Here is a 56,781-nt window from a genome sequence, read left to right as displayed (position 1 = left end):
GCGGGTGCGCAGGGCCAAGGCGGGGGCGGTGAGGGCTCGTTGGCCTGTCCCCGGTGCGGCCGGGAGGACCAGGTGCTCGGCGTGTCCGCCGCGTACCTGCGGGCCAAGGCCAAGCTGAGCGTCGAGAGCAAGGGCGGCGACGGCGACAACGTGACGACCCGAGAGGAGAACTCGGCGCTGGCCAAGGCCCTCGCGATCGCACCGGACGAGCCGAACGACGAGAACATGGGCTGCTTCGGGGCCCTGTTCGTCCTGGTGGCGATCGGCGCGTTCATCTGGGGTGGGATCGCGGGGAAGTGGTTCGAGGGCGACACGGTCCCACGGTTCTACGGGGGCGACGGCGACCTCCCCTTCGGAGTCGAGGACCCGACGGCCTACCTGGGCTGGATCTCGGCGGCCTCTCTGCTCCTGGGCCCCCTCCTCATCGCCCTGTCGGGCCGGGCCGTACGGACCTGGCGCCGCCGGACCGAACCGGGCCGGGCGGCCGCCGACCGCGTCTGGGCGGACGGCTGGTACTGCGGCCGCTGCGGCACGGTGCACTTCGCGGGCGAACGGGCTTTGACCCTGCAGGAGTTCCGGACGCGGGTCTGGTCGGCGGGCGGCTACGGGGACCTGGCGGTGCGGCACCCCGCGGTCTGAACCCCGGCAGGCCCGTGGCGACAACCCCGTAGGCACGGCGGCGCCGACTGCTTACGCTGTGCGGACTTCGATCACGACGCAGCCTCGGGGGGAACCATGGCGGGCATCGAGCCCGGAGGCCTCCGGCCCGGAGGCGGGGCTCTTCTTCCTCGGCGTGATCTCGGCGATCGCGCTGCTGACCGCCGTCGTCCTCTTCGTCAGGGTCTCGGGAGACGGGCGGGCGTACCGCAGGCGGATGGAGGCGGGCCTCACCGCCGCCGAGCGGCTCTGGATCCGGGGCTGGTGCTGCGGGCGGTGCGCCAGGGTGCACTTCGAGGGCGAGTCCGCGGCGCTGACGCTGCAGGAGTTCCGCGTGCGCGTGTGGACGGCCGGAGGGTGCGGCCGGAGGGTACGGCCGGAGGGTACGGGGACCTGGCCGAAACGCATCCCGCGGTCGAGCTGGTCCTCGCCCGCCAACCCGACGGCTTACTGATCCGTACCGGTCCGCCGCGCCGCCAGCCGCAAGTCCAGCGCGCGGACGGCCGAGCGGAACGAGTGGCCGAGTCCCGGCCGGGCCGCGGTCAGGGCGAGACGTACGGGGGGCGGGCCGTCCGCCGCGAAGGTCCACTGGACGTGGGTGCCGGAGCCGGAGGGGGAGAGGCGCCACTCCTCCAGCAGGGCCCGTATGCCGGGGGCGTTGGTCTCGTCGACCCGGTACGCGTAGCGCCGCTCCGGATCCGCGGCCATGATCGTCTCCTGGAACCGGACCCCGCCCGCGAGTTTGATCTCGCGCCCCGCGCCGCCGTGGGTGGGCCGGGCCAGGGTGACGGCCCGGAACCAGCGCGGCCAGCCCTCGACCTCCTCGGCCAGCGCCCGGTACACGTCCTCGGGAGCCGCCGTGGTCCGGCCGGCGAAGACCAGGCGGGTGGGGGCGACCTCGATGAAGTCCAGTCCTACGGGGCGGAGTCGGCGGGCCATGACGGCACTCCCTCGGTTCGGCGGACGGCCGGCGGCGACCGGCGGGCTGTCACCCTAGCTGTCGGTCCGTCAGTTGTCCGCCGCGGGGCCGAAGGGCGCGGTGGCGAACCCGTTTCGCGGACCCGGTCTCGGCCGGGACAATGCCGTACATGCTTATCAGAGCAGCGCACATCGACGAGCTGGCCCTCCTGCAGGACATCGAGCGGGCCGCCGGGGAATGCTTCCGGACCATCGGCATGCCGGAGATCGCCGACGACGAACCGCTTCCGCTGGAGGAACTCCACGGCTACCGGCGGGCCGGCCTGGCCTGGGTCGCGGCCGAGGGCGCCGGGACGGGGACGCCCGTCGGCTACCTCCTCGCCGACCGCGTCGACGGGAACCTCCACGTCGAGCAGGTGTCGGTGCACCCGGACCGCGCCCACCGGCGCATCGGGCGGTCCCTGCTGGAACACCTCGCGGAGCGGGCCCGCGCGGAGGGCGCCCTCGCGCTCACCCTGACGACCTTCACCGACGTGCCGTGGAACGCCCCGTACTACGCCCGCTGCGGCTTCCGCACCCTGGACGAGGGCGGCCTCGGCCCCGGCCTGCGGGACATCCGCGACCGCGAGGCCGTGCACGGGCTCGCCCGCTGGCCCCGGGTGTGCATGCGCCGGGACCTGTGAGGGGCTCCGGTACGCCTGTACCTGTACCTGTGCCTGAGCGGGCCTGCTGTCAGAGCTCCGGAAGGTCCGCCGGGTAGAGCAGGGTGAGATCGTCCTTGCTCGGCTCCGACAGCTGCGCGACCCGCCCCGCGTGCCGCTCGACCATCGACTCGAAGGTCTGGCGCGCGGTGCGGCCGTTGCCGAAGGCGGGCCCCTTGGGCAGGTCGGTGAAGTACGTCAGCAGGGCGTCGGCGGTCTTCTCGCCGAGCAGGTACTCGTGCTCCTCGGCCTGCTGTTCCACGATCCGCAGTAGTTCCCCGGGCCCGTAGTCCCCGAAGGTGATGGTCCGGGAGAAGCGGGAGGCCACCCCCGGGTTCACGGTGAGGAAGCGGTCCATCTCCGCCGTGTACCCGGCGACGATCACCACCACCGCGTCCCGGTGGTCCTCCATCAGCTTCACCAGCGTGTCGATCGCCTCGCGTCCGAAGTCGCGGCCCGAGTCCTCGGGCGCCAGCGCGTACGCCTCGTCGATGAACAGCACCCCGCCGCGCGCCCGGTCGAAGGCCTCCTGGGTGCGGATCGCGGTGGACCCGATGTGCTCGCCGACCAGGTCGACGCGGGACACCTCCACGAGGTGGCCGCGCTCCAGGACCCCCAGGGAGGCCAGGATCTCCCCGTACAGCCGGGCCACGGTGGTCTTGCCGGTGCCGGGGGAGCCGGTGAAGACCAGGTGGCGGCGGACCGAGGCGGCCTTGAGCCCCGCCAGTTGCCGGCGCCGGCCCACCTCGATCATGTCGGTCAGCGCACGGACCTCGCGTTTGACGCTGTCCAGCCCCACGAGAGCGTCGAGGTGCCCCAGCACCTCGACCGAACCGCGAACCGCGGACTGCCCGCTCGCCGAGGCTTCCGTCTCGTCGGCCGGCCGCTGGGCCGGTACCCGCTCGGCCGTGCCCGCCGCCACGGGGCTCGCCGCGGCCGATACCGTACGGATCCCCGTACGCTCCCCGGCCGCCGCCCCCGCACCCGAGCCGGCGCCCACGCCGGAGGCGGACCGGGCGGCGAGGCGCGGTCCGGATTCGTCGCTCGTGCAGTCCTCGGCGACCGGGCCGTCCTCCGCGAACTCGTAGCCCCCGCGCGCGCACCGCTCGGTGTGGCAGCGGTGCAGGGAGGTCCGGCAGCCGTCGATGACGTGGAAACCGAAGCCCGCGCTGCCCGTGACCCGGCACGCCGTGAAGGCGCCGCGACCGCCCGCCGACACGTAGAACCCGGCTTCGGCGGGGGAGCTGACCGTGCACCGCTCCAGCGTGGGATCCGCGCCCTTGGTGACGATGACGCCGGTCTGGACGGAGTCGATGGTGCAGTTGGCGAGCGTGCCGCCGCTGCCGTGGTCGCGGAACCAGGCCCCCGTGGCCGCCTCCCGGATCCGGCAGTCGTCCAGCTGGGCCGTCGCCCCGTCGCTCACCGAGACGGCGGTGTTGCGCACTTGGGAGATGTCGCTGTCCACGACGTCCACCCGCGAACCCCGGTCCAGCACGAACAGGGCGTCCGGTACGTCGTGCACCCGGCAGGAGTCCAGCGAGACCGCGGCCCCGTCGCTGATCCAGACGGCCGGATAGTCGCCGGTGCTGTCGTGGATCTCGCAGGAGTCGGCGACGACGCGGGTGCCCGGATCCCACACGGACAGGCCGTTGCGGCCGAAGCGGCGGACGGTCGTGCGGCTGAGCGTGAGCACGGAGCGCGAGCGCAGGTCCACCGCGTTCTCCGGGATGTCGTGGATGTCGCAGCCGGCGAGCGTGAGGACGGCGTCGGTGTCGAGGGTGACCCCGTCGGCGGAGGTGCGGTGGACCGCGCAGTCGGTGAGCACGGCCGTGGCCCGCGCGGCGATCTGCACCCCGGCGCCCTTGATTTCGTAGACCTCGCAGCCCAGCGCCTCCAGGCCCGAGCCGTCGCCCGTCACGGCGATGCCGGCGCCCGTGGCGTGGTGGATCCGGCAGCGCTCCAGCCGGGGGCGGCCGCCGCCGCGCACGGAGACCCCGGTCTGGCCGGCGGCCACGACCTCGCAGTCGGCGAACACCCCGCCGCCGCCGTCCAGTACGGCGATGCCGATTCCGGCCGTGTTCTCCACCGTGCAGCGCCGGACCAGGGGTCGGGCGCCGCTCCCGCGGACCTCGATGCCGGCCGCCGAGCGGGTGCTCACCCGCAGGTCGGTGAGCTCGGGGGAGCCGTCCTCGACGAGCAGCGCGGGCGCCGTGGGGTCCTGGCCCTCCAGGTGCAGATCCTGGATGACCGCCGAGGCGCGGACGGTCAGCGCGACCCCGTCGAGCGGTGCGATCCGCACCGAACCCAGCGAGCCCTCCGGCCCGCGCAGGGTCACGGCGTGGTGCAGCACCAGGTTCTCCCGGTAGGTGCCGGGCGCGATGGACAGGACGTCGCCGTCGCCCGCCGCGGCCAGCGCGGCGCTCAGCGTCGGATAATCACCGGAGCGGCGACGCCACCGCGAGGAACCGCCGTGCGTCACCTGGACCGTGCCCTGAGCCATGGTGCTGTCGTGCCCCCACCCTCGTGTTCCGTAGAGCCGCCTGCTGATCGTCCGCGGGCCCGAACCGTCCGCGTGTCCGACCGTGTACCTGTGCTGCCGTGTAAGTTTCCCGCCGTGCCCGCACCCCGTCGTTCGGGGCTCGCGCCGCCGAACCGTCCACCTCGATCGACCGGCCGTTTCGACGGCCCCGATCGGAGCAGCCGCTCCGGCGCTCCACCGTAGCGCGCGCGGGGCCGGTGAGTTGCCAGGTCAGCTGCCCGCGCCCGCCCGGCCCCAGTCCGGTCCCGCCGCGGCCCACGCGCGGTCCAGCCGGATGTACCGCCGATGCATGAGCCTTCGTACGACCAGCCGGCGAAGCGTCTCCACCAGCGCGGCCATGCCCAGGGCCGCCGCGAGCCCCGCCATGCCCGCGTGGAAACTGGCGGAGGACGGGTCGAGGGGCTGTCCGACCAGGCGACCGTGCGTATCGGTCCATATCCGGAACCGGTCGCCGGGACGCGGCGGTTCCTCCGCGGCCGGCACCGTGCCCTGGTGGCTGCTGCCGTCGGGAGCCGTCCACGACGCGACGATCTGCGTGCGCTGCGGGGTCTGGCGCTGTGCCGCGGGATCGGTGGCCGCGCCGGGGAGCGGATCCGGTGTCGGCCGGACCACCACCGCCGGTACGAGATGACGCTCGACCCGCTGTTCGCGCACGGCCCGCTGCAGCGTGCCGTCCACCCGCACCCCGGCCACCCAGCCGATGGCCGGAGCCACCAACAGGACGCACAGCAGCGCCGCGAAGGCCACCCAGGCCTCGAATAGATCCGTCTGGCGGCGCAGCGGATTGCGCCGCCAGCGCCACACTCCCATTGCTGTCCGCACGGTCCGGCTCCCCCTACTTGTGCCAGTCTGCGCCTGCCTGCCGTCCCAGCCTCCCGCATGCCCCGGCCACCCGCATTCCGGGACGCGCGAGACGTGTGTCACCCGATCCGGTGCTCACGTCCCGAATGCTCCAACGGGCAGGCGGTGGCGGTTGGTTCCAGGGGGACGCCAGAGCCCCTCGAAGGTGTCAATCCGGGTGGTCCCACCGGCCCCCTGGAGTTGGCTCTGTGCCAGGATCCACGCTTGGTCTCACACCTGGTCTCACGCCTGGGCTCACGCCTGGTCTCACGCCAGGACGTGCACCTCGTCGCCGACCCGCAGCGTCCCCAGCCGCACCGGCACCAGCAGCCGCCCGAAGGCCAGGGACTTCCCGATCCGCCGGTGCTTGGCCAGGGTCTGGAGCGGCTCCTTGCCCCGCAGTGCCGTCGTCTGGTCGGTGGTCGTCACGACACAGCGTCCGCATTCGCGCGCCCCGCGGAAGACGGCGTCGCCGATCGCGACGCGCTCCCAGCCGTCCTCGGCCCAGGCCTCCCCTCCGGACACCACCACGTTCGGGCGGAACCGGTTCATCGGGAGGGGACCCTCGTCCGGATGGTCACCCCGGGCGATCAGCGCGTTGAGCGCGTCCAGCGAGGCAAGGGTGGCGATCAGCAGCGGATAGCCGTCGGCGAGGCTCACGGTCTCGCCGGGCAGCGCGTACTGGGGATCCACCGGCCGTCGTACGGCCGGGTCGTCCAGGTGCACCAGGTGCGCGGGTACGCCCAGGTACGCGGTGAACCAGTCGGCGGCCGCTCGCGCCGCCGCCACGGTCTCGATCTTCTTGCCGAAGAGCATGACCGGCTCCAGCGGACCCCGCCCCGGGACCTCCACCGTCAGATCCGCCATGCCCGGCGCCGAGACCTCGAACCCGCCGCCCCCCAGCGGTCGGGCCCGCGCCAAGGCCAGCCTCGGCTGCTGGCGTTGGGTGATGACCGCGCCCTCCCCGTCCACCACCGCCCATCGGCGGTCGCCGGACAGACCCCAGGGCTCCACGGCCACCTCGTCGGGTGCCGTCCCCGCCACCGATTTGACGGGATGGACGTGGAGCGCCTGGACACGCAGTTTCACCATGGGGAAATTCTGCCAGCCGCCTTCACGGACTCCGCAGCGACCTCGTCGGAAAGGGCCGGCCGGGCGCAGCGGTCAGTAGCCGCGCCCCTGCGGCTGGTACGGGCGACCGTACGGGTCCTCGAACGAGGCGGCCGGCACGGGCGCGGGCTGCGCCTGCATCGGACGCGGCGCGGCCGGGCGCATCGCCTCGTACCCGGTGCCCGTGGCCACCGGACGGGGCTGCTGCGGCTGGGGCTGCGGAGCGTAGCCCGTGCGGGCCGCGAACGGCTGCGGCTGCTGCGGCACGTACGGCACCGGCGCCTGCTGGAGCGGCATCGGCATCGACATGGGCTGCGGCATCTGCTGCATCTGTTGCATGTGCGGCATCTGCTGCGGCGCGGCCTGCTGCTGGTACGGGTACCCGTACGCCGGGGCGTGCTGCGGCTGCTGTTGTTGCGGGCGGGCGGGCGGCAGCGCTGCCGGCAGGGCGGGGAGCGCGGACGCGAGGGCCGGGAGGTACCCACCGCTCGAGTAGCCGGCACTCGGCGAGTCGTAGGCGGCGGGGACCCGGATCGGGGCGATCTGCGGGGTCCCGCGTTCGGCGACGAGGGAGTCGTAGATAGGGGTGTCCGGGAAGGAGGGCGCGGAGTAGTAACCGCCGCCATAAGTGGAGCGGGGGGAGGTCATGGACCTAAGTTAAGCCCACGACTTCACCGGGTCCATAGCGAGGTCCGTCAAGACCGCCCCTGACCTGCATATTCGCAGGTCAGGGCCACAGGTTTCACTTCACGTTCACGTGCACGATTTGGTCACTTCCGCCCCGTCTTGCTCCTACTCGTACTCACCGGTTGGGTGTTGCACGGATCATGCGCCGGCTCTTTGCTGACGAAGCGTCACAACCCACTGACCTCGGAAGACGTGAAGGTGAGGGGTGGAGTCCGGTTTCAGGCGTCGCCGGGGCGGGCATAGGTACGTCCTTTCCATGCCGCTCCGCGTCCGCGGTAGTGCTGCACGGCCGAGTCGACGGTCATCAGGAGGTACAGCAGCGCGGTGAGCGGGAGGAGCGGCGCGAGGACCGCCGGCTGGCGGTAGTAGCGCAGCATCGGCAGGTAGGTGCCGGCCATCAGGAGCCAGGCCAGGCCGCCCGCCCAGGCGACGGCGGGCCGGCCGGCGGCGAGGCCGCCGAGGAGCGCGGCCGGCGGCACGAGGTAGACCAGGACCAGCCCGGCCACCGTCCCGGCCAGGAGCGCCGGCCGGTGGCGCAGTTGCGCGTAGGCGCTGCGCGAGACCATCCGCCACAGGTCCGCGAGGGAGCTGTACGGGCGCACGCTGTCCACCCGCTCCGCGAGCCCGAGCCAGATCCGCCCGCCGGTGCGCTGGACGGCCCGGGCGAGCGAGACGTCGTCGATGACGGCCTGCCGGATCGACTCGGGGACTCCGGCCCGCACGGCCGCCTCGGTGCGCAGCAGGACGCACCCGCCGGCGGCGGCCGCGGTGCGGGCGCCGGGGCGGTTGATCCAGCGGAAGGGGTAGAGCTGGGCGAAGAAGTACACGAAGGCGGGGACGATCAGCCGCTCCCAGACGCTGACGGCGCGCAGCCGGGCCATCTGGGAGACCAGGTCGAGATCGCCCGCCGTCGCGGCGCAGACCAGCTCGCGCAGGCTGTCGGGTTCGTGGGCGATGTCGGCGTCGGTGAGGAGGAGGTAGTCGGGGACGGGGCCCGGGCCGGAACCCGGGCCGGAACCGGGGTGGGCACCGGGGCCGGAGTCCGGGCCGTCCGCGCCGGGGCGGGCGCCGGCGCCGGTTCCGGAGCGGGCGTGCGCGATGCCGTGCCGCAGGGCCCAGAGCTTGCCCGTCCAGCCCGCTCCGGGTTCGCCCGGGGAGAGGACCGTCAGGGGCAGCCCGGGGTGCGCGTCGGCGAGCCGCCGGGCGAGGGCGGCCGTGCCGTCCGTACTGCCGTCGTCGACCAGGATGACCTCGGCTTCGCCGGGATAGTCCTGCGCCAGCAGCGAGGGCAGGCTGAGCGGCAGCACCTCGGCCTCGTCCCTGGCCGGGACCACGATCGCGACGGACGGCCAGCGTGCGGGGGCGTGCCGGGGCGGGAGGCGCGTATCGGTCCGCCAGAACATGCCTTGGCCGAGGGCGAGCCAGAGCCAGACGGCGAGCGAGGCGCACGCGGCGACGAGGAGGTAACCCATCCCGGCAGTGTGCCGGGAGCGGCACCGCGGGAGCCGCGGGACACCGGGTTTCGGCGGCCCCGGTTGGGCCGGGAGCCGCTCCGGGCCGGGGAGCGGCGGTCCTGTTGCCCCGGGCGGGGCGGGGGGATCGATTAAGGTGACCAAGTGAAGATCGCCCTCATGGACTCCGGTATCGGCCTCATCGCCGCGGCCGCCGCGATGCGACGGCTGCGGCCGGACGCGGAGCTGGTGCTGTCCTGCGACCCCGACGGGATGCCCTGGGGTCCGAGGACCCCGCAGGACCTCACCGGGCGGGCCCTCGGCGTCGCGCGGGCCGCCGCCGCGCACCGGCCGGACGCGCTGATCGTCGCCTGCAACACCGCTTCCGTCCACGCACTGCCCGCGCTGCGCGCCGCACTGGAGCCCGCGATCCCGGTCATCGGGACCGTGCCGGCGATCAAGCCCGCCGCGGCCGCCGGAGGGCGCGTGGCCATCTGGGCCACCCCCGCCACCACCGGCAGTCCCTACCAGCGCGGCCTGATCCGCGACTTCGCCGACGGGGCGCGCGTCACCGAGGTGCCCTGCCCGGGTCTGGCCGACGCCGTCGAGGCCGGCGACGAGGCCGCCGTCGTACGGGCCGTCGCCGCGGCCGCCGCGCTGACCCCGGCCGACGTCACCGACGTGGTGCTCGGCTGCACCCACTACGAGCTGGTCGAAGACCCCATCCGGGCCGCCCTCGACCGGCGCACCGGAGGCGGCGCGTTCGTCTTCCACGGCTCCGCCGAGCCCGTCGCCGTCCAGGCCCTGCGCCGGCTCGGCGCCCGTCCGGAGCCCGGCCTGCCGCACACCGGCAGCCTGACCGTCCTGCTCAGCGGCCGCCCCGGCACCCTGCCCGAGCCCGCCCTCGGGTATGCCGAAGGACGTCTGCTGGCCGGGCGGAGCGCCATCGTCGGGGGATCCCTCCAGGGGTGACCTCCGAGGCCGCGGGAGCCGGGTCCGGGCCGGCCGATCAGCGGCAGGGCTCCCGCCGACCCGGGGCCGCCGCCGCGTCGGCTCCGGCCTCCGCGAGGCGACGGGCCAGTTCCCGTAGGCCGGCCGCGTCCAGCACGCGGTCACCGAAGCCCGGCAGCGGTACGTGCAGGCGGGCCGTCCAGGACTCCGGGACCGCCGCCGCGCCGTACCGCGCCCCGGCCAGGATGCCGGTGACCGCCGCCACCGTGTCGGTGTCGCCGCCCAGGTCCACGGCGGCCCGTACGGCGTCGGCGAAGCCCGTCGTGGTGCGCAGCGCCCACACGGCCGAGCCCAGGCAGGGCCACACCGCCCCGTTGAACTCGGTGGCCAGGTCCGGATGCCAGTCCGGGGCGAGGACCCGCGCGTACCGTTCCCGGTGATCCGGGTGCACCTGCGCCAGCGTCGCGGGGAGCGCGGACAGGGGATCGCCGCCCTCCAGTGCCACGCGCACGAGCTCGTGCAGGACGGCCGTGCCTTCCCAAGCGGCCCGGTCCCCGTGCGTCAGCGCGGCGATCCGCCGGGCGGCGTCCATGGTCGGCTCCCGCCCGGAGGGGGCGAAGTACACCGCCGAGGTCGAGGCGCGCATCAGGGAACCGTTGCCCGCCGCCCGTGCGTTGGTCTGGAAGTGCAGCACGGCGGCCAGGTCCCACGGGTCGCCGCTCGTCAGCACGATCTCCGTCTGCAGCCCGATGTCCTTGGGGTCCCCGGCCGCCCAGCGCCGGAACCGGCCGAATACGTCGGGGAGTTCGAGCCCGCCGCGGTCCAGCAGGGATTCCCCGACCAGCACCGCCATCTGCGTGTCGTCGGTGGCCTCGCCCGGATCCCATCCGCCACCCCCGCACATCTCCTCGCCCCGGGCGCTCAACTGCCCGGCGGGGCCGAACTCGTAGGGCGCGCCGAGCGCGTCCCCGGCCGCCGAGCCGAGCAGGGCTCCAACGGCACGGTCGGCGCGGTCGGTCCGGATGGTCACGGGGTCTCCTCGTGCGGTCCGGGGCAGACGCGGTCCAGTACCCCGCGGGTGAAGGCGTCCAGGTCGTCGAGTCCGGCCGCGGCCAGGGTGGCCGGGGCGCCCGTCAGGAGGTGGAGGACGGCTCCGTGCAGCGCGAGGGTGAGGGCGCGGGCCTGCTGCGGACCGGCCGGCAGTCCGGCGGCGGCCAGCAGGTGCCCGAACGCCGCGAAGTCCGCCGTCGCGATCGGGTCCAGCAGCTCCGCCAGCCACGGCCTTCGGGTCGCCTCGGTCTGGAGCTCCAAGTAGGCCACCATGCGCGGCCGCCCGGCTCCGGCCGTATCGCGGAGCAGTCCGGTGAGCAGCGCGGCGAGTCCGGCCCGGTCGGCTGGTCCGGGCCCGGCCCCCGCGAGCCGGTCGGCGAGCGCCCGGTACTGCTCCAGGCAGCGCCCGGCGACCGCGCGCAGGAGTGCGTCGCGGGTCGGGAAGTAGTTCTTGGCGGTGCCCGGCGGCACGTCGGCCGCCGCGTCGACGGCCCGGTGCGTCAGGCCCCGCCCGCCCGCCTCGGCGAGCACCGTGATGGCCGCGTCCCGCAGCCGGTCCCTTCGGTCCTGGTTCACCTTGTCAGCATAACCACGTCCGTGGTACCACAGATGTGGCACCACGGGTGTGGTGGTCGGCTGGGAGCGACTCGAACGAGGGGTGTGCCGTGGGCGCGAGTACCGGGGGCAGGGGCAGGGGCACGGACAGGGGTAGGGGCAGGGGCAGCGAGAAGGGCTCGGCGGTGGTCGTCGGCGCCGGGGTCGGCGGCCTCGCCACCGCCATCGGCCTGCGCCGGGCCGGATGGGCGGTGACCGTCCTGGAGCGCCGGGCCGAGCCGGAGCAGTACGGCACCGCCTTCGGCATCCATCCCGCGGCCCAGGTGGCGCTCGACCGGCTCGGCCTCGGCGGGGCGCTCCGAGCGCGCGCGGTCCCGTACCGGGACGCGCAGATCCGACGCCCCGACGGCCGGGTCCTGGCCGCACTCCCGCTGGAGCGGATCGAACGCAAGGCGGGCCGACCCGAACTCCTCATCTCGCGGCCCTACTTGATCGACGCCTTGGTCTCCGAACTCGCCCGGCTCGGAGGCACGGAGATCGCGTACGGCCAGGCCTACGAGGCTTCGGCCGCGCGGGGCGCAGACCTCCTCGTCGGCGCCGACGGCATCAACAGCGCGGTCCGCACCGCTCGCTTCGAAGGCAGGAGCCGGTCGCGCGAGCTCGGGTCCACGGCCTGGATCGGCACCGCCGGATTCGAGACCGGCGTCTACGGCGAGACCTGGGGCCGGGGCCGCTTCTTCGGGATGACCCCGGTCGAACCCGGCCGCACCAACTGGTACGCCACCGTTCCCGAGGCAACCACGGCGCAGGAACTGCGGGCCGCCTTCGCCGACTGGCACGACCCCATCCCGCGCGTGCTCGCCGACACCGACCCGCGGACCTGGATCCGCTACCGGATGCGCCACCTCCACCCGGCGCTGCCCTGCTTCACCCGCACGGCCCCGCCGGGACCGGTCGCCCTGGTCGGCGACGCTGCGCACGCCATGACCCCGAACCTCGGCCAGGGCGCCTGCACCGCCCTCCTCGACGCGGAGTCCCTCACCCGGGCCGTTGCCTCCCATGACGCCGGAGGCCTACCCGCCGCCCTGCGCGCGTACGAAGGCGAGCGCCGCCGCAGCGCCCAGCGGGTGGCATTCGGCTCCCGGACCCTGCACCGTTTCATGACGGTCCGCCGCCCGGCCCTGCGGGACGCACTCGTCGGCCTGCTGCCCGGCTAGCCGGACCAGGCCAGGCCCGTCCCGGCCGGGACGTCTCGGCTAGGCGGTCCCGGCCGAGGCCAGTCGGCGTTCCAGTTCCTCCCCCGACACGTCCTCCAGGTGGGTCAGGAAGATCCACGTGTGTCCGTACGGGTCTCGCAGGTGGGCCGTCCGGTCGCCGTGGAACTGGTCCGCGGGCTCCTGCAGCACCTCCGCGCCCGCCGCCGCGGCCGTCCGGACGAGTTCGTCCACGTCCGCGACGAACACGTGCAGCGCCACGGACGTACCGCCGAGCGCGGTCGGTGCGGCGAACCCGCCGGCGGCCGTGTCGCCGAGCATCAGCACCGCCCCGCCGACGCGCAGCTCCGCGTGCAGGACGCCGCCGCCCGGTGCGTCCAGCCGGTATTCCTCCACGGCCCCGAAGGCCCGTGCGTAGAAGTCCAGGGCGCCGACCGCGTCGGCCACCATGATGTGCGGCACCACCGCCGTGCGATAGCGCTCCGGGATCGTCTGCCCCGACACCTCTGCCGCCTCTTTGTTCGTCATGTCCGCGACCGTAGGACCTCAAGCGCGATTCAGGTCAAGAGGCCGGTGGCGTCCGTGCGGAACGTGAGTACGCTGCTACACATGACGGGTCACCCCCCGGGGCCGCTCTGGACGGGCCGGGCCTCCAACCGCGTGCAGTGGGTCCTCGCCGGAGCCGGTGCGGCCTGTCTCGCGCTCGGCATCGAGCTCGCGGTCGACCACGCCTGGGGCGCCGGCATCGTGGCGCTGCTCATGGCGGTGATCGGCTGCCTCGCCGCGGGCCTGCTCATCCTCTTCGGCACCCTCGCCTTCGTGCACGCCGCCGTCACCGTCGACGCCGAGGCCATCGAGGTGCGCTGCGGGCACATAGGGCTGCCGCGGCGCAGGATCCGGCTCACGGAGGTGGAGGCCGCCGAGTACGTGCCCCGGATCACCCCGCAGCAGTGGGGCGGCTGGGGCTACCGCTGGCGTCCCGAACGCGGCACCGCCGTCATCGTCCGGCGCGGGGAAGGGCTGGAACTCCGGCTCGGCGACGGCAAGCTCTTCACCGTCACGGTCGACGACGCGGAGAACGCGGTCCGGGTGATCCGCACCCATCTGCGCACCCTGGCCCACTGACTCCGTCACCGGCACAGCGAGGGGACGTACACTCCGCCAGATGAGCAGCAGTGCGACCCGCGCGGCCGGGAACGAAGCCGGGAACGAAGCCGGGAACGAAGCCGGGAACGAACCGCAAGGGCAGGCGGAAGCGGGAACGGAAGACGGCGTGCGGACGCGAGCGCCCCGGGCGGCGGGCGTTGCGGGTTCCCCCGCGCGGCGGTGGGCCGGACGGCTGGCGCGGCCCGGGCTCGCGCTCCTGTCCGGAGTGTTGCTCTACCTCAGCTTCCCGCCCCGCACGCTGTGGTGGCTGGCACCCCTCGCGCTCGCCCTGCTCGGATGGTGCCTGTACGGGCGCCGCGCGCGGGCCGGGTTCGGCCTCGGTGTGCTGCACGGGCTCGGCTTCCTGCTGCCGCTGCTCGTCTGGACCGGCGAGGGTGTCGGCCCCGTGCCGTGGCTGGCGCTCGTCACCCTCGAGTCCCTGCTGATCGGCCTCACGGCCCTCGGCATCGCCCTCGTCAGCCGGCTCCCCGGCTGGCCGTTGTGGGGCGCCGCCGTCTGGATCGCCGGCGAGGCACTGCGCGCCCGGGCCCCCTTCGGCGGCTTCCCCTGGGGCAAGCTCGCCTTCGGCCAGCCCGACGGGGTCTTCCTGCCGCTCGCCGCGCTCGGCGGCACCCCGCTGCTCTCCTTCGCCGTGGCCCTGTGCGGATTCGGGCTGTACGAGGTCCTGCGCGTCGGCGCCGACACCCGCCGGGCCACCGCCGCGCTGCTCGCCGCCACCGCCGTGGCCGCCCCGCTCGCCGGGGCGCTGGCAGCCCGGCCGCTCGTCTCCGACGCGGCCGAGGACGGCACCGCGGTGGCCGCCGTCGTCCAGGGCAACGTCCCGCGCGCCGGGTTCGACTTCAACGCCCAGCGCCGCCAGGTCCTGGACAACCACGCCAACCGCACGATCCAGCTCGCCGAGGACGTCAAGCTCGGCAAGGTCGCGAAGCCCGACTTCGTCGTCTGGCCGGAGAACTCCTCCGACATCGACCCGTACGCCGAGCCCGATGCCTACGCCGTCATCGACAACGCGGTCAAGACCATCGGGGTGCCCGTCGCCATCGGCTCGGTGCTGGCCCCGCAGACGGGCCCGCTGCGCAACACGATGATCCTGTGGGACCCGGTCAAGGGCCCCGTGGACACCTACGACAAGCGCAAGATCCAGCCCTTCGGCGAGCGCATCCCGATGCGCTCCTTCGTCCGGCTCTTCAGCTCCGACGTGGACCGGGTGCGGCGCGACTTCGGCCCCGGCAAGGAGCCCGGCGTCTTCGACATGGCGGGCAGCGGAGTCGGCATGGTCACCTGCTACGAAGCCGCCTTCGACGACGCCGTCCGCTCCACCGTCCGGGCCGGCGCCCAGGTCATCGCGGTGCCCAGCAACAACGCCACCTTCGGCCGCACCGAGATGACCTACCAGCAGCTCGCCATGGACCGGGTCCGGGCCGTGGAGCACAGCCGGACCGTGCTCGTGCCCGTCACCAGCGGGGTCAGCGCGGTGATCCGCCCCGACGGCGAGATCGTGCGGCGGACGAAGATGTTCACGGCCGACGCCCTGGTCGCCGAGATCCCGCTGCGCTCCACGCAGACGCCGGCCACCCGCTTCGGCCCGCTCGCCGAGTACCTGCTGCTGGCCGTCGCCGCGGCCGGTCTCGGCTGGACGCTGGCGCGCCGCCTCCGCAGGGCGTCGTAGGGACGTGGGCCGCGAGGGGCCGCCGGCCTCGTAGGGTCGGGGGATGACCACACCTGACTTCATCCGTACCCTGCGCGCCACCGCGGGTCACCAGTTGTTGCTGCTGCCCGGGGTGACCGCCATCGTCGTCGACGACGACGGGCGGGTCCTGCTGGGCCGGCGCGCGGACACCGGGCGCTGGTCGGTCGTCGGCGGGATCGCCGAGCCGGGGGAGCAGCCGGCCGAGACGGCCGTGCGCGAGGTGTACGAGGAGACGGCGGTGCGGTGCGTACCGGAGCGCGTGGTGCTGGTGCAGATGCTCCCGCCGATGACCTACCCGAACGGGGACGTCTGCCAGTTCCAGGACATCACCTTCCGCTGCCGGGCCACGGGCGGGCAGGCGCGGGTCAACGACAACGAGTCGCTGGAGGTGGCCTGGTTCGCCCCGGACGCGCTGCCGGAGCCGCTGGAGTCCTTCGCCGTCGACCGGATCCGCCAGGCCCTGCTCGACGAGCCGACCTGGTTCGAGGCCTCCGACGCGGCGGCCCTCGGCCTCTGAACGCCCCGGCCCCGCTCCGGCCCCGCCCCGGCCCCCCGGCACGGCAGGCCGGGCTCAGCCGTTGTCGGCGGCCTCGCGGTACAGCTCCACCGCCTGGTCGCCCATGACCGCGCTGTACGAGATCTCCGGCACGGTCCCGCCGCCCTCGTGGCCGCCGAGGACGCCCGCCAGGGCGCCGTCGACGAGCCACGGGCTGCCGCTGGTGCCGCCGCTGAGGTCCGGGCACTCGATGCGGCGCTGGGTCTCGGAGAACAGCGTCGTGCCGTTGGCGCAGGACAGCGGGGACTCGTCACGGCTCGGGTAGCCGACGACGGACACGGTGGCGTCGGCCGGCTGCTCGGCCGCGACCGGGAAGCCCCCGACGAGCTCCTCGATCTCCCGCCCGTCGACCGCGGCCACCGTCGCGAAGGCGATGTCGGCGTCGGGGTCCTCGCCGTCCGTCCAGCCCGGGGCCACGTACATGTCGGTGAGCTTCCACAGGCCGTACGGGGCTTCGCCGTCGCGGTAGCCGGGGGCGAAGTAGGTGGTGTCCAGGCTGCCCAGGCAGTGCGCGGCGGTGGCGATCACATCGCGGTCCTCGCTGCGCACCACGGACGCGGTGCAGAAGTGTCCGCCGTCGAGACCGCCCGCGAACAGCGCGCCGACCCGCGCGGACGTCGCATCGGCCGCGGCCGTGCCGGTGACCCCGAGCGGCGGCTCGGCGAACGCGTCGGGGAGGTCGACGCCGGTCAGGGCCGTCATCACGGCCAGCGCGAGCAGGACCCTGGAGGCGCGCCGGCCACGGGCACGGGCGCGGGGGCGGCGGTCCGGTCGGGAGGAAAGGCGCTGGATCATGTTCCGAGCCTCCCGGGTGAAGCTGTGACCGGAACCGGGGAATCCGTGTGAATCCGCTGTGAATCTCCCGCGGCGGGTCCGCCGCGGGTCGGCGGTGGGGTCGGCTGCCGCGGATCGCCCGTGTCCTGATCCGCGCCCCGTACCGGTTCGTCGCCGACCGGATGCGCACCGAACAGCTCAAGGACCGCACTTCCGGCGGCTGGCGCGTCCACTACGAGGCGGTCGCCTGCGCCCTGGCCTACCGCATCGACGCGGTGCCCGCGCCCTGGTCCGGCCCCGCCGCCGCGGGGGCGGACCCATCGAGGTCCCCACCCCGGTGGACCGCAAGCCGTCGGACGGATAGCCCGTCCGGGTCAGCCGCGCCGCTCGTACACCGTCACCCGGCGGCCGCGGACCTCCCGGTCCTCCACCACGGTGAACTCCGCCCGCAGGACGGCAGCCTTCGCCCGGTCCGCCGCGGAGCCCGAGGGCTTGGCCGCCTTCCGCGAGTCCGTCACCAGGAGGACCCGCCGCTGCTCCCGCAGGGCCGCCGAGATCCGCGCCGGGTCGGCCTCCTCGCCCTTCAGGGTCCCGGACTCCGCGGGGCCGCGGGACAGGGCGATGTCCTTCAGGCCGGCGAACGCCCCGGGCGAGACCAGTGCGGTGTCCCGCCGGGCCGCCGGGACGAAGAGCACCGCGTCGCCGTCCCGCTTCAGCAAGGACACCTCCCCGGCCACCGCCAGTACGTCGTCCACCCGGCTCGCCGGAGACCTGTCGGCCAGGGCCACCGGCAGCAGAGCCACCCCCGAGACCGCGACCACGACCGGCACGAGCGCGCCCGACGCCTTCGGGTACCGGGGCGCGAGGGCCCGTACGGCCGCGCCCAGCGCCGCTCCGATCAGCAGGGCCAGCCCCAGCATGGAGAACAGCACGTACCGGTCCAGGAACAGCGGCTGGATCAGGGAGGCGGCGGCCAGCCCCAGCAGGGGCACCGACAGCAGCGGCAGCCCGACCGAGGCCGCCGTCAGCCGGGTGGGGACACCGGTGCGCGGCCGGCCCACCCGGTCTGCCCACGCGCCCAGCGCACCGACCGCCAGCAGGACGCCCGGGCCGATCATCATGTGCCAGGTCAGCGCCGGTATCCAGGAGACCTGGCCGGACTGGGTCCGGCTGAACAGGATCAGCGGCAGCGCCCCCGCCAGGGCCGCCGCCGAGGCGAGCAGCCAGGGCGTCACGACACCGCGCCGGGCCCGCGCCCACCACAGGGTCACCGCGTGGGCGGGCAGGATCAGCAGGGAGAACCAGTTCAGCAGGGCGCAGACCAGCACGAGGGCCCCGTACGCCGTCCAGCGCGGCCACGTCCGCCGCGCCGGGCCGGCTCCGGTGCCCGCGATCAGCGAGACCAGGAGCAGGGTCGACAGTCCGGCGCCGCCCGCGATCAGCGCGTAGGACCGGCCCTCCTGGAGCTGGAACTGCACGGCGGGCAGCAGGCCGAGGGCCAGCCCGCCGCCCAGCCCCGCCCACGGGCCCGCCAGCCGGCTCCCGATCAGCGCCACACAGCCGGCGGCGACCGCGACCGCCAGCACCGAGGGGAGACGCAGGGTGGTCGTGCCCGCTCCGAACACCTCGAAGAGCGCGTGCATCAGCAGGTAGTACAGGCCGTGGACCGCGTCCACGTTCCCGAGGAGGTGCCAGATCTCACCGGGGGTGCGCTCCGCGACCTGCCAGGTCGCCGCCTCGTCGCGCCACACGCTGTTCTGCCGGGAGAGCCCCCACAGACCGAGCGCCAGCGTCCAGAGGACCGGGACCAGCCACACGAGGGACGGCTGCCGCCGGATGCCGGCGGATATGTGCGAAGTCATGAAAGCGTGACGATCCTCGGTCAACAGTTCGGGCGGAAACCACCAGTCTATGGACGATACGGAGGGTTCCCGGACCGGGTGTTGTGCACGACGGAGCGTGATCAACGGACCCGCCCGCCCCTAGCCTCGCGGCAGCAAGGTGCGCAACAGGCACGCAGCAGGCACGCAGGAGCACGAACGAGGGGCGGTACCCGGTGAACTGGCTGATCCACGACTACCGCGAGAGCGATCTCGCGGCCGTTGTCCATCTGATCGACACCACGGCCGAACTCGGCCAGGAGTCGGTCTTCTCACTCGCCGAATGCATCAGCGCCCTCACCGACCGGCAGCCCTGCGTGGTCGCCGTCCACCAGGGCGTCCCCATCGGCGCCGCCCTCGCCTGCGTCACCGGCGAACGCGCCTGGGTCATGCGCATCGCCATCGCCGCGGGCTGGCGCGGCCGGGGCCTGGCCAGCGCGCTGCTCGTGGAGCTGGAGCGGCGGCTCATCGCCGCCCGCGTCGGGCGCATCGCGTACGTCCTGCCCGAGGAGGACCTGCTCGGCGAGGGCCTGCTCAACGCCGGCTACACCCGCCAGCCCGCCGTCGCCTACTTCGAGAAGACCGAGCCGCTGCACGGCCCGGCCGCCGGTCTCCTGGACGACCTCGGCGGCCGCTTCCTGCCGAACGACCTGTGGGCCAAGGTCGCCGGCATGGAGACCGAGAAGGACCTCATCGAGCGGCGCGTGGTGCTGCCGCTCGCCGAGCCCGAGCGGGCCGCCGCGCACGGGGTGCGGCCGCCGCGCGCCATCACCCTCTTCGGCCCGCCCGGTACCGGCAAGACCACCTTCGCCCGGGCCATCGCCTCCCGGCTCGGCTGGCCCTTCGTGGAACTGCTGCCCTCCCGCCTCGCCGACGAGGGGAACCTCGCGGCCGCCCTGCGCGACGCGTTCGCCCGCATCGCCGAGCTGGAACGAGTGCTCGTCTTCATCGACGAGGTCGAGGAGATCGCGCCCGTGCGCACCGAGCCCGCCCAGCCCGGCGGCATCCACGGGGTGACCAACGAGCTGCTCAAGCTGATACCCGGCTTCCGCGAGGGCGACGAACGGCTGCTGGTCTGCGCGACGAACTCCATCCGCTCCCTCGACCCGGCCTTCCTGCGCCCCGGCCGCTTCGACTACCTGATCCCGATCGGCACCCCGGACGCGGGCGCCCGCGCCGCGATCTGGGCCCGGTACACGGCGGGCCGTCCCGATGTGGACGTGGCGGCGCTGGTCGGGGCGAGCGAGCTGTTCACCCCGGCCGACATCGAGCACGCGGCGCGGATCGCGGCGCAGGTGTCCTTCGAGCGGGACCTGGAGGCGGTGGGCGCGCGCGGCGCGGCGGCGGCCCAACTGGGCGCGAGCACGGAGGACTACCTGGCGGCGGTGGCGCAGTGCCGGCCGACGGTGACCCCGGCGATGACGGGAGAGTTCGCGGCGGACATCACCGCGCACGCCCGCTTCTGAGGAAGAAGCGATCCGCGCCGCCCGCCACGGACGGGCAGGCGAGATGGCCCGCAGCCACTCCCCAAAGCGGCTGCGGGCCTCCCGCGCGGACTTGGCATCCGTGCGGGACAGCCACGTTCCGGTGGGGTGTGTCGCCGGCTGGAACGTGGCAGCAAGGGTGCCGTGAGGGCCATCCCTGATGCCCTCGCCAACACATTCGAGTCAACCAGGAGCGGGGGTGGCGGCGCCTCGGCCGCACGGCCACGACCGCCCCGGCCGGAAGGACGGGTCGGCGTGCCCGGGCCGTTGGCCGAAAGGAGGACCGGGGTTAGGGTCGGGCCATGGCCTTCGTCGTCTTCATGACCCTTCCGGGGCTGGCCCTGCTGCTCACCGGCATCGCCTTCCTCGACTTCACGCTGGAGCGCGCGGGCCGTGCCGGTCTGCTGCCCTGGCGGTGGAACGGCCGCAAGGGGCAGATGTCCGCGACCGGCTTCGAGCAACTCCACGCGAGCTTCTCGCCGGGCAAGCAGAACGAACTCAAGGAGCGGCAGAGCGCCCTGGTCATGCGCGACGACGAGGAGGACGGCGCCCCGCCCCGGTCCCGCGTCGACCTCGACGGCGGGCTCGCGGTGATCCGTCTGCCCGGCGGCGCGCGTCCTGGCGGTCGTTCCTGAAGGCAGCACCCGCCGGGTGCGGTCCGCGTCGGACCGTGGCCGGTGGCGTCGGCCGCTTACGGGCGGCAGCGGTACGTGAACTCCGCGGCCGCTGTTCGCCGTACGGGCGAGACGAGCTCGAGCTCGGCCTTCGCGGGGTGGGTGCCCTCGCCCTGGAAGGTCCACAGCAGGTGCAGGCGGGCCTCCTTCCGGCCGCTGGGGACCCGTTCGGTGAGCTGCTCCGAGCGGGTGCCGTCACTGCGGAGCCAGCGGTACGTGAGGACCCCCGGCCGCCCGTTGGTCCGTACGACGGCCACCACGTCGGCGGTGCCGTCGCAGCCCGGACCCTTGGCGTCGGTGGTCACCACGGTGTCCCGGACCTCCAGGGCCGGGCCGTAGCGCTGCCAGGCCAGGTAGCAGAGGACACCGATCAGGACCACGGCGGCCAGGGTGTAGCGCCGCCATTCGCGGCGGCGCCGGCGCGGGGCCGGGTCGGGGAACAGCGGGAACGGCGCGGGCAGCGCGGCCGTCACCCCCGGTCCGAAGCGCAGGACCGAGCCCTCGACCCGGTCCGGCACGGCCCCGACCGGCACGTCGAACCGGGCGGTCGGGCCGGTGCGTCCGGTCGCACCGGCGCCGTCGAGCCGCTCGGTCCGCTCCGTGTCCCGGGGCGGTCCGGTGATCCAGTGGCTGCCGAGCACCGTGGCGCTGTAGTCATCGTCGCCCTGCGGGGCGCGGGGATCGCTCATGCCGGCTTGCACCCCCTGATGTAGATGCTCTGGACGGAACTCTGGTTGGCGGCGGCCGGTGTGGTGGTGGCGCGGACGCTCCAGTAGCAGCCCGAGCCCTGCGCGAAGGTGTGCGCGAGGGTGTGCGTACCGAGGCTCCCGGCTCCGAAGGGGACCGTCTGACGGCCGTCGGGCACGGTCAGCGCGCCCTTGGTGTCACCCGTGAACCACTCGATGACCAGGGTGTACGGGCCCGCGCCGTCGCTTTCGACGGAGAAGGCGGCCTCGGTGGTGCCGGGGGCCGTCTGCCGGAAAGAGGTGACGTTCACCGCGGAGATCTTGACCTTCGGGGTCGGGGTCGGCGTGGGGGTCGCGGACGGGGTCGGGGTCGGGGGCTTGGTCACCGTCGCTGTCGGCGTCGGAGTCGGCGTGGGCCACGTGTGGCTCGGGCTGGGGCTCGGGCTCGCCGACGGCGAAGCGGATGCCGACGCGGTCGGTGTCGGCGTGGGTGTCGGTGTCGGTGTCGGCGAGGCCGACAGGCTGGGTCCGGGCGCCGGGGTGGCCGGGCCCGGCGCCGACGCGCTCGACGTCGCGAAGGCGTTCAGCGCCTTCGCGCCGCCCGACTCCGAGCCCACCGCCTGGTAGCCGAGGACGGCCACCAGCCCGAGCGCGAGCGCGGCCCCCGCCGCGAGCAGACCGCGCCCGCCCGGGGTCCAGGGCGAGGGCGGCGGCAGGACCGTCGTGGCCAGTGCCGTGGAGCCCTGCGCCGGGGCTCCCGCGGAGGGGAACAGCAGCGGCAGCAGGGCCGCCAGCGCGGCCAGCTTGCGCTGTCCGCGCTCCTCCCACTGGGGCCCGTACGCCGCCAGGGCCACCGCCTCCAGCTCCGCGACGAACGCGTCGGCGTCCTCGGGCCGTTGTTCGGGGGCCTTCGCCAGTCCCCGCCGGATCAGCGGGCGCACCGGCTCGGGCGCCTCGGTCTCCGGGACCGGCGCCTCGATGTGCTGGACGGCGAGCTCCGCGAAGTTCTGCCCGTCGTAGGGCTTGCGGCCGGTCAGGCATTCGAAGAAGGTCGCGGTCGCCGCGTACACATCGGCCGCGGGCGAGGCGGGCCGGCCCTGCCACTGCTCCGGGGCCATGTACGCGGGAGTGCCCGCCGCCCCCGGCGTGGTGCCCAGGGGGGTGGCGATGCCGAAGTCCACCAGCTTGGACGTCCCGTTGGCCGCGACCAGGACGTTCGCCGGCTTGTAGTCCCGGTGGACCACACCGGCCCGGTGGGCGTCGGCGAGCCCGAGCAAGGAGCCCTTCAGCAGGACCAGCGCCGCCTCCGGTCCGGTCCGCCCGCACTGCTTGAGCAGGGAGTTCAGCGGGATGCCGTCCACGAGTTCCATGACGATCGCGGCGCCGCCGGGCGCCTCGACGTACTCGTACAGCCCGACCACGTAGGGGGAGCGCAGGGCGCCGAGCAGCTGGGCCTCCGCCCGGAACTCCCGGACGAAGACCGGGTTCTCGAGCATCCGGTCGTTCAGGTACTTCACCGCGACGGCCGTGCCGGTGCCCTCGTGGACGGCGAGGACCACGCGGCCGCTGGCGCCCGAACCGAGCTCGCGGACCTCTGAGTAACCGGGAACCGACCACACGCCGTTCATGCCTTCCCCCTTGCCGTGGCGTGACCGCGCCCCGGAGCCGCTCCTTCCAGGGGACCGGCCATCACCTGGGACACATTTCCGCCACGGCCGGTTCCCTGTCGTTGTCGGGGGAGCCCGGGTCAGGCGGCCGCGGCCCGCGCTCCGATCATGGAGTGCAGCCGGTCGGCCGCCGCCCGCCCGAAGGCCGGATCGTTGATGTGGGTGTCGTAGTCGTGGGTCCGGACGGCGCTTCCCCGCAGGCCTTCGCGGAGCGCGGAGAACAGCGCCCCGTCGGCGCCGGGGTCATGGTAGGGCCCGCCCGGGGCGCCGAGCGTGGACAGTCCGCGCAGCGGTACGCAGACGGCCGTGGGGCCGGTGGCCGCACGGAGTTTGGCGGCGACCCGGCGGCCGAGCTCGGCGCATTCGGCCTCGGTCGTACGGATCACCGTGATCGAGGGGTTGTGGACGCGGATCCGGCGGTAGCGGACCCGCTCGGGCAGGCTCTCCATCGTGCCGAACTTCACCATGTCCAGCGCCCCCAGGCTCACCACCTGCGGGATCCCGGCCCGCCCGGCGGCGCTGAGCCGGTCGGGCCCGGCGGTCAGGATGCCGCCGCACAGGTCGTCGGCGAGCTCGCTGAGCGTGAGGTCGAGGACCCCGGCGAAGATCCCCTGGCCGGCCAGGGTCTCCAGGGTCCGGCCGCCGGTGCCGCTGACGTGGAAGACCAGGACCTCGTAGCCCAGTTCGGTCAGGCGTTCCCGGGCCGCGTCCACGCCGATCGTGGTCACGCCCGCCATGCTCGCCGCTATCAGCGGCCGGGGCCCCGAGCCCAGCGGGGCCGGCCTGCGCAGCTCCATGGCGGAGCGGGCGTAGGCCTCGGCCATCCCTGCGACGGCCGCGACGGCATTGGCCAGGACCGGCGCGGAGATGCAATTGATCCCCGCGATGTCCACGACGCTGTACATCATGGTGATGTCCGCCGATCCGACGTACGGGGCCACGTCCCCGGACGCCATCGAGGAGACCATCACCTTCGGGACGCCGAGCGGCAGTGCGCGCATCGCCCGGGTGGCGATGGAGGTCCCGCCGCTGCCGCCTATCGCGAGCACTCCGTGCAGCCGGCCTTCGGCGTGCAGGCGTAACAGGGTCGCTTCGGCGCCCCGGGCCATCGTGGTGACGGCCGCGCCCCGGTCGGCGGCCGCGCGCAGTTCGGACAGTTCCGTTCCCGCCGCCCGCGCCACCGCTTCGCGCGGTACGTCGGCGGGCATGCGGGGCTCGTTCATGATTCCTGTGTCGACCGTGATCACTTCGACGCCGGTGCGCAGCAGCCTCTCGCGCAACCAGCCGTACTCCACACCCTTGGTGTCCAGGGTTCCCACCAGCACGACGTTCGTCATACGTGCAATGTCCACGCAGGTGGGGTTTGTTGGCAAGTAAAGGTCGGGTCAACCCTGGTTGCCGAGGACCCTCAGGAAGTCTCCAGAACCTCCAACAGTCGTTCCAGGAAGGGGATCTGAGACACCACCAGTTTGGTTCTGGCCACCGGGGGAGCGAACCACTCCACCCGGTCCAGCTCGGGGAACTCCGCCGTCCGCCCCGATTTCGGCGGCCACTCCATGGTGAAGGTGCCGGGCACCGCGAGGGCCGGATCCAGGTCCGCCCGTACCGCCCAGATCGTCACCAGCTTCCCGCCGATCATCCGCACCTCGCCCAGCGGCAGGTACGGACCCTCCGGCGGGGGCAGCCCGATCTCCTCCGTGAACTCCCGGCGGGCCGCGTCGCGCGGGGTCTCCTCGGGGCCGTACTCGCCCTTCGGGATCGACCAGGCGCCCGCGTCGCGGCGCTCCCAGAGCGGGCCGCCCATATGGCCGAGCAGTACCTCGACAGGTCGGGTGGCGGGGGCGTCGTCCGTCGTGCCGGGCTGCCTGAACAGGAGGAGCCCGGCGCTGCGCTTCGCGGTCATGGCCCCATCCCTACCGTTCCTAGCCAGTGTGCATGCGTGAGTTTTGGACCCGTTCATGCTTACTGGGCGCATCCCGAACGGTTTTGGATGCACTGGGTCCCCGCGTTCTCTTCCCGCTCGGCGTCGGCTCTCCATGAAGCCGGTCCGTTGTGGGTGGGCGGTTTCCGTCACGTCCTCGGGTACCCGGTGCGGCCTGGGCGGTCCGATGCCCTACACGATCGCTCTGGTCGTGTAGGGGCGGTGCCGTCCGTCGCCGGATCGGGTGTCCGAGGGCGCGTCGTGCGATCGCGATGCCGGCGGCATCGTGTCGGGACATCTTTCGGCGGGGGGTGGCCAGCGGTTTTTGCCAGTGCTGGCCTCCCCACTTGGAGGTGTAGGCGGGATCGACTGCGACGATGGCGAGGCCGTGTTCTGCAACCATCGAGACGAGCCTGGCTTTTAGCTTGCCGGTCGGGATGCCAGAGATGAGCTGCCGGAACCACTTCTTGCTGCCGTGCTTCTCCCGTGTCTTCTCGGAAGCGAAGTCCAGGTCTTCGATCGCGACGGCCTTGACGCCGGTGTTCTTCGCCCAGCGCAGTAGCCGGGTGATGGCACGGCGGATCTGCGCGTCGCGGTGGTCGGCCGATCCGCTGAGGTCGTAGGGGGAGCGGCGCGGATCGCCGACCGGATTCCCGTGCGGGTCGAGCCGGTAGGCGGCGAAGTGGTCGGCGTTGGTATCGACACCGACCATGGCGTTCGCACGGGCAGCGGCGAGGGAGAGCGTCTGGACGGCGAGGCGTTGCCAGGATGCGGTCAGGTACCAGCGGCCGCGTGTGACGTCCAGGTGGATGCGGTAGGCCACGGCCCGATTCGCTTTGATGCGGTCGGCCCACTCCGCGCCCCGGTGCGCGAACGCGATCCGGCAGGACGGAATGTACCGGCCATGCTTGGCGTTCGCCAGATGCGCGAGCGGGGTGGGCAGCTTGATGCTGATCTCACCGCCGGGGGTGACTCGGATCGTTTCGTTCCCGAACGGCTTCCCGGACTCACCGTCAGCGGCGAGAAACCAGCGTTCGGCTTCCCACCGGGCACGCCACTCTTCCTTGGTGAGCTGGGCCTTGTCCAGGTGGTGTCGGGTGTTTGCCAGCCGCTTCCCACCCCTGACCACCCGGACCCGACCCGCCCGCCAGTCGGCCACGACAGCCGTATGCCGCTCTTCCAGAACCGCGAGACGCCGCGACTTGTTGAACCACTCGCTCCTGGAGCGGTAGCCGCCCGCAGCACGCTTGGCTCCCTTCCCCCCGATCGGGAGGGCGAGGCGGTGGCGCAGTGTGCGGATGCCTGCGTCGAGGTTCTGGATGTGCGCGGCCTGGCAACGCCGGGCGAGCGCCCACTGATCGTGGCTGGCTTTGGTGATCGCCCCGGCGATCCGCGACGACGGCTCCCTCGTCAGCCCCCGCTTACGTGCCGCCCACCTGCCGGTGGAATGGTCGGGGCCGTCCGCGCACCGGTGCTTGAGGTCGCGGGAGGCCAGAGCGCCCTGATGCGCGCCAACCAGCCGCAGGACTTCCTCGTCCCCGGCACTTAGATGCTTCAGGCGGCTGCGTATCGCCACACCGCACGGACCGAGCGCCACGAACGAAGGAGCGATCGCACGCAGCTCCTTGACCGGATCAGCCATCGCCGACCGTCGCGGGCAGAGCCCTGCGCGCCCGCATCTTCACGGAGCGCTGTCCGTACAAGCCGGCACAGAACACCGGCAGCCAACTGCCCTCACGGAACCAGCGATACGCACCTTGGGGACGTACACCCCGCGCACTCGCCGACTCATTGAGATCCATACAGGCGACCGTATCGACACTCACCCAAATGGACCATCACTCACAAGAGTGGACTAAAGAAGCCAGAAGTTCCCACCTCGCGAGTGCCCCTCAGTAGTCGTGCCAGTGATCGTGTCAGTGGTCGTGCGGACCCTGCCGGTGGACCGGGCCGTGGGCGTCCGCGCAGTGGCCGTCGGGCCGGTCCTCGCCGGGGCGGCCGACCGTGAGGAGGGAGTCCTGGACGTGGTCCACCTGGAGGGTGGTGTGCGTGATCCCGTACTCCTTCGCCAGCAGGGCCTCCAGGTCCCGGCGCACGGCGTGGCAGTCGCCCTCCGGGGCCACCAGGACGTGTGCGGACAGCGCGGCCTGCCCCGAGGTGATGGTCCAGATGTGCAGGTCGTGGACCTCGGTGACCGGGGGCTGCCCGACCAGGCGGTCGCCGACCGTGTCCGGGTCCACGTGGGCCGGGGCGGCCTCCAGCAGGATCCGTCCGGACTCGCGGACCAGTCCGTAGCCCGCCTTGACCATCAGGACGACCACGACGAGGGAGGCGATCGAGTCGGCCTGCCGGAAGCCGGTGGTGAGCACGATCAGGCCGGCCACGGCGGTGCCGATGAAGGCGAACAGGTCGTTGAGGATGTGCTGGTAGGCGCCCTCCACCGCGAGCGAGGTGCGGTTGGCCTTCGAGATGCACCAGGCCGCCACGATGTTGACGACGATGCCCGCGAGCGCCGTCACCAGCACCAGCCCGCCCTCCACGGGCGGCGGATCGAGCAGCCGCCGCACGGCCTCGTACGCCAGCCAGACCGCCAGCAGCAGCAGGGTGAGGCCGTTGGCCTGCGCGGAAAGTATCTCCGCGCGCTTGAGGCCGTACGTGAATCCACCGCGCGCGGGCCGGGCGGCCAGCCGCATCGCGATCAGCGCGAGGACGATCGAGACGGCGTCCGTCAGCATGTGCGCGGCGTCGGAGATCAGGGCCAGGGAGTGCGCCAGGAAGCCGACGACCACCTCGATGGCCATGAAGCCCGTGATCAGGCCGAGGGCGATGCCGAGCCACCGGCGGTCCGCGTCGGCGGCGACACCGTGGCTGTGACCGGCGTGACCGTGATCTTCGTGGCCGGCGGTGCCGTGGTCGTGCGGCGCGTGGTCGTGCGCGCTCATGGTGTCCCCCGTGAGTCGTGGTGCGCGGCGTGCGCGTGGATTCCGCTTCCGCACGTGTCGGCTGACTTCCGTACGTGTCGCCTGAAGTGAAGCGCACCTCGGGGCGATGGGCAAAGGCTGCAACGGGGACCGTTGTCATTACCCATAACGCCCGCCTGACCTGCGGTTATGCCGGGCGCGCCGGATCGTGGGAAAATCGCCCCATGGCCCAGCGCCCCGGTGTGCCGACCGCGCCAGAGCTCCTCCTGGAAACGGACAGGGGTTCCACCGCGATGAGCCCGCGCCGGACGTACCACGTCGGCCGGGACCCCCTCTGCGAGATCTGCCTCGACGACGCACGCGTCTCCTGGCACCACGCCGTGCTGCGTCCGGACGGCGACCACTGGACGCTGGAGGACGAGGACAGCACCAACGGCACGTGGGTCGACGGCCACCGCGTCCGCGAGTGGGCGGTCGGCGTCGGCAGCGAACTGCGCTTCGGCAGCGCCGCCGACGGACCGCGCGTCCGCTTCGCCGAACCGGCCGTAGTCTCCCGGCCCTCCTCGGTCTCCCGCCCGGACATGACCAGCACCTTCCGGCAGCCGACCTCGGTCCGCCCTCTGGCCGACCGGGCCGCCGTCCGCATCGGCCGCGGCCCCGACAACGACCTCGTCATCAACGACCTCGTCGTCTCCCGCCACCACGCCGAACTGCGCGCCCGCCCCGACGGCAGGTACGAGATCGCCGACCTCGGCAGCCACAACGGCACCTACCTCAACGGTGCCCGCCTCGCCGGGGCCGCCGCCATCGGCGAGGGCGACATCGTCGGCATCGGCCACTCCGCCTTCTGCCTGGTCGGCGACCAGTTGCAGGAGTACGTGGACACCGGCGAGGTCTCCCTCGACGTCCAGGACCTCGGCGTGGCCGTCGACCAGGGCCGCAAGACCCTCCTCGACCACGTCTCCTTCCCCGTCGGCGCCACCACCCTGCTCGCGGTGGTGGGCCCCAGCGGCGCCGGCAAGTCCACCCTGCTCGGCGCGCTGACCGGCCTGCGCCCCGCCGACCACGGCACCGTCCTCTACGACGGCCGCGACCTCTACCGGGACTACGCCGAACTGCGCAGCCGCATCGGCCTCGTCCCGCAGGACGACATCCTGCACGCGCAGCTCACCGTGCGCCGCGCCCTCGTCTACGCCGCCGAGCTGCGCTTCCCGCAGGACACCGCCAAGGCCGAACGCGAGGCCCGGGTCGACGAGGTGATCGGCGAACTCGGCCTCCAGCAGCGTGCCGACCAGCCCATCCACAGCCTCTCCGGCGGTCAGCGCAAACGGGTCTCCGTCGCCCTGGAACTGCTCACCAAGCCCTCCCTGCTCTTCCTGGACGAGCCCACCTCCGGACTCGACCCGGGCATGGACCGCTCGGTGATGAACATGCTGCGCGGCCTCGCCGACGACGGCCGCACGGTCATCGTCGTCACCCACAGCGTGCTCAACCTGAGCGTCTGCGACCGCCTCCTGGTCCTCGCGCCCGGCGGCCGCATCGCCTACTACGGGCCTCCGGACGAGGCGCTCGGATTCTTCGGCTTCGAGCAGTGGCCCGAGGCCTTCGAAGCCTTCGAGAACGAGCGCGAGCGGGACTGGGCCGGGGAGCACCGGGCCTCGCCGCTGTACGGCCGCTATGTCGACGTCGCCGGCCGGGTCCCGCTCGCCGGTGCCGGCGACCGGGCCGCCGGCGTCGCGCCGAAGCCGCCGCCCAAGGCGCAGTCCTGGGCTTCGCAGCTCTCCACCCTGATCCGCCGCTACGCCGCCGTGCTCAGCGCCGACCGCACCTTCCTGATCATCATGGTCGCCCTGCCGTTCGTCATGGGCGCCATGGCCCGCGCCTTGGCCGGCAGCGAGCTCACCGCGGAGACGGCGCTCAACGCGCTGTTCATCCTGTGCGTCGGCGGTGTCCTGACCGGAGCCGCCAACGCCGTCCGTGAACTGGTCAAGGAACGCGTCATCTACCAGCGCGAACGCGCCGTGGGACTCTCCCGGTCCGCCTACCTGATGTCGAAGGTGGTCGTCCTCGGCGCCATCACCATCGCCCAGGCGGTGGTCCTCACCCTGGTCGGCCTCGCCGGAGTCAAGACCAACGCCCCGGGCGGCAAGGGCCTGTTCCTGCCACCGCTCATCGAGATCACCCTGGTCGTCGCCCTGCTGTCCGTCACCGCCATGGTGCTCGGACTGCTGATCTCCGCCCTGGTGTCCAAGGAAGAGGTCACCATGCCGTTGCTGGTCCTGCTCACCATCGTGCAGGTCGTCTTCTGCGGCTCCCTGCTGAAACTCACCGGGGTCCCCGTCATCGAACAGTTCGCCTGGTTCGTGCCGGCCCGCTGGGCCATGGGCGCGATGTCGGCCACCATCGACCTCGGAGCCATCGTGCCCGGCAAGATCACCCAGGACCCGCTGTTCGACCACAAGCCCCGCCTGTGGCTCATTGAGGTCGGGATGCTGGCAGCCCTTGCCGTGCTGTTCGGCGTGCTGACGGGCCGGGTGCTGCGCCGCCACGAGCCGGCCATCATGCGGAAGTAGCCGCGATGACCAGCCCCGGCCAAGCCGCGGACTTCCGGCCCACCCACATCGTCCCGCAGGACGGCCTGCCCGCGTGGGAGACCCCGGACCTGTCCCGCCCGACCGTCCCGCTCGACGCCTTCCTCCCCGTACGGCTGCTGTCGCGGCGCGGGGAATGGGGGGAGATCCTGTGCGCCAACGGGTGGTCCGCCTGGGTGGACGGACGCCTGCTGCTCGCCGTGCCGCAGCCCCCGCCGACCGGCGGACGGCCGCTGACGCGCGTCGAGGACCCACAGCCGCTGCTCGCCCGCTGCACCGAGGAGCTGGAACGCTACCGGCGGGCCGTCACCGACCTGGCGGCCGGGCGGACCGACCCCGAATCCTTCCGGCGCTCCCTGCGGGGAGTGCGCGTCGGCGTCGTCGTCGACGGGGAGTCCGTGTGGCTCTACGACGAGACGGCGGGACGGTGGATGTACGGGGACGGGAGCCGCCTGGCCACCTACGCGGTCGTCGCGGGACCCGGTGCCCCGCCCGCGCCCCAGACACCGCCTGCGGAAGCCGACACCGAGGGCGGTGGCGACGTACGAGATGTTCCGCACGTTCCGCACGAACCCACGAAGATCGTGGAGCTGCCCGGGCCGGAGACGGGCTGATGGGCTCCGATCCGGGTGCGGAGCCGTTCCGCGGGCGGGAGTCCGACCTGCGCGGGCGGCGGATCGCCGGGTACGTGGTGGAGGCCGAGATCGGGCGCGGCGGGATGGCGGTCGTCTACCGCGCGCACGACGTACGGCTGGACCGGACCGTCGCGTTGAAACTCCTCGCACCCGAACTCGCGCGCAACGACGTCTTCCGGCAGCGGTTCGCGCACGAGTCCAAGGTGGCGGCGGCCATCGACCACCCGCACATCGTGCCCGTCTTCGAGGCGGGGGAGACCGACGGGATGCTCTACATCGCCATGCGGTACGTGGCCGGCCAGGACCTGCGGGCCATGCTGGACCGGACGGGCCCGCTGCCCGTGGAGGCGGCGGCCCGGATCGCGGGCCAGGTCGCCTCGGCGCTGGACGCGGCGCACGCCCACGACCTGGTGCACCGGGACGTGAAACCCGGCAACATCCTGGTCGCGGGCGGTACCGACAGCGAACACCCCGAGCACGTCTACCTGACGGACTTCGGGCTGACGAAGAAATCGCTGTCGCTGACCGGGTTCACGAGCGTCGGGCAGTTCGTCGGGACCCTGGACTACGTGGCGCCCGAGCAGATCGCCGGGAAGCCGGTCGACGGCCGGTGCGACGTCTACAGCCTGGGGTGCGTGGTCTACGAGACCCTGGCCGGAGGCCCGCCGTTCCAGCGCGACGACGACATGGCCCTGCTCTGGGCCCACCAGTACGATCCGCCGCCCGCCGTGTCCTCCCGGCGGGCGGGCCTGCCGGCGGGGGTGGACGAGGTGCTGGCGCGGGCCCTCGCGAAGGCGCCGGAGGACCGGTGGGGAAGCTGCCTGGAGTTCACGGGGGCGCTGCGGCGTGCGGGGGCGGGGGAGGGCGCGGGCCCCGGCGTGGCGGCGTTCGTCCGTCCGCCCGCCCGGGCGGCTTCCGACGGGCCGCCGCCACCACCGCCCCGGTGGGCCCTGCCGGTGTTCTAGGGCCAGGGATGGTTCGAGGAGTCCCGGGGAGTGGGAGACGCCCTAGTTCCCGTGGTCGGGGGAAGGCGTGCACACGACGTGGGCCGTGACCTCGGCGTGTGCGGCCGAGGCGTACCAGCCCTTGCGGCCGTCCGCGTCGACGACGGGGTGGGAGGCCAGGACGCTGTGCCGGAGCGTGCCGTCGCGGCCGTGGTCCCAGTGGGTGGTGGAGTACCCGCCGGACTGCACGGACGTACCGCGCGGACAGAACACCGTGCTGACGGACACCGCCTGGGCGGAGGTGTCCTTGCGGCCGGTGTCGCCGGAGAGGTGGCGGGCGCCGGGGCCGGTCGCCTGGGTGGGGAGGGCGGTGGAGAGGGTCAGGGCGAGCGCGGAGAGGGCGATCAGGCCAGCGGCGTGAAGCGGCCGGAACAGGCCTTTGGTCATGTTCACGGAGACGAGCGTGTCATGCGGAAACGATCCCCCGATGAGCCGATTTGCGACTGTTCACTCGAACGGCGCAAGAGGTGGGCGACGGGTCAGTGGGCGGCGGGGCCGGCCGGGCCGGCGGATTCGGCGGATGCGGCGGGGGCCTGGCGGCCGGGTCCGCCCCGGCGCCGGGGGAGCAGGGCGCCGAGGAAGCCCGCCACCGCGCCCGCGAGGAAGCCGAGGCCGACCGTGCGCCAGAGCAGCGGGCTCAGCTCCACGTCGCCGCTGAGGTCGGAGACGTCGCCGAGGCCCAGCAGGGAGAGGCCGAACTGGGCCTGGATCCGGGCCAGCAGGCAGACCACCAGGGTCGCCAGGGCCAGGGCGACGGCCAGGTGGAGGGCGTGCTGCCAGGGGCGGACGTGCGCGGGCGAACGGGCGGCGGCCAGCGCACCGGCGCCGAGCAGGAGGACGACGGCCAGTACGACCAGCCACCAGGCCCGGGAGTCCCGCTCGGCGAGCGAGGCCACGTCGATGGTGGACAGGTCCGAGGCGGAGCCGGAGCCCTGGCCGGTGGCGCGCAGCACCTCGTCCAGGACCTGCGGTACGGGCAGCCCGAACGGGCCCTCGGCCTTGCCCTCCCAGGCTCCGCCGAAGCCGAGCGTGAGGGCGGGCCAGACCAGGTTGGGCAGGCCCAGCAGGATCACCGCCACCGTGCGGTCCGCGTGCCCCTGGGTCGCGGCCACCACCAGAGCGACGCCGATCCCGACGGCCACGTACGCGAGGAGGAGCGCGACCACGGCGAACGCCGCCGGCCGCACCGCCGCGTGGAAGCGGACCAGCCCCGCCGGGAGCGGCGCGCGCCGGGACACCAGGAGGGCGATCAGCAACAGGCCCAGGATCCACAGCAGTCCGAAGCCGAGGGAGGCGGGGATCGCGGCCTCGAAGCCCACCATCGGGCCGGCATCGAGGACTTCACCGATGTCGCCGATGATCGAATCGCCGGTGGAGATCGCGAAGTCCCGGCGGGCCAGCAGGGCGACTCCGGTCAGCGCCACCAGCCAGAGGAACACCAAGGGCGCGGCGCGGGCGAGCAGTTCGCGCGTCCCCGCCACGGCCCGGTTGTGCAGGGGACGCAGGAAGAGCCAGCCGGCGGTCAGCGCGCCGGCCAGGCTGACGGAGAGGGGGAGTACGGACAGGCTCGCGTCGGCCCCCGCCAGGAAGCCGGCCCCGCCCGTCACCTCGACCGAGCCGCCCGCGGCCATCAGTACGACGGCGGCCACCACGTGCGGGAACGCGCCGCCGGGCAGATCGCCGGCGCCGGCGAGGGCGAGCCCCGCGGAGGCGACGACCGCCATGACCACGAAACCCGCCAGGACCGCGACGAGGGCGTCGCGCCAGGCTCGCGCGGCCGGTGCCGTTGTAGAGCTCACCCTGCCACCGTAGGCAGCTCCGCTTGCGGCCACCACCCGGACGGCGCACACAATGGTCGCCAGGAGTGCACTAAATCCGGAGATTTCCGCTGATGATCCGCGGAAGTTCCATAACGGAACGTCCGTAACGGAACGTCCACGGAGCACCGTCCGCAGGGGCCGCAAGGGCCCGGAAGGTCTGCAGGGTCCGAAGGGCCGCAGGGTCCGCAGGGTCCGCAGTGGAACGTCCACAGGGGACCGGAACCCCTCCGCCTGGGAAGAAGAGCCCGTGACCACTCAACCCTCCGGCCAGCAGCCGCCGTGGCCGACACAGCCGTCACAGCCGCCCTCGCAGCCGCCGTCGTCCTCGTCCGGGCGCCCCACGGGCCCGCCTTCCGGGCCCCTGTCCGGAGGCAGTGAAGGCCCCCCGCCACCTCCGCCGCCGGCCCCTCCCGGAGGATCCGGGAGCGGGGTGCCCCCCGGGCCGCCCGAGCCCCCGCACAAGGCCTGGTGGCGCTCCGTTCCCCGGCTCGCCACCACGATCGTCGCCCTCGCCGCCGCCGTGACCCTGGCCGTCGTCCTGACCAGGCCCAGCGGTGGTGGGGGCACCACCACCTCCGCGGGCAACGAGGTCTTCCTGCAGCCCGCCGCCGCGTCGGGGCCCGACCCCTTCACCGAGTCCACCGCCGCCAAGGACGCCACGGCCCCGCCCGAGAGCCCGCCGCCCCCGACGACGCAGACGAAGCCCGAGTCGAAGGCCCCGTCGGCCACGGGAACCACGGCCACCCGCAGCGTCAGCGGAGCCTCGCCCGAGCTGTACGGGGGCACGAGCAACGTGGCCAGCTGCGACGTCGAGAAGCAGATCCGGGTGCTCTCGGCGCAGCCCGCAAAGAACGCCGCCTTCGCCTCCTCGCTCGGCATCCAGCCGACGGCCGTGCCGGGCTACCTGCGCTCCCTCACCCCGGTCCAGCTCCGGGTGGACACCCGGGTCACCAACCACGGCTACCGGGACGGCGCCCCCACCAGCTACCAGGCCGTGCTCCAGGCCGGGACCGCGGTGCTCGTGGACGACCGCGGGGTGCCCCGGGTGCGCTGCGCCTGCGGGAACCCGCTCGGGCCGCCGGTGGCGCTGCAGGCCAACCCGAAGCGGTTCGGGCAGCCTTGGACCTCGTACCAGCCCTCGCGGGTCGTGGTCATCGCGCCGTCCGTGACCATCGTGAACAACTTCGTGATCTACGACTACCACGACCGGCGCTGGTTCGAGCGCGACCGGGGTGACCACCGCGGCCGGCACGACAGGCCGATCCCGCCGCCGGTGATCCCGACGCCGATCTTCACCACCCCGCCGCCGTCGCCGACGTTCACCTCGCCGTCCCCGACGCTCACTTCCCCGTCGCCGACGCTCACCTCGCCGTCGCCGTCGCCGTCGCCGTCGGTGTCGCCGTCCGAGTCTCCGTCGAAGTCCCCGTCCGAGTCGCCCTCCGAGTCGCCTTCGGAGTCGGTCTCGCCTTCGGAGTCCGTCTCTGAGTCCGTCTCGGAGTCCCCGTCCGAGTCCCCGTCCGAGTCGGCCTCGGAGTCGGCGTCCGAGTCCCCGTCGGAGTCGCCTTCGGAGTCGGTGTCGGCGTCGGTGACCGGGTCGGAGTCCCCCTCCGAGTCGCCGTCCGCATCCGCCTCGGTGTCCGAGTCGGCCTCCACCTCACCGTCCGCGGACCGGCGGGCGACCTCGCCGACGCCGTCCGTGTCGCCCTCGAAGAGCGCGGTGGCGCCGTCACCCTCGCGGAGCTCGTCGGAACCACGGTCTCCGGCCCCGCCCAAGGTCTCCTCGGCGGCGCCGGTGGTTCCCGAGCCCCCGGCGACCTCGGTGCGGCCTGAGCCGCCGAAGCCGACACCCCCGCCGCTGGTCTCGACACAGCCCGAGCTCCCGCCGCCGCCCCCGCCGGTGACTTCGGCGCGGCCCCAGCGCCCGCCGCCCCCGCCCTCGCCCTCGCCGATCGAGCCCGGATCCGGTGGCGACGCGGGTCAGGACGGAGGTACGGACAACGGCGGCGGTGGCCAGTAGGGCCCCCGCCCACACGAAGACCTCCCCGAGGGCCGCCGGCCCTCGGGGAGGTCTGGTGCTGCCGTAGTGCCCGGGCGGCTGCTAGCGGACGCGCCCGTACATGTTCGGGTTGTACGCGCTGAAGCTGGAGACGCGAACCTGCTTGCCCGGGCGGGGGGCCTCGATGTACTTGCCGCCGCCGAGGTAGATCGCCACGTGGTGGATGCCCGAGACGCTGCCGTTCGAGGTCCAGAGCACCAGGTCTCCGCGGCGCAGTTCGGAGCGGGAGATCGGGGTGGTGGCCCGGTACTGGTCGGAGGCGACGCGGGGGAGGGCGATGCCCGCGGAGCGGTAGGCGGCCTGAACCAGGCCCGAGCAGTCCCAGCCGCGGGGGCCGTTGCCGCCCCAGACGTACGGGTCGCCCAGGTGGCTGTTGGCGAAGGAGATCGCGCCCTCCGTGCCCTGGCGAATGGGGGTGCCGGAGGAGCCCGAGGAGCCCGAGGAACCGGACGAGCCCGAGGAGCCGGACGAGCCCGAGGAGCCGGACGAGCCCGAGGAAGAGCCGGAGCCGGATCCGGAGCCGCCGGCGAAGCGCTCGTACTTGGCCTTGTGCTGGGTCCAGCGCCACCAGCCGGTGCCGTCCTTGTACCAGTACACGCGGTCCTTCGCGTCCCAGCCCGCGCGGCCGCGGAAAGTCGGCTCGGAGGTGCGTACGGAGGAGGGCGAGGAAGACGAAGGGGAAGAGGAGGCCCCGGCGGAGGAACGGCCGCTGTTCGCCACGTACTTGCTGTAGTGCTGGGTCCAGCGCCACCAGCCGGTCGCGTCCTTGTACCAGTACTTCGAGCCGTCCCAGCCCGCGTGCGCCGGGGCCGGTTCCGCGGACGCGGTGCCCACTCCGGTGCCCATCAGCAGGGTGGCGCCGACCGCCGCGACCACGGCGCCGCGCAGGGTGCAGCGACGGCGGCGGGCCGCGGCGGCCGTCATGGCCGTCGTGCCGCGCGCGCAGCCGGTGCAGTCACAGCTGTCGGGTATTTCTTCGGTGAACTCGGGCGTGCGCATGCATGGTTCCTTATCCATCGGGGGTGTTTTCACAGGGCGTCGGCGGCAGGGCCGCGCGCCGTGTAGAAGGCCACGGTCAAGTCCTTGACCAGGGCCTTGCGTTCGTAGTCGTCCAGGCTCACGAGCCCGCGGTCCGACATCCGGTGGACGGTGTCGTCGACGGCGTCGAGCACGGAGGTGAGGACGGAGTCCCGGTGCCGGGCGTCGATCGAGGCGACCCGGCGGCGCTGCATCGCGGCGGCGACCTCCGGTGCGTACTCGACGTGCAGCGGCCGGGCGGAGAAGACTTCCACGCCGACGGCCTTGCACTCGGCGGCGAGCAGCCGGGTCAGCTCGTCGCCGACGGCCTCGGTGTCGCGCAGGGTTTCCGGTCCGGAGGGTCCGGCGGGTCCGGCGGGTCCGGCCGGTTCGGGGCCGAAGGAGTCGGCGGGCATCCGGGAGAGCACCCGGGCGGTGGCGGACTCCACCTGCCCGCTCAGGTACGCGGTGTGGTCGTCGACCGCGAGCAGCGCGCGGGCGGTGTCCCCGACCCGCCATACGACGAGGACCACGGACCGCAGCGCGGTGCCCTCGGAGTCCACGGCGCGGAGCGGCTCGCTGCGCCAGTGGCGCAGCCGTACGTCGACGCGGGTGTGCCGGGGCAGCGGGTTCGACCAGATCAGGCCGGTGCGCCGGATCGTGCCGCGGTAGCGGCCGAAGAGGGTCAGCGACCAGGCCTGGCCGGCGCGGCCGCGCCGCAGTCCGCAGAGCGCGGCGAGCGCGAGGAGCGCGCAGCACACGATGACGGCCAGGGGCCAGACCTCGGTGGGGGAAGCGGAAAGGCGGATCTCCTCGAACCGGGGGAGGGCGGCGGCGCAGGCCGTGGCCGACACGGCGGTGAGCAGGGCCCACCAGCCGGAACAAGCCCGCGCGGGGCGTTCGGTCAGCTCGGGATCGAGCACGGCGGGGAGGGTCCGCGGGGTGGCCGGCGCCGCCATCGCCGGTCGGGTGGGCCGGGGTATCGCCCCGGGTACGGCGGCCTGCCGGAGGGTCTCGGGCTCGGCGGGTCCGCTGCCTCCGCGGGGGCGCCCGGGGGTGCCGGAGGGGTCGGTGGCCGTGGCGGGGGCGGCTGCCCGTTCCTCGTCGCGGAAGAGCGGGCCGAGGACGAGCGGGTCCCGGTACGGCCGCAGGACCGGACTCCGGGGGGTGGGGCCGGTGCGGGGGGTGGATATTCGGCCCGGGGTCTGCGCCCCTTCCTCCGCCCTTTCCGTCCCTGCTTCCCCCACTCCTTCCCCCGCTCCTTCCACCCCTCCCTTCGGTGCCTCGGCCGGTTCTCCGGTCGTCTTCGGCGCTTGCGACAAGCCACACCCCACACAGCCGTGGGCGCCAACGACCCCGATCCAGAGGGTTCCTGACGCCAGCAAAGATGATCATGAACGGATCGATCTTCGCGAAATCGTACAAGTCGCCTATTCAGCGAAAGTCACGACAGGCCGGGACTTTGGTCCCTTTTCATCCCGGAATTCGGCGTCCGGGGCGGTCGCTAGCGCTCAAGGGGTTGCGAGGCGCCGCCGACACGCCGGAACCGACCCCCGCGTACCGCGAACCCGCACCCTCCCCGTACCGCCGCGGCAAGCTCCCGCAGACCGGCGCGCACCGTCGAAGAGTGAGACCCTGAAGGTGTGGCCGAAAGGGGAGTGACCCCCCAGGTCGAGTGGCCTGCCCGGACGGACACGAGCCTCGCGCTCAACCACATGGGCACCTTCGACTGGGACCTCGACAGCGGGCAGATGTTTCTGGACACCACCGCCCTCGAGGTCCTCGACCTGCGCCCCGGGGAGTTCACGGGCACGCCCGCCGGACTGCGGGTCCGTCTCGCGCCCGGCGAGGAAGCCCGGCTCGACGCCCGGGTCGCGCAGGCGCTGAAGGCCGGCCGCACTCACTACGGGGCCTACGTGCGCAGCCGCGACCGGGACGGGGCGCCGGGCTGGACCCATGTCCAGGGCCGCATCCTGCGGGACCCGCGCGGGCGCCCGTACCGGATCATCGGGATCCTCCGCGACGCCGTCCACGACCCCGGCGAGCCCGGCGCGGCCGGTGAGCGCGACGAGGGCCGGCGCCGCATGACCGGGGTCGTCGAGCGGACGACGGCGATCCTCGCGCACGCCCGCACCGTCAACGACGTCACCGACGTCCTCAAGGACCCCGAGGCCCTCGGCCACCTCGGCGCCGTCAGCGTCATGCTCGGCGTCGTCGACGGCGGCCGGATCCACCTGGTCGCGGAGGGGCAGCTGGGCGCGTACGTACCGGAGACCGAGTACACGCGGATCGACGCGCCGCTGCCGCTGAGCGAGGCCGTACGGACGATGCGGCCGGTGTTCCTCGGCTCCCGCGAGGAGTTCCAGCGGCGCTACCCGGACCTGTGGCCGTACATCGAGCCGCTATCCGTCCGCAGTGGCGTCTATCTGCCCCTGATCGCGCAGGGCAGGCCCGTCGGCGCGCTCGGGCTGCTCTACACGCGGGAGGGCGACTTCAACGCCGAGGAGCGCAACGTACTGATGGCGCTCGGCAGCGGCATCGCGCAGAGCCTGCAGCGCGCGATCCTCTTCGAGCAGGAGCACGACCTCGCCGAGGGCCTCCAGAAGGCCATGCTGCCCCGCCGGATTCCGGAGGTGGCGGGGGCGCGGATCGCCGTACGGTACCGGGCGGCCCGGATGGGGCGGGACATCGGCGGTGACTGGTACGACGTCGTCCCGCTCGGCGAGGGCCGGGTCGGCGTGATGATCGGCGACGTGGAGGGGCACGACACGGACGCCGCCGCCGTCATGGGCCAGCTGCGCATCGCCCTGCGCGCGTACGTCGCCGAGGGGCACACGCCCGGCATGGCGATGGAGCGGGCCTCGGCCTTCCTGCGGGACCTGGAGACGGAACGCTTCGCCACCTGCACGTACGCCGACATCGACCTCACCAGCGGCATGGCCCGGATGGTCCGTGCGGGGCACCTCGACCCGGTGGTGCGGCGCGGCGACGGCAGCTGCCACCGGGTGCAGGTTGCGGGCGGTTTGCCGCTGGGCCTCCCGGCGCGCGAGCCGGGGGAGGCCGGTGCGGGTGCCTCCGGCGGCCCGGGCGCCTTCGGCGCCGCCGGAACGGGATACCCGGTCACCACCCTCGAACTGCACCCCGGGGACACCCTGCTGCTGTGCACGGACGGTCTGACCGAACGGCCCGGCGGGGATGGCGACACCGGTCTGCGCGAGCTCATGGAAGCGGTCCGGGACGGGCCGGCGGACGTCGAGGAACTCGCCGACGTCCTGTGCGACCTGGTCGGGGACTCGGGCGGCGGGGACGACATGGCCCTGCTCCTGCTGCGCCGCCGCGGCACCCCGCTCCCGCGCGGCGGCGGCCCGCTGCGTCACCGGCTCACCCCCGGGGACCCGGACGCCCCGGCGATGGCCCGGCACCTGATCCGGGCGGCCGCCGCGGCGTGGGGTGCGTGGGACGTGGCCGACGAGATCGAGCTGGCGGCGGACGAGCTGATGACCAACGCGCTGGTCCACACGGACGGAGTCGGCGGCGTCAGCATGCGGCTGACCCCGGAGGGCCGGATCCGGATCGAGGTGGAGGACACCAGCAGCGCCCTGCCGCGGCGCCGGGAGGCCGACGACTGGGCGGTGTCCGGGCGCGGCCTGATGCTGGTCGACACCCTCGCGGACGCCTGGGGCGTGGAGCCCCGGGGCGGCGGGAAGTGCGTGTGGTGCGAGTTCGCCGTACCGGCCTCCGCCCCTTCGCCCCCGGAGCCCGGCGCGCCCGGCGCGGTGTAGGCGCCGCCGGGTTGGCCATGCGGCCGTGTACGGGCCCTGCGCGCCCCTGGCGATCTGCATCGCGCCGTCAGCCCGCGCACGAAGCGGACCGCGAGGACGGAGGCCGCGAGTCACGGTCGATTCCGTGGCCGGGCCGAGGTGTCAGAGCGCACCTTTGAACGGCTTGGTGCCCGGGGTGGCCTGAACGGCCTCCCGGGGCGGGGGCGGGGGCGGGGGTGGAGCGCGGGCAGGTGCGGGCGAATGGCTGACGTCGCCGGACTCGCGCTGTGTTCATCCACTCATATGCGTGGAGCTGGATGATCCTGCCTGGATGCCCACCCTGCGCCCGCTGTTGCCCGTCATGCTGCCGGCTCTGCTCACCGCGGTGCTCGTGGTCCCGGCGCCCCCGCAGGCCCATGCCTCCGGGAGCGGCAAGGGCGAGGGGATCGAGACGGCCCGCACCGCCCGGCAGATCGCCCCCGGGGTACGGCTGGAGTCGTACGACCGGCTCGAAGCCGACCGGTGGCTGCGCATCGACGAACTCGACGTCCAACTGTCGGGCACGGGTACGGGTACGGGCCCGCGCACCGGCCAGGGGGCCGGTGTGCGGGCGGAGTACCTCGGCGGCCGGGGCGTCGCCACCCTCGCCGACTCCGCCGCCCGCCACCCCGCCGGACCGGGCCGCCGGGTGGTCGCCGCCGTGAACGGGGACTTCTTCGACATCCGGGGTACCGGCGCGCCGCTCGGCCCCGGCATCGGTGCGGGCCGACTGCTGCACGCGGCCTCGCCCGGCGCCGGACAGGCCGTCGGCTTCGGCGCTGACGGGCCGGGCCGGGTGCTCCGCCTCGCCCTCGACGGGAGCGTCACCTTGCCCGGCGGCCGGGTCCGCCCGCTCGCCGGCTTCAACACCGCGCGGCCGCCCGCCGAGGGCTTCGCCGCCTACACCGCCGCGTGGCCGGCGGACGGACTCCCCGTGTCCGGACCGGCGGTGGAACTGCGCGACGGCCGGGTCACGGCCGTGCGCGCGGCGGTACGCGGGCCCGCGCGCCGGGAGCGTCCCGAACCCGGCACCACCCTGCTGGTCGCGGCAGGCGCGGCCGCGCCCGAACTCGCCGCCCTGCGCGCCGGGGACGCGGTCGCCGTGGCGGCCCGCCCGGTGGCGGCCGGGGGCGGGCCGCTCCCGGCGAGCGCGGTCGGCGGCCGGGAGGCGCTCGTGGTGGCCGGGGTCCCGCAGAACCACGACGGCGAGCCGAACAACGCGGCCGCGCCGCGCACCGCCGTCGGCTTCTCCCGCGACGGACGCCGGGCCCGCCTGGTCACCGTCGACGGTCGCCAGCGCGACAGCGGAGGGCTGACCCTGACGGCGCTCGGCCGGCTGATGCACCGGCTCGGCGCCCACGAGGCCCTCAACCTGGACGGCGGCGGCTCCTCGACCCTGCTCGCCGCGCTGACCGGGGAGACGGCCCTGACCGTGGAGAACTCCCCGTCCGACGGCCGCCTGCGCCCGGTCCCCAACGGCCTGGTCCTGACCGCCCCGGCCGGCTCCGGCCGCGCCGCCGGCTACCGGATCGAGCCCGCCGGCGGGGCCGCGCGCGCCTTCCCCGGCCTCGCCCGGACCCTCAGGGCCACCCCCTACGACGCATCCCTCGGGCCGGTGTCCGGGCAACCGTCGGCTCCGGCGTGGTCCCTCCCGGAGGGCCGGGGCCGGATCGATTCCAGCGGGGTCCTGCGCGCGTCGGGTCCCGGTTCGGTGGAGGTGCGGGCAGGCCTCGGATCGGCGAGCGGGGCGCTCCGCCTCGACGTCCTCGGAGCGCTGACCCGGGTCCGCGCCGTGCCGGAGCGCATCGGGCTCGCGGAGCAAGGGGAGACCGCGCGCTTCGTCCTGACCGGGCACGACGCGCAAGGCGCCGCCGCCGTGGTCGAACCTCGGGACGTGGAGCTCGACTTCGACCGTTCCCGGTGGAAGGTGGCCGAAGACGGGCGCGGCGGATTCACGGTGACCGCCCGGGTCCCGAACGCGACGGGTGAGTTGCGCGCCACGGTACGGGGGATCCCGGCCGTCTCGCCCACCTCAGGTGCATCGGGCGGGGCGGCCGCCTCGGCTCCCTCCCGTACCTCCGGTGTCTCCCGTGCCTCCGGTGCCCCCATGGCTCCGGCCCGGCTGGCCCTCGGGGTGGGCCTTTCGGACGTGCCGCTCGCGGATCTGGAGGATGCCGCCCGCTGGACCGGTGCCGGCGCCGCGCCCGGGGAGGGCCGTCCCGGCCGGGGGCTCGCCCTCGCACCGCCCGCCGGGGGCGGGAAGGCCGCAGCGACCCCGCCCCGTCCCCTCCGGGTCCCCGAACTGGCCCGCTCGCTCTCCCTCTGGGTCCACGGCGACGGCTCCGGGGCCCGGCCCGCGGTGGAACTCACCGACGGTGAGGGGGCCGCCGTCACCCTGCGCGGCCCCGCCGTGGACTGGACCGGCTGGCGGGAGATCGACCTGCCGCTCCCGGCGATGGCGGAGCGCCCGTTCGCCGTGACCCGGCTCGCGGCCACCGCCCCCGCGGTCACCCGCGCCAAGGCCCCGGCCGGAGCCAGGGCCGAGGCCCCCGCGGTCACCCGTGCCGAGGCCCCCGCCGGAGCCGCGGCCGCGGCTCCGGCCATGCCCGCCGCCCCGCGGCTGCTGCTGGACACCCTGGCGGCGCGGACGCCGCCGACCGGGATCGTGCGTACGGCCGGGGCACCTGATCCGATCGTGGCCACGGCGGCCCGGGTGAACGCCCGGCCCTGGCGGTTCGCCGTCGACCCCGCCGGAGCCCGGGCGGCCGCGGCCTCCTCCGCAACCCCGGGCGCGGCCTCCGCCCGGACCCGGGCCGTCGACTTCGCGCTGACCGGCACCGACCGCCCCGCCTTCGTGCACCGCGGCGTACGGTTCCTGCCGCTCGGCTCCACGCGCCCCACCCTCGCCGGCGGCGGGCTCGACCGGATCACGGCCCTGCGCGCGGCCCTGGCGACGGCCGCCCGGGAGCCGGGCACGGGCGCGCTGGCCGTCGTAGAGCCGTACGCGCCGCAGGCCGTCGACCGCAAGGAGGCCGTCCTGCGCCTGCGGCTCCTGGCGGAGTTCCCCCGGGCCACCGGCAAACGGGCCGTGGTCATCACCGTCGGCGCCCCCCGTTTCGCGGCCGGCCGCACCGAGGGCGTGCTCACCGTCGCGGCCCCGCGCACCGGCCGGACCGTGATCGGCGCCGACGCCTTCGCCACGGGCGACTGGCTCTCCGTACTGCCGGCCGGCAGCCGGTGAAGGCGGTCAGGAACGGAGAAGCACCCGCCGCCCACCCGCCCCTAGCGTGAAACCCATGGACATCAACCTTTCGCAGTGCTTCATCGCCGTCGACGACCACGAAACGGCGGTCCCCTTCTACCGGGACGTCCTCGGTCTGGAGGTCCGGGGCGACGTCGGCTTCGAGGGGATGCGCTGGGTGACCCTCGGTTCGCCCGCGCAGCCGGATGTCGACATCGTCCTCGAACCGCCCGTCGCGAACCAGAACGCCTCGTCCGCCGACCGGGAGGCCATGGCGGAACTGCTGGCCAAGGGCCTGCTGCGCGGGGTCATCTTCAGCACCGACGACTGCGACGCCACCTTCGAACGCATCCGGGCCGCCGGCGGTGACGTGCTCCAGGAGCCGATCGACCAGCCGTACGGCGTCCGTGACTGCGCCTTCCGCGACCCGGCCGGAAACATGATCCGGTTCCACCAGCCCCGCAAGCGCTGAGATCCACCGCCCCTCTTACCTGGCGCCGCTCCCGCAGGACACCGCCGATCGGGTAGACAGGGGAGCGTTGCCGCGACCGCGAAGGCGGCGTCAGCCCAACAGAGCGGCGTCAGCCCAACAGTATGGAGAGACGATGAGCAAGGTCACGAGGACGGGCACGCAGTCACCCGAGCCGCACGCCGCCGACGTCCACGACCTGATCCGCGTACACGGTGCGCGCGTGAACAACCTCAAGGACGTCAGCGTCGAGATCCCCAAGCGCCGGCTCACGGTCTTCACCGGCGTGTCCGGCTCGGGCAAGAGCTCCCTGGTGTTCGACACGATCGCCGCCGAGTCGCAGCGGCTGATCAACGAGACCTACAGCGCCTTCGTGCAGGGCTTCATGCCGACCCTGGCGCGGCCCGAGGTGGACGTCCTCGACGGCCTGACCACCGTGATCACCGTCGACCAGCAGCGGATGGGGTCCGACCCCCGCTCGACGGTGGGCACCGCCACCGACGCGAACGCGATGCTGCGCATCCTCTTCAGCCGGATCGGAAAGCCGCACATCGGCTCGCCCAAGGCCTTCTCCTTCAACGTGGCCTCGATCAGCGGGGCCGGCTCGGTCACCTTGGAGCGCAGCGGGCAGACCGTGAAGGAGCAGCGCAGCTTCAGCATCACCGGCGGCATGTGCCCGCGCTGCGAGGGCCGGGGCTCGGTCAACGACATCGACCTCACCGCGCTGTACGACGACACCAAGTCGCTCAGTGAGGGCGCCCTCACGATCCCCGGCTACACGATGGACGGCTGGTACGGCCGCATCTTCAGCGGCTCCGGCTTCTTCGACATGGACAAGCCGATCCGCAAGTACACCAAGCGCGAGCTGAGCGACCTCCTCCACAGGGAGCCGACCAAGATCAAGGTCGAGGGGATCAACCTCACCTACGAAGGCATCATCCCGAAGCTCCAGAAGTCGATGCTGTCCAAGGACGTCGAGGCGCTGCAGCCGCACATCCGGGCGTTCGTGAAGCGCGCGGTGACCTTCAGCGTCTGTCCCGAATGCGAGGGCACCCGCCTCAGCGAGGGGGCCCGGTCCTCGAAGATCAAGAAGATCAGCATCGCCGACGCCTGCGCCCTGCAGATCAGCGACCTGGCGAAATGGGTCCGCGACCTCGACGAGCCCTCGGTGGCCCCGCTCCTGGCCACGCTCCGCCAGACCCTCGACTCGTTCGTGGAGATCGGGCTCGGCTACCTCTCGCTGGACCGGCCCTCGGGCACGCTGTCGGGCGGCGAGGCCCAGCGCGTCAAGATGATCCGCCACCTGGGTTCCTCGCTCACCGACGTCACCTACGTCTTCGACGAGCCCACCGTCGGCCTGCACCCCCACGACATCCAGCAGATGAACCGCCTCCTGCTGCGGCTGCGCGACAAGGGCAACACGGTGCTCGTCGTGGAGCACAAGCCGGAGACGATCGCGATCGCCGACCACGTCGTCGACCTCGGCCCCGGCGCGGGCCAGGGCGGCGGCACCATCTGCTTCGAAGGCACCGTCGAGGGGCTGCGGGCGGGCGACACCATCACCGGGCGGCACTTCGGCGACCGCGCGAGCCTCAAGGAGACGGTGCGCACGCCCAGCGGAAAGCTGGAGATCCGCGGCGCCAAGACGCACAACCTGCGGGGCGTCGACGTCGACGTGCCGCTCGGGGTCCTCGTCGTGGTCACCGGTGTCGCCGGCTCCGGCAAGAGCTCCCTCGTCCACGGCTCACTGTCGCACCGGTCAGGGGCCGCGAGCGAGGGCGTGGTCTCGGTCGACCAGGGCGCGATCCGCGGCTCCCGGCGCAGCAACCCGGCCACCTACACCGGACTGCTCGACCCGATCCGCAAGGCCTTCGCCAAGGCCAACGGGGTGAAGCCGGCCCTGTTCAGCGCCAACTCCGAGGGCGCCTGTCCCGGCTGCAACGGCGCGGGGGTCGTCTACACCGACCTCGCGATGATGGCCGGCGTCTCCACCACCTGCGAGGAGTGCGAGGGCAAGCGCTTCCACGCCTCGGTCCTGGAACACCACCTCGGCGGCCGCGACATCAGCGAGGTCCTCGCGATGCCGGTCACCGAGGCCGCCGAGTTCTTCGGCGCCGGCGAGGCGCGCACCCCGGCCGCGCACAAGATCCTGGAGCGGCTGGCGGACGTCGGCCTGGGCTACGTCAGCCTCGGCCAGCCGCTGACCACCCTCTCCGGCGGCGAGCGGCAGCGGCTCAAGCTGGCCACGCACATGGCGGACAAGGGCGGGGTCTACGTACTCGACGAGCCCACCGCCGGCCTGCACCTCGCCGACGTGGAGCAGCTCCTCGGCCTGCTCGACCGCCTCGTCGACTCCGGCAAGTCGGTGATCGTGGTCGAACACCACCAGGCGGTCATGGCGCACGCCGACTGGATCATCGACCTGGGCCCCGGCGCCGGTCACGACGGCGGCCGGATCGTCTTCGAGGGCACCCCCGCCGCCCTCGTCGAGGGCCGCGCCACCCTCACCGGCGAGCACCTGGCGACCTACGTGGGCGCCTAGGGGGGGCAAGACACCCCCCAGGCCGGGCGCCAGGCCCGGACGCTAGAGCCGTACGAGGGTGACCTCGGTCGCCTTCACGCTGGTCCACACCGCGGCGCCGTCGACGATTCCCAGTTCGGCGGCGGCCTGCGGGGTGATCTCCGCGACCAGGTCGGGCGCCTGGTCCGAGCCGATCAGCACGCGCAGCCGGCTGCCGACCGAGGTGATCTCCCGTACGGTGCCGGGCCATACGTTACGAGGGCTGCCGCCCGGGCGGTCCCGGTGCACGGACACCGCCTCGGGGGCGATGATCGCGAGCGCCTGCGCCCCCTCGGGCAGCGCCTCGGCCACCACCAGGCGGCCCCCGGCGGCGAGTTCCAACCCGTCGGCCGAAGCCGTGCCGGGCCAGGCGTTGCGCCCCAGCATCCGCGCCACCCACGGGGAGCGCGGGTGCCGGGTCACCTCGGCGGGCGGGGCGTCCTGCAGGGTCCGCCCGTCGGAGAGCACGAGGACCCGGTCGGCCAGGGACACCGCCTCGACGGGATCGTGCGTGACGATGAGGCAGACCCCGCCGAAGCCCGCCAGGTGCGTGCGCAGGGTGTGCCGGACACGGGCGCGGGTGGTCTGGTCCAGGGCGGCCAGCGGCTCGTCGAGCAGCAGCAGCCGGGGCCGGGCGGCCAGCGCGCGGGCCAGCGCCACCCGCTGGGCCTGCCCGCCGGAGAGCTGGGCGGGCTTGCGGTGGGCGAGGTGCCCGACGCCGAGCCGGTCCAGCCAGGCCTGCGCCTCGGCCCGGGCCGCGGCCCGGGGCACCCGGCGGGCGCGCAGCCCGTACGAGGTGTTGGCGAGCGCGCTCAGGTGCGGGAACAGCGCGCCGTCCTGGGGGACCCAGGCGACCTGACGCCGGTGCGGGGGCAGGCCGGTCACATCGGCGTCGCCGAGCCGGAGCTCGGCATGGGCACGGGGGGTCAGGCCGAGCAGGGCGCGCAGCAGGGTGGTCTTGCCGGCGCCGTTCTCGCCGACGACGGCGATGGTGGTGCCGGGTTCGGCGTCGAGGGTGAGCTCGTTGAAACCGGTGACGGTGGCGTGCAGCGGCCAGTGCCCGCCGTCGGCCGCGGTCCCGGCCACCGGCTGAGCCGGCTCCGCGGGCGAGGGCGCCGGGGACGCGGGGGAGACCGGAGCCCCGGGCGGTACGGGGCCCACGGGATCGGGGCCGGTGGCCTCCTCGGCGACCACCGGCGCACCGCCGTCCTTGCGGGCGACGGGAGTTCCCGTCCACCTCCCGCGCAGGGCGATGAGTACGGCCATGGCGATCGCGAGCAGCAGCAGGGACACGGAGGTGGCGGCCTCGGGCGCGTCCTGGAGCAGCAGGTAGACCTGGAGCGGGAGGGTCTGGGTGGTCCCCGGGAGGTTGCCCGCGAAGGTGATGGTGGCACCGAACTCGCCGAGCGCCCGTGCCCAGGTCAGCGCCGCTCCGGCGACCAGGCCCGGGGCCACCATCGGCAGCGTCACGGTGAAGAACACGCGCAGCGGTGTGGAACCGAGGGACGCGGCGGTCTCCTCGTAGCTCGGCTTGAGCCCGGCGAGCGCGCCCTCCAGGCTGATCACGAGGAAGGGCATCGCGACGAAGGTGGCCGCGACGACCGCACCGGAGGTGTGGAAGGGCAGCGTGATGCCGAAGGTGCCCTCCAGCCAGGGTCCGAGCAGCCCGCGCCGGCCGAAACCGAGCAGCAGGGCCACACCGCCGACCGTCGGCGGCAGCACCATGGGGAGCAGGACCAGCGAGCGCACGAGCGCCTTGCCCTTGAACTCGACGCGGGCCAGCAGCCAGGCGAGAGGCACCCCGAGGAGGAGGGAGAAGCCGAGCGCCCACAGGGACACGACCAGCGAGAGCCGGAGCGCTTCGACCACACCGGGGCTGGTGAGGTGCGCGCCGAGATCGCTCCAGTGGGTGCGGGTGAGGATGCCGACGAGCGGCATCAGCAGGAACGCCACGGCGAGCAGCGCGGGGAGCACCAGAGCCACGGGAGGCCGGGCGCGGCGGGTACGGAGTCTGCTCATGTGGGTTCCTGGCCGGGGATGTCGGGACGCCACCGGGGATGTCGGGACGCCTGGGCGGCGTGTGAAGCGTAATGCGGCGGACGTCAAACGGAGAGGGACTGCCCGTCCCCCCGGACCGGGCAGTCCCTCTCCGTCACCGGACCCTTCAGGCGGTTACGCCTTCTGGAAGCCCGCGTCCTGGAGGATCTTCTGGGCCTCCGGGGTGCTCAGCCAGGCCACGAACGCGGCCGCGGCCTCGGCGTTCTTGGAACCCTTGAGCGAGGCGGCCGGGTACGAGGCCACGGCGTTCTCGGCGTCCGGGATCTCCACGACGGCGACCTTGTCACCGGACTTGAGGGTGTCGGTCTTGTAGACGAGACCGGCGTCGGCCTCGCCCAGCTCGACCTTGCTCAGCACGGCGCGGACGTTGGGCTCCTGGGAGACCGGCTTCACCTCGATCTTCTGGGCGTCGAGGATCTGCTTGCTGTAACGGCCCACCGGGACCTCGGGCGCGGCCAGCACGACCTTGAGCTTGGTGTCGGCGAGGTCCTTGAGACCGGCGACCTTGAACGGGTTCCCCTTGCCGGTCGCGATCACCAGACGGTTCTTGGCGATGACCGCCGGGTCGTTGGTCTCGGCCTTCAGGCCGTCCATCGTCTTGGTGTCGGCGGTGACCAGCGCGTCGGCCGGGGCGCCCTGCTTGACCTGCGCGGCGAGCTCCTGCGAACCGGCGAAGGAGAAGGTGACCTTGGTGCCCGGGTGCGCCTTCTCGTAGGCGGCGCCGGCGGCCTTGAAGACGTCGGTGAGGGAGGAGGCGGCGAGCACCGTCAGGTTCGCGGCCTTGGTCCCGGCGGACGCGGACGCGCTCGGGGAGGCGGCGGCCCCGTCCTTCTTGTCGTCGCTGCTGCCGCAGGCGGCGAGCGCCGGCGCGAGCAGGGCGGCGGAGAGGGCGAGGGCGGCGGTACGGCGGTTCAGGGGCAGGATCGGGGACATGCGCTGGTGCTCCTCGGTCGGGTCGGCGGCCGGCCTGGTGCCGGATCCGCGCGGTGGTGACCCGCGCCGGTGACGGGCGGAGCGGGTGGGGACGCGTCGTACTGAGTGGTGCCGAGCGGTACTGAACTGAGCGGTTCCGGGCGGGGTCAGGCGCGGTCGATGTGCACGCTGGTGGACTTCACGCGGGCGGTGGCCCGCATGCCGACCTCCAGCCCGAGCTCGTCGACGGCCTCCCGGGTGAGCAGGGAGACCAGGCGGTGCGGACCGGCCTGGATCTCGACCTGGGCGGCCACGTCGCCGAGCTTGACGGCGGTCACGATCCCGGGGAAGGCGTTGCGCGCCGAGGTGTAGGTCTCGCCGTCCTCGGCGTGGGCCCCTTGCGCCACCTCGACGGAGAAGGCGGCCAGGGCACGGCCGTCGATCAGCCGGCGACCGCTCTCGTCGCGGTGGGTCGCGACGCGGCCGGCGTCGGCCCAGCGGCGCGCGGTATCCGGGCTGACGCCCAGAAGGCGTGCCGCCTGACCGATGGTGTAGGACTGCATGTGCGACAAGGTAGGGGCACCTGTGCAGCATTTGCAATTCCATTGGGATGATATCCATGGCAGATACCACCGCACTTGTCGTAACCACCAAAAGCCATTCCCTTTCCACGGGCTCGGCCCTGCCCGGCTCGCCTCGCTAAAGTCGGGGCATGGCTGAAGAGGGAACCGCGGGTGCGGGTGCGGGGTCGGCGCGTGTCGACGTGTGGATCTGGTCGGTCCGGCTGACGAAGACGCGGGCGATCGCCGCCACGGCGTGCCGGGCGGGACACGTGCGCGTCAACGGGGAGCGCGCGAAGCCGGCCCAGGCGGTGCGGGCCGGGGGCGAGGTGCGCCTCTTCCACGCGGGACGCGAGCGCATCGTGGTGGTCCGGCGCCCCGTCTCCAAGCGCGTCGGCGCCCCGGCCGCCGCGGAATGCCTGACGGACAACAGCCCGCCGCCGCCGACGCCGGTGGAGGCGGCGGTGGTCGGCATCCGCGACCGCGGTGCGGGCCGCCCGACGAAGCGCGAACGCCGCGAGATCGAAACCCTGCGCGGCGGCCGCTAGGCCTTGTCGTCGACGAAGCCTCCGGCGGCATCCCGGAGGCTTCGCCCGGCCTCGCGGCTCCCGTGGCCTCCGTGACCCCCGTGGCCGTCGTCCACCGGGCCGGTGCATCACCCGTGTCGATTTGTCGACCTCACTCGGGTGTGGCTCCCGCCTGCCCGCGGCCGGTGCCCGTCTCCGTAGAGAAAATTTCTGCAAGCGATTGCGGCAGTTGTCCCCACAAAGGGTCCCTTCCGGCTGCCCGGACGCGCCCGGTGGCCAGATTTCTGGTTCACAAGGGGTTCACGCGCTGGTGACGGCTGGATAACCTCCCCGCAAAACCTTGCGGCAAGTTTTCAATGCCGCGGAGCCGCAGGGCTGTTGGGCCCTGCTTCGAGGAGCAGACCTTGAGATCACGTACCCGATCGCATCCCAGAGGGCGGTCTACGGCCCTGGCCCTGGCCGTCGCCGGATGTCTGGCGGCCGCGCTGCCGGCCGCCGGCGCCTCTCTCTCCGAAGCGGCCGCCGCCACCGGTGTCGCCCCCGCCGCGACGGCGCCGGCCGGCGACGGCACGGCGACGGTCTTCTACTACACCAAGACCCGCAACTGGGCTGCCTACAACCTGCATTGGGCCCCCGACGGCGGAAGCTGGACGACCGTCCCCGGCGCCGGGATGGAAACCGCCTGTACCGACTGGGTGAAGAAGACCGTCAGTCTCGGGTCGGCCGCCGGCCTCCAGGCCACCTTCAACAACGGCCAGGGGACCTGGGACAACAACGGGGGCAAGAACTACGCCCTGGGCACCGGGGTCATCACCGTCAAGGACGGGGCCGTGGCGCACAGCGACCCCTGCGCCGCGGACCCCGGCACCGGCACGGGAACCGGCGCGAGCGCCACCGTCTACTACGCGACGGCGACGGTCGGCTGGCCCACCGTCAACCTGCACTGGGCCCCGACCGGCGGCTCCTGGACCACGGTCCCCGGCACCGGCATGGACCCCGCCTGCACGGGCTGGGTGAAGAAGACGGTCCCGCTCGGTTCGGCCGCCGGACTCGCCGCCACCTTCAACAACGGCAACGGCACCTGGGACAACAACAACGGCAGGAACTACGCCCTCGGCACCGGCCTGTCCACGGTGAAGGACACCACGGTCACCGCGAACGCCGCCGACCCGTGCGCCGCCGTCGTCCCCGACACCACCGCGCCCACCGTGCCCGCGAACCTGCGGGCCGCCGCCACCGACGTGTCCACCGTCGTGACCTGGGACGCCGCCACCGACGACCGGGGAGTCACCGGCTACCAGGTCACCCGCTCGGGCGGCACCAAGGGCACGGTCGTCACTTCCGTCACCTCCACGGTCCTCACCGAATCCGGTCTGGAGGAGCGCACCGCCTACACCTACACGGTCAAGGCGGTGGACGCCGCCGGGAACCTCTCCGCCTCCGCCGCCGCGGCCGTCGCCACCACGGGCACCCGGCCCCCGTCCCCGGCCGGGTCGGCGCCGCTGGGCGGCGACCCGCGCAAGGACCCGATCTACTTCGTGCTCACCGCCCGCTTCAACGACGGCGACAGCGCCAACAACCGGGGCGGCAGCCAGCACGTGAAGTCCGGGAACGCCGCCAACAACGACCCCATGTTCCGCGGTGACTTCAAGGGTCTGGTCGAGAAGCTGGACTACGTCAAAGCCCTCGGCTTCTCCGCGATCTGGATCACCCCGGTCGTACTGAACCGCTCCGACTACGACTACCACGGGTATCACGGCTACGACTTCTACAAGGTGGACCCGCGCCTGGAATCGGCGGGCGCCTCCTACCAGGACCTCATCAACGCCGCCCACGCCAAGGGCGTCAAGATCTACCAGGACGTGGTCTACAACCACAGTTCCCGCTGGGGAGCCAAGGGTCTGTTCACCCCGACCGTCTACGGTGTGCGCGACGCGCAGTGGTCCTGGTACTACGACGAGAAGCAGAGCGGCTTCGAGTACGACGGCCTCACCGTCGACCCGAAGAGCGGGAAGTCGTACTACAACGGCGATTTGTGGTCGACGGCCGAGCCGGCCGGGAACACCTGTGTCAACTGGGGCACGGCCACGCAGAACAAGAGCGCCGAGGGCTACACGATCTACAACTGCCAGTGGCCGAACCCCACATCGGGCATGTTCCCCAAGGCGCTGTTCCATCAGTGCTGGATAGGCAACTGGGAGGGTGAGGACGCCCGTTCCTGCTGGATCCATGAGGACCTCGCCGACTTCAACACCGAGAACGCGGCCGTCCAGAACTACCTCATCGGCGCCTACGACAAGTACATCGACATGGGCGTCGACGGCTTCCGCGTCGACACCACCGTGCACATCCCCCGCGTCACCTGGAACCGGCGCTTCCTGCCCGCCATCCAGCAGCGCGTGGCCCAGCAGTTCGGCGCGCAGAAGGCCCAGGACTTCTACGTGTTCGGCGAGGTCGGCTCCTTCGTCAACGACAAGTGGAACCGCGGCTCGGCCAACCAGTCCGCCCAGTACTACACCTGGAAGGAATCCGCGGCGTACAGCGCGGACGACGCCACCGCCGCGGTCCAGCAGTACACGACCGACAACGACCCGGCCAAGCAGCCGACCAGCACCAACGCCTTCCTCAACGGCAACCTCTACCACGCCCCCGACCACAGCAAGTTCTCCGGCATGAACGTCATCGACATGCGCATGCACATGAACTTCGGGGACGCGAACAACGCCTTCCAGAACGGAAAGGACTCCGACGACAGCTACAACGACGCCACCTACAACGTCGTCTACGTGGACAGCCACGACTTCGGCCCCGGGAAATCCTCCACCCGTTACGCGGGCGGCACCGAGGCCTGGGCCGAGAACATGGCCCTGATGTGGACCTTCCGCGGCATCCCGACCCTGTACTACGGCTCCGAGACCGAGTTCCAGGCCGGCAAGCAGATCGACTGCGGCCCGACCTGTCCGCTGGCCGGCACCGGCCGCGCCTACTACGGGGACAAGATCGCGGGAACGGTCACCGCCTCCGGCTTCTCGAAGGTCGCCACCGCCACCGGGCCCGTCGCCGCCACCCTTGAGTCCCCGCTGGTCAAACACCTCCAGCGGCTGAACGAGATCCGCCGCGCCGTGCCCGCGCTCCAGATGGGCCAGTACTCCACCGAGGGGGTCTCGGGAGGCATGGCCTTCAAGCGCCGTTACACCGACACCGCCACGGGAGTGGACAGCTTCGCCCTGGTGGCCGTCACCGGGTCCGCCACGTACACGGGCGTGCCCAACGGCACGTACAAGGACGCGGTCACCGGCGACGTGAAGACCGTCACCGGCGGCACCCTGTCCGTCCCCGCCCCCGGAAAGGGCAACCTGCGGGTCTACGTGCTCGACCTGGGCGGCAGCAACGCCGCCCCCGGCAAGGTGGGAGCCGCCGGCCCTTACCTGAAGTGACCTCCCCTCCCCTCCCGCAAGGGAGGGGATTTCCACCACGGTCGCGCGGCGGCCGGCCTCAGGCCGGCTTGCGCCACACGGAGATGTGCTTCGCGGAGTCCTGGGTGAACGGCGCCCCGTCCCAGTCCGCGACGCGCCGTTCCCTCTCGAGTCCGGCGATCCGTGCCATCAGGTCGAGCTCTGCCGGCCAGGCGTAGCGGTGCCGGGAGCTGTCGCGGCGGTAGCGGCCGTCGTCGTCACCGCCACCGCCGTCGCGGGTGAAGTGGTGCGAGACGAGAATCTGCTCGACGAGGTCGAAGGTGTCGAAGCCGAGATGCCGCTCGGAGACGTCGAACGGCACCGCGACCTGGCCGGGCGGCAGGAACCGCAGCGGCGGCACGCCCAGCTCGATGACGAATCGGCCGCCGGGCTCCAGATGGCGTGCGGCGTTGCGGAAGCACTCGATCTGCTCGTCCTGCGTGAGCAGGTTCGTGATGGTGTTGTAGACGAGATAGACCAGGGTGAACCCGCCGGGAACGACGGTGGTGGCCATGTCCCCGATGACCACCGGGAGCGTGTCCTCGTCGATCTTGTGCCGCAGTACCGCCGCCATGTGCTCGGACAGTTCGATGCCCACGACCGGCACGCCGCGTTCCCGCAGCGGGACGCCCACGCGTCCGGTCCCGATGGCGAACTCCAGTGCCCGGCCGTTTCCGGCGAGCTCGGCGAGGAAGGCGAGCGTCGGTCCGAGAACGGCGGCCGAGGACATCTCGGTCTCCTCGGCGTCGTAGCGCTCGGCGGTCGTACGGGTCCACAGCTCACTGCTCGTCACGGGCGGCCACTTTGCCGGGTGGCGAGGGGCGCTGTCGACGCATTTAGCGACGGGTGGTGAAGCGAGCGAGTCACTCGACTCGTGCACATGTTCGAATGGCGCGTTATCCTGGACCCATGCACGCACTCCAGGGCTCGCTCTTCGACCAGAGCGACGAGATCCGGCTCGGCCCGCTCGCGGGCGCCCGGCGCACGGAGCTGGGCGCCGGCGCCTGGGTGGACCACTTGCCGGGCTGGCTCACGGGGGCCGACGCGCTGTTCGAACGGCTCGCGGCCGACGTCCCCTGGCATGCCGAGCGGCGGCAGATGTACGAGCGGGAGGTGGCGGTCCCGCGCCTGCTGGCCCACTACGGCGAGGCCGACCCGCTGCCGCACCCCGTCCTGGTCGAAGCCCGTACCACGCTGAGCCGCCACTACGCCCCTGAGCTGGGCGAACCCTTCGTCACGGCGGGCCTGTGCCTCTACCGCGACGGCCGCGACAGCGTCGCCTGGCACGGAGACCGCACCGGCCGCTCCGCCACCGAGGACACGATGGTCGCGATCCTCTCGGTGGGCGACCCCCGCGACCTGGCCCTGCGCCCCCGCGACGGCGGCCCCACCCTGCTCCGCCTCCCCCTGGGCCACGGCGACCTGGTGGTGATGGGCGGCTCCTGTCAGCGCACGATGGAACACGCCGTCCCCAAAACGGCCCGCCCGGTGGGCCCCCGGATCAGCGTCCAGTTCCGCCCGCGCGGGGTCCGCTGAGCCGACGGACCCGGATCCGGCAGGCCCTACGCCGCGTCGAGTTCCTTGGGCGGGCGGGCCGCCGAGGCTGCCGCATGGAGGGAGCGCAGGGCGAGGAGCAGGATGCCGATGTCGTCCAGGTAGACCGGGTCCGGAATCAGGTCCACCGGAGAGACCGTGTACGCCACGGCGGCCCAGAACAGGGCCTTGTCGCGCAGGGGGATGCCCGCGTCGCGCAGGAGCCGGCGGGCCGCGAAGACCCGTACGAGGAGCACGGCCGCGGTGACCGCCAGGCCGGCCGCCACCACCGCCGCCACGACGATCCAGACGGTCGTCGCGTCCATCAGGCGCCCTGTGTGCGGAGCCGGCGGCTGACCTCGCCGAGCCCGTCCGCGAGCGCGTCGAGCTGTTCGGGGGTGAGGACGTCCACCAGGACCTCCCGGACCGTGGTCACGTGTCCCGGCGCGG

47 protein-coding genes and 1 pseudogene (2 of these 48 running past the window's edge) are annotated in these 56,781 nt (G+C 73.4%); 21 read left to right on the top strand and 27 right to left on the bottom strand.

All coding sequences use genetic code 11. The features are described 5' to 3' along the window. Nucleotides 1–639, top strand: partial view of a hypothetical protein gene (locus OG247_RS06610; protein WP_327251340.1) — the 3' portion only. The gene continues 24 nt to the left of window position 1, outside the view; the window shows 639 of its 663 coding nt (coding positions 25–663); the start codon falls outside the window, past its left edge; its stop codon occupies nt 637–639. 154 nt (nt 640–793) lie between these two features. Further along, nucleotides 794–1,111, top strand: coding sequence for a hypothetical protein (locus OG247_RS06605; protein ID WP_327251339.1), 318 nt, complete (start codon nt 794–796; stop codon nt 1,109–1,111). Here the strand turns inward: OG247_RS06605 and OG247_RS06600 are convergent. Then, nucleotides 1,105–1,596 (bottom strand): SRPBCC family protein, encoded by a 492-nt coding sequence (locus tag OG247_RS06600; protein ID WP_327251338.1) that lies wholly within the window; start codon nt 1,594–1,596, stop codon nt 1,105–1,107. The genes OG247_RS06605 and OG247_RS06600 overlap by 7 nt on opposite strands. Nucleotides 1,597–1,745: 149 nt before the next feature. On the opposite strand from OG247_RS06600, the gene OG247_RS06595 reads away from it, so the two are divergent. After that, nucleotides 1,746–2,258 (top strand): GNAT family N-acetyltransferase, encoded by a 513-nt coding sequence (locus OG247_RS06595; protein ID WP_327251337.1) that lies wholly within the window; start codon nt 1,746–1,748, stop codon nt 2,256–2,258. A 49-nt stretch (nt 2,259–2,307) separates the two neighbouring features. Here OG247_RS06595 and OG247_RS06590 read toward each other — a convergent pair whose 3' ends face one another. From OG247_RS06590 to OG247_RS06570, 5 genes are all read right to left on the bottom strand, one after another. After that, nucleotides 2,308–4,776 (bottom strand): right-handed parallel beta-helix repeat-containing protein, encoded by a 2,469-nt coding sequence (locus tag OG247_RS06590; RefSeq protein WP_327251336.1) that lies wholly within the window; start codon nt 4,774–4,776, stop codon nt 2,308–2,310. 249 nt (nt 4,777–5,025) lie between these two features. After that, nucleotides 5,026–5,637, bottom strand: coding sequence for an Rv1733c family protein (locus tag OG247_RS06585; RefSeq protein ID WP_327251335.1), 612 nt, complete (start codon nt 5,635–5,637; stop codon nt 5,026–5,028). Between the two features lie 285 nt (nt 5,638–5,922). After that, nucleotides 5,923–6,747: an MOSC domain-containing protein gene (locus tag OG247_RS06580; RefSeq protein WP_327251334.1), complete on the bottom strand. Its 825-nt coding sequence runs from the start codon at nt 6,745–6,747 to the stop codon at nt 5,923–5,925. A 72-nt stretch (nt 6,748–6,819) separates the two neighbouring features. After that, nucleotides 6,820–7,413 (bottom strand): DUF6643 family protein, encoded by a 594-nt coding sequence (locus tag OG247_RS06575; RefSeq protein ID WP_327251333.1) that lies wholly within the window; start codon nt 7,411–7,413, stop codon nt 6,820–6,822. 257 nt (nt 7,414–7,670) lie between these two features. Further along, nucleotides 7,671–8,924, bottom strand: a complete 1,254-nt coding sequence (locus OG247_RS06570) for a glycosyltransferase (RefSeq protein ID WP_327251332.1) — start codon at nt 8,922–8,924, stop codon at nt 7,671–7,673. A gap of 144 nt (nt 8,925–9,068) precedes the next feature. Here OG247_RS06570 and OG247_RS06565 point away from each other — a divergent pair, with 144 nt between their 5' ends. Continuing rightward, the gene (locus tag OG247_RS06565) at nt 9,069–9,875 is read left to right on the top strand and encodes a glutamate racemase (RefSeq protein ID WP_327251331.1); all 807 of its coding nucleotides are present in this window, start codon (nt 9,069–9,071) and stop codon (nt 9,873–9,875) included. Nucleotides 9,876–9,912: 37 nt separating this feature from the next. On the opposite strand, the gene OG247_RS06560 is transcribed toward OG247_RS06565, so the two are convergent. Together OG247_RS06560 and OG247_RS06555 are read right to left on the bottom strand one after the other, a co-directional pair. After that, entirely contained in the window at nt 9,913–10,884 is a 972-nt protein-coding gene (locus tag OG247_RS06560) for an ADP-ribosylglycohydrolase family protein (RefSeq protein WP_327251330.1), read from the bottom strand. After that, nucleotides 10,881–11,480, bottom strand: coding sequence for a TetR/AcrR family transcriptional regulator (locus OG247_RS06555; RefSeq protein ID WP_327251329.1), 600 nt, complete (start codon nt 11,478–11,480; stop codon nt 10,881–10,883). Before OG247_RS06555 ends, OG247_RS06560 begins: the two co-directional genes overlap by 4 nt. A gap of 164 nt (nt 11,481–11,644) precedes the next feature. Between OG247_RS06555 and OG247_RS06550 the strand changes: the two genes are divergently transcribed. Continuing rightward, a complete protein-coding gene (locus OG247_RS06550; protein WP_327251328.1) occupies nt 11,645–12,676 on the top strand; it encodes an FAD-dependent oxidoreductase in 1,032 nt (343 codons plus the stop codon). A gap of 39 nt (nt 12,677–12,715) precedes the next feature. Here OG247_RS06550 and OG247_RS06545 read toward each other — a convergent pair whose 3' ends face one another. Then, nucleotides 12,716–13,201 carry a VOC family protein gene (locus OG247_RS06545; protein WP_327251327.1) on the bottom strand — a complete coding sequence of 162 codons (486 nt, stop codon included), beginning with the start codon at nt 13,199–13,201 and terminating at the stop codon, nt 12,716–12,718. A gap of 81 nt (nt 13,202–13,282) precedes the next feature. Here OG247_RS06545 and OG247_RS06540 point away from each other — a divergent pair, with 81 nt between their 5' ends. From OG247_RS06540 to OG247_RS06530, 3 genes are read left to right on the top strand one after another with little or no spacing between them, the layout of a single operon-like run. Then, entirely contained in the window at nt 13,283–13,798 is a 516-nt protein-coding gene (locus tag OG247_RS06540; protein ID WP_327251326.1) for a hypothetical protein, read from the top strand. Between the two features lie 40 nt (nt 13,799–13,838). After that, the gene (lnt, locus tag OG247_RS06535) at nt 13,839–15,509 is read left to right on the top strand and encodes an apolipoprotein N-acyltransferase (protein ID WP_327251325.1); all 1,671 of its coding nucleotides are present in this window, start codon (nt 13,839–13,841) and stop codon (nt 15,507–15,509) included. A 43-nt stretch (nt 15,510–15,552) separates the two neighbouring features. Beyond that, nucleotides 15,553–16,047 carry an NUDIX hydrolase gene (locus OG247_RS06530; RefSeq protein ID WP_327251324.1) on the top strand — a complete coding sequence of 165 codons (495 nt, stop codon included), beginning with the start codon at nt 15,553–15,555 and terminating at the stop codon, nt 16,045–16,047. A 54-nt stretch (nt 16,048–16,101) separates the two neighbouring features. Here the strand turns inward: OG247_RS06530 and OG247_RS06525 are convergent, their stop codons facing one another. Both OG247_RS06525 and OG247_RS06520 read right to left on the bottom strand, forming a co-directional pair. Then, nucleotides 16,102–16,881 (bottom strand): trypsin-like serine peptidase, encoded by a 780-nt coding sequence (locus tag OG247_RS06525; protein WP_327251323.1) that lies wholly within the window; start codon nt 16,879–16,881, stop codon nt 16,102–16,104. Nucleotides 16,882–17,234: 353 nt separating this feature from the next. Then, complete coding sequence (locus tag OG247_RS06520; RefSeq protein WP_327251322.1) at nt 17,235–18,722, bottom strand: hypothetical protein; 1,488 nt, start codon at nt 18,720–18,722, stop codon at nt 17,235–17,237. Nucleotides 18,723–18,916: 194 nt separating this feature from the next. Between OG247_RS06520 and OG247_RS06515 the strand changes: the two genes are divergently transcribed. Both OG247_RS06515 and OG247_RS06510 read left to right on the top strand, forming a co-directional pair. Next, a complete protein-coding gene (locus tag OG247_RS06515) occupies nt 18,917–20,206 on the top strand; it encodes an ATP-binding protein (RefSeq protein WP_243340769.1) in 1,290 nt (429 codons plus the stop codon). 320 nt (nt 20,207–20,526) lie between these two features. Then, a complete protein-coding gene (locus tag OG247_RS06510; RefSeq protein WP_327251321.1) occupies nt 20,527–20,859 on the top strand; it encodes a DUF6191 domain-containing protein in 333 nt (110 codons plus the stop codon). A gap of 56 nt (nt 20,860–20,915) precedes the next feature. Here OG247_RS06510 and OG247_RS06505 read toward each other — a convergent pair whose 3' ends face one another. From OG247_RS06505 to OG247_RS06480, 6 genes are all read right to left on the bottom strand, one after another. Continuing rightward, entirely contained in the window at nt 20,916–21,587 is a 672-nt protein-coding gene (locus tag OG247_RS06505) for a hypothetical protein (protein ID WP_327251320.1), read from the bottom strand. Next, a complete protein-coding gene (locus OG247_RS06500; protein ID WP_327251319.1) occupies nt 21,584–23,212 on the bottom strand; it encodes a serine/threonine-protein kinase in 1,629 nt (542 codons plus the stop codon). The genes OG247_RS06505 and OG247_RS06500 overlap by 4 nt, the downstream gene beginning before the upstream one ends. A gap of 119 nt (nt 23,213–23,331) precedes the next feature. After that, on the bottom strand, nt 23,332–24,588 hold the full coding sequence (locus OG247_RS06495; RefSeq protein ID WP_327251318.1) for a Tm-1-like ATP-binding domain-containing protein: 1,257 nt from the start codon (nt 24,586–24,588) through the stop codon (nt 23,332–23,334). 71 nt (nt 24,589–24,659) lie between these two features. Next, nucleotides 24,660–25,154: an NUDIX domain-containing protein gene (locus OG247_RS06490; RefSeq protein WP_327251317.1), complete on the bottom strand. Its 495-nt coding sequence runs from the start codon at nt 25,152–25,154 to the stop codon at nt 24,660–24,662. A gap of 19 nt (nt 25,155–25,173) precedes the next feature. Further along, entirely contained in the window at nt 25,174–26,814 is a 1,641-nt protein-coding gene (locus tag OG247_RS06485) for a transposase (RefSeq protein ID WP_327251316.1), read from the bottom strand. Between the two features lie 274 nt (nt 26,815–27,088). Beyond that, entirely contained in the window at nt 27,089–28,114 is a 1,026-nt protein-coding gene (locus OG247_RS06480) for a cation diffusion facilitator family transporter (RefSeq protein WP_327251315.1), read from the bottom strand. Nucleotides 28,115–28,317: 203 nt separating this feature from the next. Here OG247_RS06480 and OG247_RS06475 point away from each other — a divergent pair, with 203 nt between their 5' ends. From OG247_RS06475 to OG247_RS06465, 3 genes are read left to right on the top strand one after another with little or no spacing between them, the layout of a single operon-like run. Continuing rightward, nucleotides 28,318–30,666, top strand: a complete 2,349-nt coding sequence (locus OG247_RS06475; protein WP_327251314.1) for an ABC transporter ATP-binding protein/permease — start codon at nt 28,318–28,320, stop codon at nt 30,664–30,666. A 5-nt stretch (nt 30,667–30,671) separates the two neighbouring features. After that, on the top strand, nt 30,672–31,298 hold the full coding sequence (locus OG247_RS06470; protein WP_327251313.1) for a hypothetical protein: 627 nt from the start codon (nt 30,672–30,674) through the stop codon (nt 31,296–31,298). After that, complete coding sequence (locus OG247_RS06465) at nt 31,298–32,284, top strand: serine/threonine-protein kinase (protein WP_327251312.1); 987 nt, start codon at nt 31,298–31,300, stop codon at nt 32,282–32,284. The genes OG247_RS06470 and OG247_RS06465 overlap by 1 nt, the downstream gene beginning before the upstream one ends. 42 nt (nt 32,285–32,326) lie before the next feature. On the opposite strand, the gene OG247_RS06460 is transcribed toward OG247_RS06465, so the two are convergent. Next, entirely contained in the window at nt 32,327–32,716 is a 390-nt protein-coding gene (locus tag OG247_RS06460; RefSeq protein ID WP_327251311.1) for a hypothetical protein, read from the bottom strand. 86 nt (nt 32,717–32,802) lie between these two features. Continuing rightward, complete coding sequence (locus tag OG247_RS06455; RefSeq protein WP_327251310.1) at nt 32,803–34,122, bottom strand: streptophobe family protein; 1,320 nt, start codon at nt 34,120–34,122, stop codon at nt 32,803–32,805. A gap of 382 nt (nt 34,123–34,504) precedes the next feature. Between OG247_RS06455 and OG247_RS06450 the strand changes: the two are divergent. Further along, nucleotides 34,505–35,773: pseudogene (locus tag OG247_RS06450) on the top strand (DUF6777 domain-containing protein); the annotation flags it as partial. Between the two features lie 468 nt (nt 35,774–36,241). Here OG247_RS06450 and OG247_RS06445 read toward each other — a convergent pair. Continuing rightward, nucleotides 36,242–37,198: a C40 family peptidase gene (locus OG247_RS06445; protein ID WP_327251308.1), complete on the bottom strand. Its 957-nt coding sequence runs from the start codon at nt 37,196–37,198 to the stop codon at nt 36,242–36,244. A 29-nt stretch (nt 37,199–37,227) separates the two neighbouring features. Further along, nucleotides 37,228–38,463, bottom strand: a complete 1,236-nt coding sequence (locus tag OG247_RS06440) for an SPFH domain-containing protein (RefSeq protein WP_327251307.1) — start codon at nt 38,461–38,463, stop codon at nt 37,228–37,230. 468 nt (nt 38,464–38,931) lie between these two features. On the opposite strand from OG247_RS06440, the gene OG247_RS06435 reads away from it, so the two are divergent. The 4 genes from OG247_RS06435 to OG247_RS06420 all read left to right on the top strand — a co-directional run bounded on the left by OG247_RS06435 (nt 38,932) and on the right by OG247_RS06420 (nt 47,268). Beyond that, nucleotides 38,932–40,998: a SpoIIE family protein phosphatase gene (locus OG247_RS06435; RefSeq protein ID WP_327257359.1), complete on the top strand. Its 2,067-nt coding sequence runs from the start codon at nt 38,932–38,934 to the stop codon at nt 40,996–40,998. A 310-nt stretch (nt 40,999–41,308) separates the two neighbouring features. Beyond that, nucleotides 41,309–44,257: a phosphodiester glycosidase family protein gene (locus OG247_RS06430; protein ID WP_327251306.1), complete on the top strand. Its 2,949-nt coding sequence runs from the start codon at nt 41,309–41,311 to the stop codon at nt 44,255–44,257. Nucleotides 44,258–44,312: 55 nt separating this feature from the next. After that, complete coding sequence (locus tag OG247_RS06425) at nt 44,313–44,729, top strand: VOC family protein (protein ID WP_327251305.1); 417 nt, start codon at nt 44,313–44,315, stop codon at nt 44,727–44,729. A gap of 133 nt (nt 44,730–44,862) precedes the next feature. Further along, nucleotides 44,863–47,268, top strand: a complete 2,406-nt coding sequence (locus OG247_RS06420; protein ID WP_327251304.1) for an excinuclease ABC subunit UvrA — start codon at nt 44,863–44,865, stop codon at nt 47,266–47,268. 42 nt (nt 47,269–47,310) lie between these two features. Here OG247_RS06420 and OG247_RS06415 read toward each other — a convergent pair whose 3' ends face one another. From OG247_RS06415 to OG247_RS06405, 3 genes are all read right to left on the bottom strand, one after another. Next, nucleotides 47,311–49,305, bottom strand: coding sequence for an ABC transporter permease (locus tag OG247_RS06415; protein ID WP_327251303.1), 1,995 nt, complete (start codon nt 49,303–49,305; stop codon nt 47,311–47,313). A gap of 153 nt (nt 49,306–49,458) precedes the next feature. Next, nucleotides 49,459–50,277, bottom strand: coding sequence for a molybdate ABC transporter substrate-binding protein (modA, locus tag OG247_RS06410; RefSeq protein WP_327251302.1), 819 nt, complete (start codon nt 50,275–50,277; stop codon nt 49,459–49,461). 146 nt (nt 50,278–50,423) lie between these two features. Continuing rightward, the gene (locus OG247_RS06405) at nt 50,424–50,819 is read right to left on the bottom strand and encodes a TOBE domain-containing protein (RefSeq protein WP_327251301.1); all 396 of its coding nucleotides are present in this window, start codon (nt 50,817–50,819) and stop codon (nt 50,424–50,426) included. Nucleotides 50,820–50,968: 149 nt separating this feature from the next. On the opposite strand from OG247_RS06405, the gene OG247_RS06400 reads away from it, so the two are divergent. Beyond that, nucleotides 50,969–51,364 (top strand): RNA-binding S4 domain-containing protein, encoded by a 396-nt coding sequence (locus tag OG247_RS06400; protein WP_327251300.1) that lies wholly within the window; start codon nt 50,969–50,971, stop codon nt 51,362–51,364. A gap of 335 nt (nt 51,365–51,699) precedes the next feature. Continuing rightward, nucleotides 51,700–54,780 carry a carbohydrate binding domain-containing protein gene (locus OG247_RS06395; RefSeq protein ID WP_327251299.1) on the top strand — a complete coding sequence of 1,027 codons (3,081 nt, stop codon included), beginning with the start codon at nt 51,700–51,702 and terminating at the stop codon, nt 54,778–54,780. A gap of 58 nt (nt 54,781–54,838) precedes the next feature. Here the strand turns inward: OG247_RS06395 and OG247_RS06390 are convergent, their stop codons facing one another. Further along, a complete protein-coding gene (locus OG247_RS06390; protein WP_327251298.1) occupies nt 54,839–55,591 on the bottom strand; it encodes a class I SAM-dependent DNA methyltransferase in 753 nt (250 codons plus the stop codon). 116 nt (nt 55,592–55,707) lie between these two features. Between OG247_RS06390 and OG247_RS06385 the strand changes: the two genes are divergently transcribed. After that, the gene (locus OG247_RS06385; protein WP_327251297.1) at nt 55,708–56,334 is read left to right on the top strand and encodes an alpha-ketoglutarate-dependent dioxygenase AlkB; all 627 of its coding nucleotides are present in this window, start codon (nt 55,708–55,710) and stop codon (nt 56,332–56,334) included. 26 nt (nt 56,335–56,360) lie between these two features. Here OG247_RS06385 and OG247_RS06380 read toward each other — a convergent pair whose 3' ends face one another. Together OG247_RS06380 and OG247_RS06375 are read right to left on the bottom strand one after the other, a co-directional pair. Continuing rightward, entirely contained in the window at nt 56,361–56,657 is a 297-nt protein-coding gene (locus OG247_RS06380) for a YkvA family protein (RefSeq protein ID WP_327251296.1), read from the bottom strand. Further along, nucleotides 56,657–56,781 carry the 3' portion of a MarR family winged helix-turn-helix transcriptional regulator gene (locus tag OG247_RS06375; RefSeq protein WP_327251295.1) on the bottom strand. It continues 340 nt past the right edge of the window, so only the last 125 of its 465 coding nucleotides appear in the window; its start codon lies off the right edge, out of view; the stop codon is at nt 56,657–56,659. Before OG247_RS06375 ends, OG247_RS06380 begins: the two co-directional genes overlap by 1 nt.

It is taken from the genome of Streptomyces sp. NBC_01244 (genome assembly GCF_035987325.1).
Classification (GTDB): domain Bacteria; phylum Actinomycetota; class Actinomycetes; order Streptomycetales; family Streptomycetaceae; genus Streptomyces.
The sequence above is the reverse complement of the archived record's forward strand: the minus strand, read 5'-3'. Positions and strand labels throughout refer to the sequence as shown.

Bases quoted from the DNA above. Each gene is read 5' to 3' on its own strand.
- OG247_RS06600 (WP_327251338.1), bottom strand. From the start codon at position 1,596: ATGGCCCGCCGACTCCGCCCCGTAGGACTGGACTTCATCGAGGTCGCC.
- OG247_RS06595 (WP_327251337.1), top strand. From the start codon at position 1,746: ATGCTTATCAGAGCAGCGCACATCGACGAGCTGGCCCTCCTGCAGGAC.
- OG247_RS06590 (WP_327251336.1), bottom strand. From the start codon at position 4,776: ATGGCTCAGGGCACGGTCCAGGTGACGCACGGCGGTTCCTCGCGGTGG.
- OG247_RS06580 (WP_327251334.1), bottom strand. From the start codon at position 6,747: ATGGTGAAACTGCGTGTCCAGGCGCTCCACGTCCATCCCGTCAAATCG.
- OG247_RS06575 (WP_327251333.1), bottom strand. From the start codon at position 7,413: ATGACCTCCCCCCGCTCCACTTATGGCGGCGGTTACTACTCCGCGCCC.
- OG247_RS06570 (WP_327251332.1), bottom strand. From the start codon at position 8,924: ATGGGTTACCTCCTCGTCGCCGCGTGCGCCTCGCTCGCCGTCTGGCTC.
- OG247_RS06545 (WP_327251327.1), bottom strand. From the start codon at position 13,201: ATGACGAACAAAGAGGCGGCAGAGGTGTCGGGGCAGACGATCCCGGAG.
- OG247_RS06540 (WP_327251326.1), top strand. From the start codon at position 13,283: ATGACGGGTCACCCCCCGGGGCCGCTCTGGACGGGCCGGGCCTCCAAC.
- lnt (WP_327251325.1), top strand. From the start codon at position 13,839: ATGAGCAGCAGTGCGACCCGCGCGGCCGGGAACGAAGCCGGGAACGAA.
- OG247_RS06530 (WP_327251324.1), top strand. From the start codon at position 15,553: ATGACCACACCTGACTTCATCCGTACCCTGCGCGCCACCGCGGGTCAC.
- OG247_RS06525 (WP_327251323.1), bottom strand. From the start codon at position 16,881: ATGATCCAGCGCCTTTCCTCCCGACCGGACCGCCGCCCCCGCGCCCGT.
- OG247_RS06520 (WP_327251322.1), bottom strand. From the start codon at position 18,722: ATGACTTCGCACATATCCGCCGGCATCCGGCGGCAGCCGTCCCTCGTG.
- OG247_RS06510 (WP_327251321.1), top strand. From the start codon at position 20,527: ATGGCCTTCGTCGTCTTCATGACCCTTCCGGGGCTGGCCCTGCTGCTC.
- OG247_RS06505 (WP_327251320.1), bottom strand. From the start codon at position 21,587: ATGAGCGATCCCCGCGCCCCGCAGGGCGACGATGACTACAGCGCCACG.
- OG247_RS06500 (WP_327251319.1), bottom strand. From the start codon at position 23,212: ATGAACGGCGTGTGGTCGGTTCCCGGTTACTCAGAGGTCCGCGAGCTC.
- OG247_RS06495 (WP_327251318.1), bottom strand. From the start codon at position 24,588: ATGACGAACGTCGTGCTGGTGGGAACCCTGGACACCAAGGGTGTGGAG.
- OG247_RS06490 (WP_327251317.1), bottom strand. From the start codon at position 25,154: ATGACCGCGAAGCGCAGCGCCGGGCTCCTCCTGTTCAGGCAGCCCGGC.
- OG247_RS06485 (WP_327251316.1), bottom strand. From the start codon at position 26,814: ATGGCTGATCCGGTCAAGGAGCTGCGTGCGATCGCTCCTTCGTTCGTG.
- OG247_RS06480 (WP_327251315.1), bottom strand. From the start codon at position 28,114: ATGAGCGCGCACGACCACGCGCCGCACGACCACGGCACCGCCGGCCAC.
- OG247_RS06475 (WP_327251314.1), top strand. From the start codon at position 28,318: ATGGCCCAGCGCCCCGGTGTGCCGACCGCGCCAGAGCTCCTCCTGGAA.
- OG247_RS06470 (WP_327251313.1), top strand. From the start codon at position 30,672: ATGACCAGCCCCGGCCAAGCCGCGGACTTCCGGCCCACCCACATCGTC.
- OG247_RS06465 (WP_327251312.1), top strand. From the start codon at position 31,298: ATGGGCTCCGATCCGGGTGCGGAGCCGTTCCGCGGGCGGGAGTCCGAC.
- OG247_RS06445 (WP_327251308.1), bottom strand. From the start codon at position 37,198: ATGCGCACGCCCGAGTTCACCGAAGAAATACCCGACAGCTGTGACTGC.
- OG247_RS06435 (WP_327257359.1), top strand. From the start codon at position 38,932: ATGGGCACCTTCGACTGGGACCTCGACAGCGGGCAGATGTTTCTGGAC.
- OG247_RS06430 (WP_327251306.1), top strand. From the start codon at position 41,309: ATGCCCACCCTGCGCCCGCTGTTGCCCGTCATGCTGCCGGCTCTGCTC.
- OG247_RS06425 (WP_327251305.1), top strand. From the start codon at position 44,313: ATGGACATCAACCTTTCGCAGTGCTTCATCGCCGTCGACGACCACGAA.
- OG247_RS06420 (WP_327251304.1), top strand. From the start codon at position 44,863: ATGAGCAAGGTCACGAGGACGGGCACGCAGTCACCCGAGCCGCACGCC.
- OG247_RS06415 (WP_327251303.1), bottom strand. From the start codon at position 49,305: ATGAGCAGACTCCGTACCCGCCGCGCCCGGCCTCCCGTGGCTCTGGTG.
- modA (WP_327251302.1), bottom strand. From the start codon at position 50,277: ATGTCCCCGATCCTGCCCCTGAACCGCCGTACCGCCGCCCTCGCCCTC.
- OG247_RS06405 (WP_327251301.1), bottom strand. From the start codon at position 50,819: ATGCAGTCCTACACCATCGGTCAGGCGGCACGCCTTCTGGGCGTCAGC.
- OG247_RS06400 (WP_327251300.1), top strand. From the start codon at position 50,969: ATGGCTGAAGAGGGAACCGCGGGTGCGGGTGCGGGGTCGGCGCGTGTC.
- OG247_RS06395 (WP_327251299.1), top strand. From the start codon at position 51,700: ATGCCGCGGAGCCGCAGGGCTGTTGGGCCCTGCTTCGAGGAGCAGACC.
- OG247_RS06385 (WP_327251297.1), top strand. From the start codon at position 55,708: ATGCACGCACTCCAGGGCTCGCTCTTCGACCAGAGCGACGAGATCCGG.
- OG247_RS06380 (WP_327251296.1), bottom strand. From the start codon at position 56,657: ATGGACGCGACGACCGTCTGGATCGTCGTGGCGGCGGTGGTGGCGGCC.